Annotated in this window: 50 protein-coding genes and 1 pseudogene (2 of these 51 cut by a window edge); 11 read left to right on the top strand and 40 right to left on the bottom strand. The window is 34.1% G+C overall.

Annotated elements, in window-relative coordinates:
* The 3 genes in view from DN389_RS10995 to DN389_RS10985 are tightly spaced (at most 4 nt apart) and all read left to right on the top strand, a layout consistent with a single transcriptional unit that may run on beyond the window.
* Positions 1-278, top strand: partial view of a bifunctional transcriptional activator/DNA repair enzyme AdaA gene (locus DN389_RS10995; protein ID WP_098190043.1) — the 3' end only. Its footprint begins 295 nt before the window's first position; only the last 278 of its 573 coding nucleotides appear in the window; its start codon lies beyond the left edge, outside the window; the stop codon is at positions 276-278.
* A gap of 4 nt (positions 279-282) precedes the next feature.
* Positions 283-813 carry a methylated-DNA--[protein]-cysteine S-methyltransferase gene (locus tag DN389_RS10990; RefSeq protein WP_088064252.1) on the top strand — a complete coding sequence of 177 codons (531 nt, stop codon included), beginning with the start codon at positions 283-285 and terminating at the stop codon, positions 811-813.
* A complete protein-coding gene (locus DN389_RS10985; RefSeq protein WP_088122941.1) occupies positions 810-1,721 on the top strand; it encodes a DNA-3-methyladenine glycosylase family protein in 912 nt (303 codons plus the stop codon). Before DN389_RS10990 ends, DN389_RS10985 begins: the two co-directional genes overlap by 4 nt.
* A gap of 37 nt (positions 1,722-1,758) precedes the next feature.
* On the opposite strand, the gene pepT is transcribed toward DN389_RS10985, so the two are convergent.
* On the bottom strand, positions 1,759-2,991 hold the full coding sequence (gene pepT / locus DN389_RS10980) for a peptidase T (protein WP_088064254.1): 1,233 nt from the start codon (positions 2,989-2,991) through the stop codon (positions 1,759-1,761).
* Between the two features lie 193 nt (positions 2,992-3,184).
* Here pepT and DN389_RS10975 point away from each other — a divergent pair, with 193 nt between their 5' ends.
* The gene (locus DN389_RS10975) at positions 3,185-3,823 is read left to right on the top strand and encodes a YczE/YyaS/YitT family protein (RefSeq protein WP_088064255.1); all 639 of its coding nucleotides are present in this window, start codon (positions 3,185-3,187) and stop codon (positions 3,821-3,823) included.
* Between the two features lie 91 nt (positions 3,824-3,914).
* On the opposite strand, the gene DN389_RS10970 is transcribed toward DN389_RS10975, so the two are convergent.
* From DN389_RS10970 to DN389_RS10960, 3 genes are all read right to left on the bottom strand, one after another.
* Complete coding sequence (locus DN389_RS10970) at positions 3,915-4,232, bottom strand: hypothetical protein (RefSeq protein WP_060487508.1); 318 nt, start codon at positions 4,230-4,232, stop codon at positions 3,915-3,917.
* 317 nt (positions 4,233-4,549) lie between these two features.
* Positions 4,550-5,125: a histidine phosphatase family protein gene (locus DN389_RS10965; RefSeq protein ID WP_088064256.1), complete on the bottom strand. Its 576-nt coding sequence runs from the start codon at positions 5,123-5,125 to the stop codon at positions 4,550-4,552.
* Positions 5,126-5,155: 30 nt separating this feature from the next.
* Positions 5,156-5,971, bottom strand: a complete 816-nt coding sequence (locus DN389_RS10960) for an alpha/beta fold hydrolase (RefSeq protein ID WP_098190040.1) — start codon at positions 5,969-5,971, stop codon at positions 5,156-5,158.
* Between the two features lie 439 nt (positions 5,972-6,410).
* Here DN389_RS10960 and DN389_RS10955 point away from each other — a divergent pair, with 439 nt between their 5' ends.
* Entirely contained in the window at positions 6,411-9,131 is a 2,721-nt protein-coding gene (locus DN389_RS10955; protein ID WP_142354640.1) for a sensor domain-containing phosphodiesterase, read from the top strand.
* Positions 9,132-9,227: 96 nt separating this feature from the next.
* On the opposite strand, the gene DN389_RS10950 is transcribed toward DN389_RS10955, so the two are convergent.
* From DN389_RS10950 to DN389_RS10935, 4 genes are read right to left on the bottom strand one after another with little or no spacing between them, the layout of a single operon-like run.
* The gene (locus tag DN389_RS10950; protein WP_087985008.1) at positions 9,228-10,295 is read right to left on the bottom strand and encodes an undecaprenyldiphospho-muramoylpentapeptide beta-N-acetylglucosaminyltransferase; all 1,068 of its coding nucleotides are present in this window, start codon (positions 10,293-10,295) and stop codon (positions 9,228-9,230) included.
* Positions 10,296-10,343: 48 nt separating this feature from the next.
* A complete protein-coding gene (locus tag DN389_RS10945) occupies positions 10,344-10,664 on the bottom strand; it encodes a DUF6572 domain-containing protein (RefSeq protein WP_060487512.1) in 321 nt (106 codons plus the stop codon).
* Positions 10,665-10,689: 25 nt separating this feature from the next.
* Positions 10,690-11,601 (bottom strand): SDR family oxidoreductase, encoded by a 912-nt coding sequence (locus tag DN389_RS10940; RefSeq protein ID WP_149237110.1) that lies wholly within the window; start codon positions 11,599-11,601, stop codon positions 10,690-10,692.
* Complete coding sequence (locus DN389_RS10935; RefSeq protein WP_098190038.1) at positions 11,598-12,584, bottom strand: UDP-N-acetylglucosamine 4,6-dehydratase family protein; 987 nt, start codon at positions 12,582-12,584, stop codon at positions 11,598-11,600. Before DN389_RS10935 ends, DN389_RS10940 begins: the two co-directional genes overlap by 4 nt.
* A gap of 308 nt (positions 12,585-12,892) precedes the next feature.
* Between DN389_RS10935 and DN389_RS10930 the strand changes: the two genes are divergently transcribed.
* Entirely contained in the window at positions 12,893-14,071 is a 1,179-nt protein-coding gene (locus tag DN389_RS10930; RefSeq protein ID WP_149237109.1) for a DUF2515 domain-containing protein, read from the top strand.
* Positions 14,034-14,447: a CBO0543 family protein gene (locus DN389_RS10925; protein ID WP_137035405.1), complete on the top strand. Its 414-nt coding sequence runs from the start codon at positions 14,034-14,036 to the stop codon at positions 14,445-14,447. The genes DN389_RS10930 and DN389_RS10925 overlap by 38 nt, the downstream gene beginning before the upstream one ends.
* Positions 14,448-14,469: 22 nt before the next feature.
* On the opposite strand, the gene DN389_RS10920 is transcribed toward DN389_RS10925, so the two are convergent.
* The 12 genes and pseudogenes from DN389_RS10920 to DN389_RS10865 all read right to left on the bottom strand — a co-directional run bounded on the left by DN389_RS10920 (position 14,470) and on the right by DN389_RS10865 (position 26,758).
* Complete coding sequence (locus DN389_RS10920) at positions 14,470-14,895, bottom strand: YfmQ family protein (RefSeq protein WP_088064260.1); 426 nt, start codon at positions 14,893-14,895, stop codon at positions 14,470-14,472.
* Positions 14,896-14,915: 20 nt separating this feature from the next.
* A complete protein-coding gene (locus DN389_RS10915; protein ID WP_149237108.1) occupies positions 14,916-15,587 on the bottom strand; it encodes an LrgB family protein in 672 nt (223 codons plus the stop codon).
* 23 nt (positions 15,588-15,610) lie between these two features.
* Positions 15,611-15,967 (bottom strand): CidA/LrgA family holin-like protein, encoded by a 357-nt coding sequence (locus DN389_RS10910; protein ID WP_060487518.1) that lies wholly within the window; start codon positions 15,965-15,967, stop codon positions 15,611-15,613.
* 33 nt (positions 15,968-16,000) lie between these two features.
* Positions 16,001-17,434 (bottom strand): MocR-like pyridoxine biosynthesis transcription factor PdxR, encoded by a 1,434-nt coding sequence (pdxR, locus tag DN389_RS10905; protein ID WP_048545917.1) that lies wholly within the window; start codon positions 17,432-17,434, stop codon positions 16,001-16,003.
* 68 nt (positions 17,435-17,502) lie between these two features.
* The gene (locus DN389_RS10900; protein ID WP_088122944.1) at positions 17,503-18,276 is read right to left on the bottom strand and encodes an alpha/beta fold hydrolase; all 774 of its coding nucleotides are present in this window, start codon (positions 18,274-18,276) and stop codon (positions 17,503-17,505) included.
* 23 nt (positions 18,277-18,299) lie between these two features.
* Positions 18,300-18,980, bottom strand: a pseudogene (gene bshB2, locus DN389_RS10895) (bacillithiol biosynthesis deacetylase BshB2).
* Positions 18,981-19,033: 53 nt separating this feature from the next.
* The gene (locus DN389_RS10890) at positions 19,034-19,225 is read right to left on the bottom strand and encodes a hypothetical protein (protein ID WP_000575326.1); all 192 of its coding nucleotides are present in this window, start codon (positions 19,223-19,225) and stop codon (positions 19,034-19,036) included.
* A gap of 215 nt (positions 19,226-19,440) precedes the next feature.
* Positions 19,441-20,148, bottom strand: a complete 708-nt coding sequence (locus DN389_RS10885; RefSeq protein ID WP_088122945.1) for a GntR family transcriptional regulator — start codon at positions 20,146-20,148, stop codon at positions 19,441-19,443.
* 30 nt (positions 20,149-20,178) lie between these two features.
* Entirely contained in the window at positions 20,179-21,588 is a 1,410-nt protein-coding gene (locus DN389_RS10880; protein ID WP_088064263.1) for a GH1 family beta-glucosidase, read from the bottom strand.
* Between the two features lie 223 nt (positions 21,589-21,811).
* Positions 21,812-23,527, bottom strand: a complete 1,716-nt coding sequence (locus tag DN389_RS10875) for a methyl-accepting chemotaxis protein (RefSeq protein ID WP_149237107.1) — start codon at positions 23,525-23,527, stop codon at positions 21,812-21,814.
* Positions 23,528-23,758: 231 nt separating this feature from the next.
* Positions 23,759-24,739 carry a phosphatidylinositol-specific phospholipase C gene (locus DN389_RS10870; protein ID WP_088064265.1) on the bottom strand — a complete coding sequence of 327 codons (981 nt, stop codon included), beginning with the start codon at positions 24,737-24,739 and terminating at the stop codon, positions 23,759-23,761.
* Between the two features lie 177 nt (positions 24,740-24,916).
* Positions 24,917-26,758 (bottom strand): S8 family peptidase, encoded by a 1,842-nt coding sequence (locus DN389_RS10865; RefSeq protein WP_098190035.1) that lies wholly within the window; start codon positions 26,756-26,758, stop codon positions 24,917-24,919.
* A 290-nt stretch (positions 26,759-27,048) separates the two neighbouring features.
* Between DN389_RS10865 and DN389_RS10860 the strand changes: the two genes are divergently transcribed.
* The 3 genes from DN389_RS10860 to DN389_RS10845 all read left to right on the top strand — a co-directional run bounded on the left by DN389_RS10860 (position 27,049) and on the right by DN389_RS10845 (position 31,840).
* Entirely contained in the window at positions 27,049-27,852 is an 804-nt protein-coding gene (locus DN389_RS10860) for a cell wall hydrolase (protein WP_098802812.1), read from the top strand.
* Between the two features lie 265 nt (positions 27,853-28,117).
* Positions 28,118-29,455 (top strand): NAD(P)/FAD-dependent oxidoreductase, encoded by a 1,338-nt coding sequence (locus tag DN389_RS10855; RefSeq protein WP_088122948.1) that lies wholly within the window; start codon positions 28,118-28,120, stop codon positions 29,453-29,455.
* A gap of 465 nt (positions 29,456-29,920) precedes the next feature.
* Entirely contained in the window at positions 29,921-31,840 is a 1,920-nt protein-coding gene (locus tag DN389_RS10845) for an LTA synthase family protein (protein WP_097858922.1), read from the top strand.
* Between the two features lie 97 nt (positions 31,841-31,937).
* On the opposite strand, the gene DN389_RS10840 is transcribed toward DN389_RS10845, so the two are convergent.
* On the bottom strand, positions 31,938-34,721 hold the full coding sequence (locus DN389_RS10840) for a dynamin family protein (RefSeq protein WP_149237106.1): 2,784 nt from the start codon (positions 34,719-34,721) through the stop codon (positions 31,938-31,940).
* Between the two features lie 483 nt (positions 34,722-35,204).
* Here DN389_RS10840 and DN389_RS10835 point away from each other — a divergent pair, with 483 nt between their 5' ends.
* Entirely contained in the window at positions 35,205-35,390 is a 186-nt protein-coding gene (locus DN389_RS10835; protein WP_000461129.1) for a hypothetical protein, read from the top strand.
* A gap of 456 nt (positions 35,391-35,846) precedes the next feature.
* Here the strand turns inward: DN389_RS10835 and DN389_RS10830 are convergent, their stop codons facing one another.
* The 19 genes from DN389_RS10830 to ymfI form a co-directional block, all read right to left on the bottom strand.
* On the bottom strand, positions 35,847-36,833 hold the full coding sequence (locus DN389_RS10830) for a choloylglycine hydrolase family protein (RefSeq protein WP_149237105.1): 987 nt from the start codon (positions 36,831-36,833) through the stop codon (positions 35,847-35,849).
* Positions 36,834-37,103: 270 nt separating this feature from the next.
* Positions 37,104-39,047 carry a DNA mismatch repair endonuclease MutL gene (gene mutL, locus DN389_RS10825; protein ID WP_149237104.1) on the bottom strand — a complete coding sequence of 648 codons (1,944 nt, stop codon included), beginning with the start codon at positions 39,045-39,047 and terminating at the stop codon, positions 37,104-37,106.
* Between the two features lie 8 nt (positions 39,048-39,055).
* A complete protein-coding gene (gene mutS, locus DN389_RS10820; protein ID WP_149237103.1) occupies positions 39,056-41,728 on the bottom strand; it encodes a DNA mismatch repair protein MutS in 2,673 nt (890 codons plus the stop codon).
* A 181-nt stretch (positions 41,729-41,909) separates the two neighbouring features.
* On the bottom strand, positions 41,910-42,452 hold the full coding sequence (gene cotE / locus DN389_RS10815; RefSeq protein WP_001288802.1) for an outer spore coat protein CotE: 543 nt from the start codon (positions 42,450-42,452) through the stop codon (positions 41,910-41,912).
* A 125-nt stretch (positions 42,453-42,577) separates the two neighbouring features.
* On the bottom strand, positions 42,578-43,009 hold the full coding sequence (locus DN389_RS10810; protein WP_000649386.1) for a YlbF/YmcA family competence regulator: 432 nt from the start codon (positions 43,007-43,009) through the stop codon (positions 42,578-42,580).
* A gap of 3 nt (positions 43,010-43,012) precedes the next feature.
* The gene (gene miaB / locus DN389_RS10805) at positions 43,013-44,542 is read right to left on the bottom strand and encodes a tRNA (N6-isopentenyl adenosine(37)-C2)-methylthiotransferase MiaB (protein ID WP_001005406.1); all 1,530 of its coding nucleotides are present in this window, start codon (positions 44,540-44,542) and stop codon (positions 43,013-43,015) included.
* 429 nt (positions 44,543-44,971) lie between these two features.
* The gene (locus DN389_RS10800) at positions 44,972-45,838 is read right to left on the bottom strand and encodes a 2-oxoacid:ferredoxin oxidoreductase subunit beta (RefSeq protein ID WP_000190162.1); all 867 of its coding nucleotides are present in this window, start codon (positions 45,836-45,838) and stop codon (positions 44,972-44,974) included.
* Positions 45,825-47,582, bottom strand: coding sequence for a 2-oxoacid:acceptor oxidoreductase subunit alpha (locus tag DN389_RS10795; protein ID WP_149237102.1), 1,758 nt, complete (start codon positions 47,580-47,582; stop codon positions 45,825-45,827). The genes DN389_RS10800 and DN389_RS10795 overlap by 14 nt, the downstream gene beginning before the upstream one ends.
* A 227-nt stretch (positions 47,583-47,809) precedes the next feature.
* Positions 47,810-48,733 carry a dipeptidase gene (locus DN389_RS10790; RefSeq protein ID WP_098190029.1) on the bottom strand — a complete coding sequence of 308 codons (924 nt, stop codon included), beginning with the start codon at positions 48,731-48,733 and terminating at the stop codon, positions 47,810-47,812.
* Between the two features lie 58 nt (positions 48,734-48,791).
* Positions 48,792-49,052 (bottom strand): stage V sporulation protein SpoVS, encoded by a 261-nt coding sequence (gene spoVS / locus DN389_RS10785; protein WP_000404341.1) that lies wholly within the window; start codon positions 49,050-49,052, stop codon positions 48,792-48,794.
* A gap of 149 nt (positions 49,053-49,201) precedes the next feature.
* Complete coding sequence (locus DN389_RS10780) at positions 49,202-49,996, bottom strand: TIGR00282 family metallophosphoesterase (protein WP_001221093.1); 795 nt, start codon at positions 49,994-49,996, stop codon at positions 49,202-49,204.
* Between the two features lie 154 nt (positions 49,997-50,150).
* Complete coding sequence (gene rny / locus DN389_RS10775; RefSeq protein WP_000099775.1) at positions 50,151-51,713, bottom strand: ribonuclease Y; 1,563 nt, start codon at positions 51,711-51,713, stop codon at positions 50,151-50,153.
* A 481-nt stretch (positions 51,714-52,194) separates the two neighbouring features.
* On the bottom strand, positions 52,195-53,226 hold the full coding sequence (gene recA / locus DN389_RS10770; protein WP_048545964.1) for a recombinase RecA: 1,032 nt from the start codon (positions 53,224-53,226) through the stop codon (positions 52,195-52,197).
* 142 nt (positions 53,227-53,368) lie between these two features.
* Complete coding sequence (gene cinA / locus DN389_RS10765) at positions 53,369-54,607, bottom strand: competence/damage-inducible protein CinA (RefSeq protein ID WP_046956498.1); 1,239 nt, start codon at positions 54,605-54,607, stop codon at positions 53,369-53,371.
* A gap of 20 nt (positions 54,608-54,627) precedes the next feature.
* On the bottom strand, positions 54,628-55,206 hold the full coding sequence (pgsA, locus tag DN389_RS10760; RefSeq protein ID WP_001052976.1) for a CDP-diacylglycerol--glycerol-3-phosphate 3-phosphatidyltransferase: 579 nt from the start codon (positions 55,204-55,206) through the stop codon (positions 54,628-54,630).
* Between the two features lie 63 nt (positions 55,207-55,269).
* Positions 55,270-56,211: a helix-turn-helix domain-containing protein gene (locus DN389_RS10755; protein WP_149237101.1), complete on the bottom strand. Its 942-nt coding sequence runs from the start codon at positions 56,209-56,211 to the stop codon at positions 55,270-55,272.
* A 21-nt stretch (positions 56,212-56,232) separates the two neighbouring features.
* Entirely contained in the window at positions 56,233-57,018 is a 786-nt protein-coding gene (locus DN389_RS10750) for a DUF3388 domain-containing protein (RefSeq protein WP_000574107.1), read from the bottom strand.
* A 139-nt stretch (positions 57,019-57,157) separates the two neighbouring features.
* A complete protein-coding gene (locus tag DN389_RS10745; RefSeq protein WP_000114455.1) occupies positions 57,158-57,406 on the bottom strand; it encodes a DUF3243 domain-containing protein in 249 nt (82 codons plus the stop codon).
* A gap of 75 nt (positions 57,407-57,481) precedes the next feature.
* Positions 57,482-57,671: the end of an elongation factor P 5-aminopentanone reductase gene (gene ymfI, locus DN389_RS10740; RefSeq protein WP_000759593.1), read on the bottom strand. The gene runs 524 nt beyond the window's last position; the window shows 190 of its 714 coding nt (coding positions 525-714); the start codon falls outside the window, past its right edge; the stop codon is at positions 57,482-57,484.

Genomic DNA, 57,671 nt, shown 5'->3' with positions numbered 1-57,671 from the left:
TATTAACTCTCAACATACTTGCTGAAATATGTCATGGTAGCCCATTTCATTTGCAACGCACTTTCAAAAAAGTAACAGGAATAAGTCCAATAGAATATATACAGCAGTTTAGGATTGTTAAAGCGGCAGAACGCCTTTTACACACAAATCAATCCATTAAAGAAATTAGTACTGCTGTCGGGATAGAAAACCCAGAGTATTTCGCAACTTTATTTAAAAAGAAAACCGGATTCACTCCTACTGAATATCGAAAAAAGAACGAAATGAAAGAAGGATAAAATAATGAATTCCTCCAAAAATAAATTTATATATTGGACGCTACTTACACATGAAAATTGGCAGTTTCATATTGCTGCAACTGAAAATGGACTATGCTTCATTGGATCACAAGATGAAAAATTTGAAGAACTAAATATATGGGCTAGAAAGAAATTGCCACAACATATATTGGCATGTAATCCAGATTACCTACAATCATATACGAAAGAAGTTATCGAGTATTTAGAAAGTAAACGAGAAACTTTTACATTCCCTATCGATGCTTACGGAACTGATTTTCAATTATCTGTTTGGAATACGGTACGTGAAATTCCTTATGGGGAGACATATTCTTATTCAGAAATTGCCGAAAGAATGCAAAAACCTACTGCTGTGCGTGCCGTTGCTACTGCTATTGCTGCCAACCCTCTTCTCATTACAATTCCTTGCCATCGTGTTATTGGAAAGAATGGTAAACTAACCGGTTTTAGAGGTGGATTAGAAATGAAGAAAGTGTTGCTTACATTAGAAAAGTCTCCGGTAGAATGCATATGACAGCAAAATATACTAGCACATTAACTTTAGCAGTTCCAACAGAATTTAGTTTCCAAGAAAATTTACGCTATCTATCACGTTCTAACAATGAATGTATGTTCCACATTGAAGATAACAAAATTTATAAAGTTATCCCTGTTCAGGATGTACATCCTTTAGTTGAAATTAGTATGAACTCGGATGATAATATTCAAATACGTTTTTTAGAAGAATCATATACGTCTGAAGAATCGATATGCGAAGCTGTAGCTCACTATGTAAAAGAGTGGTTTGATTTAACTACTGATTTAGCTCCCTTTTATACATTAGCTAAACATGATGTACTCCTTCAAGGACCAATTGAACAATATTATGGGCTTCGTACTTTAGGTATTCCAGACTTATTTGAAGCACTTTCCTGGGGAATTATCGGTCAGCAAATTAATCTCACATATGCTTATACACTAAAAAGAAGATTAGTCGAACACTTTGGAAATTATGTAGAATGGAACGATAGAAAACATTGGATATTCCCTTCTCCTGAAACGATTGCCAATTTACATGTAGAGGATCTCAAAAACTTAAAAATGACGACTAGAAAATGCGAATATGTAATCGGTATCGCAAAGCTTATTACAGAAGGAAAATTATCAAAAGAATCTTTACTGCAAATACAAGATGTGCAACAAGCTGAAAAACAATTAACTGCTATACATGGAATAGGACCGTGGACTGCCAACTATATTTTAATGCGCTGTTTACGATTTCCTTCCGCTTTTCCCATTGACGATGTTGGCTTGCACAATGCAATTAAATATATAACAGGTTCTGAAAGTAAACCGACTAAACAGGAAATAAAAGATTTTGCGGCAAATTGGACCAACTGGGAGTCTTACGCAACTTTTTATTTGTGGCGAGTATTATACTAAAAAACCAAGTAGCGCATCCGCACTACTTGGTTCTTTTTTAAGCTTGTTCTTCGAATCGTCTTGCGATTTCCACAATAACTTGAACAGCTTTTTCCATCGTATCTACCGAAACATATTCAAATTTACCGTGATAGTTTTCACCACCTGTGAAAATATTCGGCGTTGGTAATCCCATATACGATAATTGTGACCCATCTGTTCCACCACGAATCGGATGAATGTTTGGTTCGATATTTAAGCTTTTCATCGCCTCATATGCAATATCAACAATTTCTCTCACTGGTTCAATTTTTTCAAGCATGTTATAGTATTGATCATTCATTTCTAAAACGACTGCATCTTGTCCATACTTCTCTTGCATTTGCTTCACAATATTTTCAACGTTATGTTTACGCGCCTCAAAATTTTCACGATCAAAATCTCGAATAATATAATACGCTTTACTTTGCTCAACATCACCATTTAATGAAAGTAAATGATAGAATCCTTCATAGCCTTCTGTATATTCTGGTGCCTCTTCTACCGGTAAATAGCTATTAAACTCCATAGCAAGTTTAGTTGCGTTACGCATTTTATTTTTCGCTGTTCCAGGATGTGTATTCGTTCCGTTAAACGTTAACTTAGCACCTGCAGCATTAAAGCTTTCATACTCTAAACCACCTAATGGACCTCCATCCATCGTATAAGCACATGATGCACCAAACGCTTCTACATCAAAATGCGCTGGCCCACGACCAATTTCTTCATCCGGCGTAAATGCTACTCTTATTTTCCCATGTTTAATTTGCGGATTATGTATTAAATAGTTCATTGCAACCATAATTTCAGTCAGGCCAGCTTTATCATCTGCTCCTAGAAGTGTCGTACCATCCGTTGTAATAATCGTATGTCCTTTATATGATGGTAATTCTGGAAACTGTTCTGGCGTTAACACAACATTTAGCTCTTCATTTAACGTAATTGCATTGCCATCAAAATTTTCATGAATTTGTGGTTTTACGTTTTTCCCTGTAAAGTCTGTTGCCGTATCTAAATGTGCTAAAAAGCCGATTACTGGAACATCCTTATCCGTATTAGCAGGAAGTGTTGCCATTACATACCCATTATCATCCATTGTTACTTCTGTTAAGCCAATCTCTTTTAACTCTTCCACTAATAACTTACCAAACTCAATTTGTCCAGATGTTGTTGGTACTGTATGACTTTCTTCATTCGATTGTGTATCAATCTTTACATATCTCGTAAATCTTTCAATAAGTTCTTGTTTCAAACTCATTCACTCCCTTTTATGTTTCTCTCTCTATTATAATCCTTAAAACGAAATATTTTAACTTTTTTGACTGCGAATATATATTTCATTTGTATTTTAGCAATTTTAAATAACAACTAAAAAGTCTTAATATTTGTACATTAAAAATCTTACATGTAATATACATAATTATAAAATATAGGAGGTATTAAAGATGAGGCTAACTCTCTTTCGCTATTTTCTTTTTTTCTTAGGGTTAATTTTTTTTGGCCTTGGAAATGCTCTTGCAGTCAAAGTGAAATTTCTCGGTTTACATCCTTGGGAAGTTTTAAATATGGCTCTCTACCAAAGATTTGGATGGACCATTGGTACGTGGAGTGTCATATGTGGATTATGTCTCGTTCTCATTTCTTTATTAGTAGATCGAAAATATATAAATGTGGGCACATTTTTAAATGCACTACTTATCGGTCCCATTATGGACTTTTTCTTACAATCAAATATTCTTCCAAACGCTAGTGATTTTTTATGGATAAACTTACTCATTTTATTTGCTGGGATTGCAATTACAGGTATTGGGGGAGGGATGTATGTTGCGGCTGGGATTGGTGCTGGCCCTCGAGATGGATTCATGCTTACTATTTCCGACAAAACAGGGCTATCTATTAGCCGTGCTAGAATCATAGTAGAATGTGTTGTACTAGTTATTGGATTTATGCTAGGAGGTCCTGTTTTCATCGTAACTTTTCTTTACACCTTTATTCAAAGTCCGATCTTTCAGCAATCATTTAAGATGTTTCAAACCCTCTTACATACTTTACATAACAAAGAGAAAGTTAATGAACATATTTAAACTACAACTTAATACAAAGTATTCACCCTATTTACGATTCTCACCGCAAATAGGGTGTTTCTTTTTTCATCTCACAATTTCAGAATATATACTACTCATTTACAATAAAAGTATATACATCGTCATAAATACAGCCATTTACTTTAATTACATACTTCCCTGGTTTACTAAAACGAATTGTGTAATTATTTAACTGAATTGCTTCTTTATCTCCAGAAAGAATATCAATACTTCTACCACTCAATACATAAAATTCACTTTGATTCATCGTTACATCAATCGCATTGAAATTTCCTTCTTTCACCTGCTTTGTTTCCGCAGCGCTTACACTTGGTTCTAAAAACAGTAGTCCACTTAATCCAACCGTACCTGCTAAAGCTACTCCCGCAAACTTTTTAATCTTTTTCATCACATTGTCCTCCTTATAAATTTTGTATAAAGGTGATTTTCCCCTTTACACCACAAAGCCTATATGTAATGAAATGAAAAGTAAACGGGGACCGTAAGACAAAATTCTACATCTTTTTTTCCAATTGAATAGAAATCCAACGTTTGGAGTTTTGTCACATTTTAAATTGTTTCCTTAACCCAACTTCCATTTATATTATTCAGAAATTGAATAATTACTTATTGATTTAAGATTCTAAAAATAGTTGATAAAAATGCTTTCTATAAAAAAAGTATATTTTATAAGTACGAATTAAAACACACTCCATATATTCAGTTTCATTCTCCTATCCATAATTTTTTTACATTCAATAATTGTTCATCATTAAATTCCAGCTTATATATGTCAGGCTTTGATGTATGTATTAGAAATTCAAACCCGTATTGCTTATCAAAATAATTCATCATGAGTGTCATTACAAGCCCATGTGTGCCAATTACAATTTTTTGTCCTTGAAAATCCATTAATATTTCCTTTAACACTTTCACTACCCGTCTCTGACAATCCTTATATGACTCTCCTTCTGTTAGTGCAAAATCCGGATCAGAGAACATCTTCTTTACAAGCGGATATACCTCTTTATCTGATATAACTTGATCCCCACTGGAAAACATACACTCTTTAAGGTTTTCATATATTAATATTTCTTTTTCATAGAAATTGGCTGTTTTTTCTATCGTTAACACAGCCCTCTTATATGGACTTGAAATGAAAGTATCGATTCCCTCTGTTTTTAATATGTCTGTTACTCTATGAGCGTCTAAACTTCCCTTTTCAGTTAAACCACGTGTTCTTTCACTCCCTTCTAATTTTGATGATTCACCGTGCCTAACCATATAAATATATGTATTCATACTTCCTCCTTGAAAATATTCATTCGTTTTTTATAAATTTTGTTGTTTTGTTCGTGTAATCCATTCTCCTACTAAACTCTCGAATAGTTCAGGCTGTTCAATTTGCAAATTATGTCCCGCCATATCAAGCACCGCTAATGTTGCTCTTGGATAATCTTCAATAATTTCTATAATATCTCGATAACCTACCGATATATCTTGTCTTCCTGCTAATAAAAGAACGGGTTTCTCATATTTCTTTCGGTGAAACTCCATAGTAAGAGAATAATTTTTTTGCAATCTTTCAATAAATTCATAATTAGCAACATCTAACCCCGGCTTAATTTCTTCTTTAAATCGCTTATATGTATATTCATTTGCTACCACTGCTAACTCGCTAAATTCTTTTCTTTCGGTAGAAGTTAACGTATTTAAAAACTCCTTATCTTGTACAATTATCTGTTTATCCGGTAAACGTCTTTCTTTTTGCAGTGCAACAACCACAGGACATATTAATAATAATCCATTGACTCTCTCAAACATTTTTGAAAGTATCCCTCTAGCTAAATATCCGCCGAAAGACTCTCCTACTAGTAAAAAATCTTTCTTTGGAATGATTTCTTCAATAAATATAGTTAACACTTCTAATATATGATCTGAACTATTTACCCAATCTGGAGCGTTCGACTTTCCCATTCCAGGTAAATCAATATATATTCGTTGATAACCTTCATATTTTTGAAATACTGATTCCATACATTTCATCATTAACCTATGATCCGGCGCACAGCCATGTATAATAATGACTGGCTTACCCTCTCCAACAATTTCATAGTATATTTCCGCATCTTTAATTCGCCATAACATAAAAAGTCCTCCCTATTTAGTGAAAATACTATCCACTCTGTAAGAATACACGTTCTTATTTTATATCCTTTCGTAACATTTTTACAAATGTTAATTTTCAGATTAAAAATGAAAATCTTACTTAAAATAGCCTATAACAATCAAAAGATCAGCTAGAAAGAGGATTCTCATCATTTTATATGCAATTTTGCATCTCCGCTTGCAAATCACTAAAAAACCTTTACAATTCAAAGGATGACTAAATATACAATTTCTATTTAAAATCTTGATGCAATACATACTATCAAACGCAATGTTTTTTTAATTTTAAGAAGTATTAAACTCTTCAATACTTTCCTTATAAACAAGATTTTTACAAGGAAATCTGATACAATTTTTAAGTAATATTATTATGTATAGATATTACGAATATAGTGCATAATTAAAGAAGGTGATTTTATTGAAATTAAATAAAAATTTACAACTATGTATATTAATCGGAACATTAATATGCTATTCAATCTATTTTATATTTTTTTATCTGTTCCCTACTCATTTTTCAAATTCGGATGTACGCTTCGCTTCACTTATTGTTGAAGCCATTACATTTGTATCACTAATTTATTCTATATATTCTAAAAAAGTCAGTTCAAATCCGTTTTGGATATGTATCACGATAGCAATTGGGAGTTTTTTATTAGGTAAAATAGTATATACATATCAAGATAGTTTCTTCGAAATTCCAATACATCGTTTTACTATTTCTGATGTATTTTACATGTTTTTTCTACTCTTTTGTCTTATCGCTTTCAGTTATAAAATTTTAAAAGAATGCGATAAATGGGAAAAAACGTTCTTTATTTGTGATATATGTATAGTACTTACTTCCATATTCACATTAGAGTGGTATTTATTTAATCAACCAAATTTAAATATATTCTCTCTTTCACTAGGCGATGTTTTCCTTTCATTTCTATATCCAATTGCAGATTTATTGTTTCTTCTACTAGGCGTTAGTCTCTTTTTCCGTCCGACAATTTTTAATTCTAAACGGAAGATTTATATCTTTATTTTTGTATTGATAAGTTCTGCAACTTTTAACTATATTTATTTTTACTTAAATAACCATTTAGCAACTGAAACGATAACATTATTACGTCTTTTATATAGAATACCTATATTATTTATTGCAATAGCTGGATCTATTTCAGCAGATCGTAATAGCCATAAAAATTATTTCATTGTTAACCCTATAATAGGAAAAAAGGCTTTAGTTGTATTTCCCTATCTTGCTGTTGCAATACTAATCGGGTTTACATTAAAAGAACAAACATCATCCTCAACTCTCATTACAGGAAATTGTATTACTTTTATTTTCGTACTCATTCGTCATTCTATTGTACGTATGCAAAACAATTCCCTAACAAAACGTTTACAGGCATTCAATGCACAACTAGAAGAAAAGGTGACTTTACGGACTTCTGATTTAGTTCATAAATCAGAGGCTCTATCTCAAAAACAACAAAAGTTTAAATCGTTATATGAATATCACCCTGATCCTATTTTTACAATTGATTTACATGGCGTATTCTTAAATGTAAATCAAGCCGGAAGTATACTACTTGGAGCACCAACAGATGAGTTACTCGGTGAAACTTGTTTTTCGATTATTTTAGATGAAGACAAACATAAACTAACATCTGCATTAGAAAAGGTGAAACAACAAGAATCGGCATACTTACAACTAAGTTCTAAATATAAAGATGGTTTTACTTATTTTTTATACGTTACCATCGTCCCTATTATAATAGACGGACAAATTTCAGGAAGTTATATTATGGTAAAAGATATTACCGCACTAAAAAAGCAACAAGAAGAAATAAAGTATTTAGCATTCCATGATACGGTAACGAAAATTGGGAACCGTGCCTTTTTCCATAAGAAATTAAAAAGAGTTATAAAAAATGCTAAAACAACAGACAGTGAGCTCGCATTATTATACTTAGATTTAGATCGCTTTAAAGCAATTAACGATACACTTGGACATTCGGCAGGAGATCACATATTAGAAGAAGTAGCGAAGCGATTCCAATCATGTCTTCCATCACATACTCATCTGTCAAGAATCGGTGGCGATGAATTTACAATCTTAATTGAAAACTATACTGACGAAGATTCCTTATTCGATTTATGCAACCAGTTATTTGAATGCATGGAAAAACCGTTTGTCATACATGAGCATACATTAACTTTATCACTTAGTATCGGCATCGCTATTTATCCACATTCCGGAATCGATACCGCTACACTTTTGAAAAACGCTAATGTTGCAATGTATGATGCAAAGGCAAAAGAGCTTAACTCTGTCTCTATTTATGACGATGTAATCGCTAAAAAAATTGAAAGACGATTACGATTAGAAAAAGATTTACCAAACGCAATACAAAATGAAGAATTGTTCCTTTTGTATCAACCTCAAGTTGATAGTGAATCTAATAAAATTATCGGTGCAGAAGCTCTAATCAGGTGGAATCATCCTGAATTAGGCGTTATTTCTCCATATGAATTTATTCCGATTGCTGAAGAAACACTACAAATTATTCCAATAGGAAAATGGACATTGCAGCAGGCTTGTGAGCAAATGAAACGTTGGCACACACTCGGATATTCTCATTTAAAAATTGGTGTAAACTTATCTGCTAAAGAATTTGAACAAGAAGATTTTGTAAAGTCTATTTCTTCTACATTAGCAACTACAGGCTTACCGGCAAGTTCTCTCGACCTTGAATTAACAGAGCGCATTGCAATGATGGATGAGCGAGAAACATTGATAAAGCTCCGCACACTAAAGGGTTTAGGAGTTCACATTTCAATCGACGACTTTGGTACAGGTTATTCTTCACTAGCGTATTTACCTTTATATCCAATAGATACGTTAAAAATCCCAAGAGAATTTATTACAATGTCTGAAACGTGTGAAGATGGAATGGAAATTATTAAAACGATTATCACATTAGCACATACATTAGAAATGTCTGTCATTGCAGAAGGTGTAGAAACGAAAGAACATGTGAATTTCCTTCAAAAAAATAAATGTCAGTTTATTCAAGGTTACTATTATAGTAAACCTATCCATACTCATGCATTTACTGAGCTATTAGAAATCGGTATTCACCTATAGTATATTGCTAATATGGATAAGTAATAATGAATTTGAACAACTATAGTAAAAAGGAAAGAAGATATCTTCTTTCCTTTTGTTTTTTTATTTAAATTTCTATTCCTTCACCACTTCATTTATTATATCTATTAATTGATGAATCCCCTCATCATTTGTTTTCTTATATCCATTCATGTTTTGAATATATCTCTCCTTATTTGTATACAACTTATTTACTGCATGTATGAATACATTCGTACTTATTCTGTCCTGGATTATAACTTCCGCATATCCTTGCCGAGAAAAATATTCAGCATTTAAAACTTGATCTCCCCTACTAGAACTGTTAGTTAACGGGATAAGCAACATCGGTTTCTTCAAAAATAGCAATTCAGAAATAGCAGTAGAACCTGCTCTAGAAACTACAACACTCGCCATATTTAGTATATGCGGCAACTCGTCCCCTATATACTCAAATTGCATATAACCTTCCATACCAATAGATGAATCCACCTTCCCTTTACCGCACATATGAACAATATTAAAATTTAATAGTAATTTTTCCAAACTTCCCCTTACCATATCATTTATCCATTGAGCACCTTGACTCCCACCCATAATTAACAATACTGGTTTATCTTGCTGAAATTTACAATAGCTTCTTCCCCGCAATACATTGCCCCTCTCAATTTCTTCCCTTACAATTGGTCCTACATAAACCTTCTTCTCATTACTTACATTTTCTCCTGTCTGAGGAAATGTTGTGCATAGTTTTGTAGTAAAAGGTAATGCTATTTTATTTGCTAATCCTAACGTACTATCTGGTTCACGTATTATTACAGGTACTTTATTCATCCACGCTCCTATTACTACAGGAACGGACACAAATCCTCCTGCCGAAAAAACAACATCTGGTTTTATTCGTTTCATCAATTTATAACTTTGTATGCAACCTTTTATTATTTTAAAAGGATCTTTAAAGTTCTCCCAATCCCAATATCTCCTAAGCTTCCCCGTTGAAATACTATTGTATTTCACATTTTGAACTAATAGTTTTTCAATTCCATTTTGAGATCCAATATACTCAATTCCCCATCCTTTTTCCATAAATTTAGGAATCAATACCATATTAATCATTACGTGTCCGGCTGTACCGCCCCCAGTAAAGAGAATCTTTTTATTCATAATTTATATCCACCTTTATCATTAAAAATCTTGTTTTATACTAATCTATTAAATGTAAGTAAACTTACTATTATTTATATAAACATTTAGCTCAAACCCTATATCTTGCAAAAAATCTTTAATAAGATCATAAAAATCATTTCCATACTCACTACATTCATACTGAGCAAAGACTTGAATTACAGGCCTAGTTCCTGTACCTATTACTGGATTTTTCCTATCACCCTTTTTACCTTCCACATAGGCTTGACATTTATTTATCGCCTCATAGATACACAAAACATGCTCTTCCTCATCTTTCCAGTCCAGCGTATCAACAATTAAAAGAAATAGCGTATTTTGATTATCCATTGTTTTATAGCCATTCATATATTTCTTACACCCTTTTCATTTTTCATTGAATGCAGATTTCACTACACTTCGCATACTCGAGTACATCTTTTAATGATTGATGGAATTGAATTTCTGGGACCCAACCTAACCTTTTTATATCCTCTATTACTAAACTCTCATTTGATTCGCTTCCACTATGCTCTGCTTCTTTTATGGAAAAACTCAGCTGTGTTAATTCTTTGTATTGTTCTATTACATCTAATAAAGACCGTTTTATCCCTGATCCAATATTATATTGTTTTCCATTTATTCCATCGCGCAATAACACATGATACGCTTTAACCGCATCACGTACATCTAGAAAATCCCTACTATCTTTCAAACTGTTTACTTCAATAATTGCTTCACTTTTATTCGACTCTATAGTTATCATTTTTTTTGCAAGAATAGAACAAATACCATTCGATACTCCTGGACCAATTAAATTCGAGGGCTTTGCAATGATAATATTTGAATTCATTAATTCACTCCACGCCTCTGCAATAATGACTTGCATCGTTTTACTTAAACTATATGGATTTGAAATTTTTATATTGCTCATATTATCTGCTTGCAAAGCAGATCCTATAACCAATGTTCTACAGTGAGGTACTTCTTGCTTAATTGCTTCTAATAAATATAACGTCCCTATTACATTAACCTCTACATATTCAAGAGCAGCTGTCCAAGACTCTATGACCGAATTCTTTCCTGCTAAATGCAATACATAATCTGGCTTTATTTGTTTCATTACCTTCATTACTTCGCTCTTATTAGTTAAATTACAAGTAATACCATTCCCAATTATTTCTCTATGTGCACGATTTTGAAACATAGGAATTACATGAAAGCCCTGCTCTAAAAAATATTGGCAAGCATGGCGTCCTGTGAAACCATTTGCACCAGTTATTAAAAGACTCGCATTTTTTTTCATCGTAAAAACCCTCCTTTTAATAACATTTGTTTCACCTCGTGTTTTGTAAGTAAGTCTTGTTGAGAACTAAAACTCTTCACATCCACAAGCGGATAGCTAGCATAATATTCTTGCAGTCCTTCTATAGGAATAGTCGGTAGTACCACAAAATAATTTTGATCAAAACTTATACTTGTTTTACTCTCTACCTCAGATAAAAGCATTTCACTTAATTTTTCACCCGGTCTTATCCCTACTTCTTTTACCTTCACGTTTTCCTTTTTCGAATCTTCAATTAACACTTCTGCTAAATCTGTTATTTTACATGCCGGCATTTTCATAACAAAGATTTCCCCACCTCTACCTTGATATACGGCTTTAAATAACAATCCAACAGCATCTTCAATCGTTAAGAAAAATCTAGTCATATTTGCATCGGTAATCCCTACTTGTAAAGATTTTTTAATTTGTTTTTTAAAGAGTGGTACCACACTTCCGCTCGTCCCCAAAACATTTCCACCACGAACACAAATGAATTTTGTTTTCTTCGTTTGCATATTCGCATGCACCATTAACTTCTCACCAATTGCTTTTGTCATCCCATACGTATTTGATGGATCGGATGCTTTATCCGTTGAAACATATATAACTTTCTCAACTTGCATCTGTATAGATGCTTCAATTACATTTTGTGTACCATGTATATTTGTTTTTATAGCTTCATAAGGATAATACTCACATACTGGAACATGTTTTAAAGCTGCAAGATGGAATACATAATGGACACCTTGGCATGCATAGACTAGTTGATCTTTATCACGAATATCTCCAATAATAAATTTTAATCTATCATCATTTATAAACTGTTGCTGCATTTCAAACTGAACCGTTTCATTTCTTGAAAAAACTCTAATTTCTTTCGGTGATTTTTCTAATAATTGTTTTATAAGTTCCTGTCCCCACGAACCTGTACCACCAGTAATTAAAATTATTTTATTTAGCATTTCTTTTCCTCCTACCACACATTTCAATTAAAATTGTATTTATAAAATTTATTGAATTATTTTCAATTGATTTAAATCATAATTGTCGTTTGTTACATTTAATTGACAAAATAAAAAAACAGAAACTATTAAAAATAGTTTCTGTTTTTTATTTCACCTCACAACAGTAAGATTTTTTATACTTTTTGCATGATAACTAAACCCTTATAAAAACACCGCTCATTTATTTCTTATACTCGTAATAAAATAAATAGAACGATTCATAGCCAATAATCATGTTTAAATTTATGAAAAATGGAGGTAACGGAATGTACCGAAGCAATTCAAATCATACATATAACGGACCTTCCAAAGCACTGCCTCTCTCCCTATTTGATGTAAAAAATGAATTAAAACAAAAAAGCAAACTCATACATTCTGGCTCGATGTATAAATTAACGAAAGAAGAGCAACTCATCATCAACAACATAAAAATACAAACTGAACAGCTAAATAAAAATAATGTGACAAGAACACGAGCATACTACCAATTTTACACTCAATATCCAGAAATACATTGGGCACTACTTGGGCATATGGTATCACGTAACGGCGGTTGGAATATGACTGATTTAAAGGGCGATTTATATACGAAAATTTTATCAGAGAAAGATCAAATCACATTTTTTTCTTTTTTAGAAAGAGGGAATTGGCTTATTTTCCAAGATGTATATCCTCAATTTCTGCTTTATGAACAAAGTGTGAAAAGAGCACAAAAGCTATTTCACCTTCTCCCTCACCTAAATGTTTCTACATTTATGGAAACGATGTGGAACGATTTTTGGAAAACAGGTAACAAAAAAACATTAGCCATTGCAACTATTATTAATGAGCAACACTACTTAGAAAAAAGAGTGATTCAAAATATACAATTTAAAAAGACTGTACTTAATAGTATTGGATTTAAACTCTTTGATTTCTTTCAATTTAATCATATTCTTTTCCCATTCTACGAAAATGATAAGAAACTCAAAGTATTACTATTTGGTGATACAATGAAACATTTCACTTCCTTACACGAACGAATCTTAATTGGAAAAAGGTTGTATTCATTATTATTTCGAGACACACATGTTTTATCTCAAATAATAAGCTGGGCCCAGCACCATCCGCATACAGGATCAAGGAAAGATTACTGGCCTCATTTATTTTCAAGTATCAATGAATCTTTTTCCCGTGAGTTTTATAAGCGTCGAATAAAGAAATGCCAGTTGCGTAGTGGCGCTTATCGTATATACAGTCCTGCACTCATCTATGCATGGCGAGATATGAAGCATGAAGAAGTTGACAATGAAGATTGGTTTACGGACTGGCAAGTTGTAAATTACTTAGTAGATAAGGAGGAAAATATAAATGGACAAATTACAGAAGACTACTGTAAAACACTCGAAACAATTGAGTTGGCAATTCTTGCAAAGAAAAACGTCCTCCTTCGAGAAGAAGAATGATTTTCTAGCATTAGCAGTTACAATCTTACTCTCTTCTATTATCGGAACTTGCTTAGATGCTTTCTTTGTTGCGAACCAAATCTATTCCTTTCCCGTTAGACCATTCTCATCCATATTTTCAGTTAACATTGGCTTTACTTTGTTTGTACTACCGATTTTAACAGCTGTTTTTATACAAATTTCCAAAACATTATCTACAATTTCTAGAATTCTACTTATTATTTCAATAGGTATTTTTGCCAGCATTTTTGAACAAGTTGCTGAAAGATTCGGTTTCTTTATTCATAGCTTGGATTGGAATCATACATATTCTTTATTTGGCTATATGATTTTCTTTTCTTTTATTTGGAAAGTATATCATTTCATACAAAAATGAAGAGACCATAATCGATCTCTTCTTAAGCATAATCTTCGGTTATTGCTAATGGTGCAAGAGTTTGAAGACTTTTTGAACGTAAACGATAAGCAACGATTTTCTTCTTATATTGCTTGATTACATCAACATGTTCCTCATGGCTATATAGAGAAAATCTAATCTCTTTATTCCCTTTCTTCGTATCAATAACAAGTGGTGTTCCTTCTCCATGTGGCGGGAAATAATGTTTATCTAAAAATAAAGCTTCATTAAATTCATGAATAACTTGTCGTTTCATTTCTCCCTCTATATTCTTTCCATCTATCGATATAGAGGTATTCTCTTCCTCAAGTTTTTGATGCAATTCAAATCTACTAATAATTGATTCTACAACAGAAGTTGGCATACTAGAAACTAGCACTTTAACAGCGCCAAAAATAAATAAAGTAACTATAAACCATGTTGTCATTTTCTCATCTCCATTACATTTTAAAATATAAATTTCGTTCCATACGGTATGAATATACTAATGAGTATTCCCGTTACAATCATCGTTACCGAACCGATTGTCGCTTCTTTTTCGCCTTCCTTCACGAGACGGCTCACACCGATAATATGTGATGCGCAGCCCATCCCCACTCCTTTTCCAATCGTACTTGTTATTCGGAAAAACTTAAGTACTGTTGGTCCGATAATAGCACCTGTTATCCCTGCAACAACTACAAAACTAGAAGTCATAGATGGAATACCGCCAATTTGATCCGCTAATGAAATAGCAATAGGCATCGTCGCTAATTGCGGCAGTGTTGTTAATATGAGTTCCTTATCTATATTTAACATCCCGCCAATCACTACATTCATACTCGTTAAAACCACTATACCTACCGCTACACCGATAAGTATCGACAAAAAGTTTTTCATAAGTATGTTTCGCTCTTTAAATAAAGGTATCGCTAACGCTACAATTGCAGGACTTAATAAGCCGGAAAGAATATCTCCCCCATGTTCCCTATATTCATGATGAGAAATATCAAAAATTAAAAATAAGCAAATCATACTCGCTGTAACTGTTAACACCGGTAACGTAAATGGAAACGGAATTTTTTTATATAACTTTGTCGCCAATACATACATTACTACAGTAATAATAATTAAGACCATTTGCATCGTGCACCTTGTCGATTTTATTTTTTTGATGTTACTAATAATTGACTTATATATCCTGAAACAATTAAAGTTACTACCGTACTTGCAACTACTAACAGGAATATAATACTCCCCTTACCGAAAAGAAAAGACCCGAATTCCATCAGCCCTGTTGTCGAAGGAATTAGAAATAACGGTAAAAATACGAGTAACTTTTCCGCACCTTCCTCAAACCACTTTAATGGTAAAATACGAGTAGAAAGGAGCAGAAACAGCATTAACATCCCAATTAAACTTCCTGGCATTGATAAATGGAATACTTCCTGAATCCACGTACCAACTAAGCTAAATACATATAGCACGCCTACTTGCAGTAAAAGCGCCACGTACTTCATTTCTTTCCCCCATTTCAATATTACGCATCACTATTATGAGATCTCATTTAACGTTTCCGCAAACCTCGTAATTCCCAGTTGAATTTGTTCGACATCTACTCTCCCAAAAGTAAAACGAATATATTCATTTTTAGTACCTAAAACACTTCCCGGGACAAACGCTACACCATTTCGTATAGATTCGCCTAATAAATGATATTCATCAAATGTTCCTTGCACTTTGCACCATAAATGTATTCCACCCTCTGGAACAAAAAATTCAACCTGGTCCCCTAATATTTCTTCAAGCTTTCTAATTAACACATCTCTTCTGTCTTTCAATTGCTCACGAAGCATTGTAATATGTGCATGAAAATCTTCTGATTCTAAAAATTGATTTGCCACCCACTGCGTAAATACACTATGGCCAAAATCAACTTGCTGTTTTGCATCCGCTAAACGTTCTATTACACGCGTAGGGCCAATTACCCAGCCAATACGTAATCCTGATGCAACAATTTTTGATAATGAACTTATATAAAGAACATTCCCGTTTTGATCCATTGACTTTAATGTAGGATTCACTTCTCCATTAAATGAAGTTAAACTATACGGATCATCTTCTACAATCGGTATACCAAATTCAGAAGACAGCTCTAAAACCTTTTTACGCCTTGCTAATGACAACACAGTTCCCGTTGGATTTTGATAATCTGGATTCAAAAATACCATGCGAATACGATGCTTTTTATGCAAATCAATTAAGTCATCTGGATTCATTCCATGCTGATCAACAGGTAGATGGAATATTTTTAAGCCAGCAGATTTAAACATCGGCAATGAAAAACAATACGACGGATCTTCAATTGCAATCGCGTCTCCTGGTTTTAATAAGCATTGCACGATAAGGTTAAGTGCCTGTTGTGCGCCAGATGTAATAAGGATAGAATTCGAATCTGCTTCAATTTGTTTATATTGCTGAACATGTGCTGCAATTGTTTTTCTCAACATTTCATTTCCAAGCGGATGGTCATAACCGAGGTTTTCCATAAATGTTTTCTCCGACAAAATCGTTCGGAATCTATCGCTCGGAATCAATTCTGGTGACAATTCACCACTCGCTAAATTAATTAAGTCGTCTTTTTGTGTTTCCGTTCTAATTTGTTGAACGAGTGGTACGTTAGGTAAGAACGATCCATCCTCCACGTACCTACCCCAGTTCGGTATTCGTTTATGTGAGACACCCCATATATCTGTATTGACCCTTGTTCCGCTTCCCTTTTGCCGTTCTACTACTCCAAGTGATTTTAATTCTTCATACGCAGCTACTATTGTACTCCGGTTCACCTGTAATTCTTTCGCTAACGTACGCTCAGAAGGTAACTTGCTGTCAGAAGGAAACTCACCTGAAGAAATACCCCTTTCCATATAATCCGCTATTTGTTTATATACAGGCGTCTTATCTGCACGATTTGGTTTCCATTCCACCTTGTTGCCCCCTCTCAAAACGAACTATCCTTGATTCCCTAATAACAGTATTAACTTTAATAATAGTATTAATTAATTACATGATTTAAAAATCTTTCTACCGTCATATTAAAGCTAGTCGGCTGTTCTAAATAAGGTAAGTGTCCACTATTTTTAAACTCAATAAAAGTTGTATTTTTCAAACGTCTTTCAAACTCTCTTACATATTTCTCGGGAACGAAATCATCATTTTCCCCTCTTATAATTAAAGTAGGACATGAAATATTTGAAAGAAACGGTCTTTGATCATAATCTACTAATTCAGCAAATAATCTTTGAATATGCACCGAATTAATAGACTGTAAAGATTGATAAAATCCCCTAACAATTACTTCATTATCTGCTACTCCCATCGCCTTCAATAATGTATCCGCCCATGTTTTTCCATTATCGTGTAAGCTAAGTAAATCATATACTTCAATTCGTTCTTTTCGATCTTCAGGCTCCAAATAGGGAAATGCATTTACAACAATTAAACTAGAAACAAAGCCTGGATATTGAATAGCAAAATCGATACCGACTCTAGCTCCTTTTGAAAGACCACACATAACTACTTTTTGTAGCTTTAAATAACTGCATAACTCATACAATACATTTGCATATTCTTTAAAAAGAATTTCCAGCCCTTCCGATTTCCCATGCCCCGGTAAATCAAGAGAAATCACAGTCCAATTCTCTTTGAAATATTGCCTTTGATATAGCCAATTGTTTGCGTTCCCACCAAGACCGTGTAATAACAATATAACAGGGCCCGATCCTTCTATATTGTAAGAAATTTTCCGATTCTTATATTCAAAATACATATTCATCACCTTCAGCTATAACGTCACTTACTCTTATCTTTGAATGAATATATCCAAAATGGTTCCTTTTCTAACCACTCTACTGTTTCCGGTACACCTTCTTCATACTCTCTTTTTAGTTCCGTTACTTTCGTCGCAAATTGTGATGCATGTGCTTGCAATGCCTCTAATTTTTTGGGAACATATTCTTTCACTTCGTTTTTAAAATGCGGAGGACCTATTTCCGCTTCATGATTCTTCGAAAAAGCTACCGCATAAAATGTTGGCCTTTTATATTCCGGAATATTAGCTAACGCCTCTGCTACCGCTTCTCCTGTTGCATCATGATCTGGATGAACCGCTTATCCCGGATAAAAAGAAATAACTAACGAAGGATTCACTTCTTCTACACATTTTTGTAATACACGTCTTAACTCTCCGGGAGTTTCAAATTCAAGAGTTTTATCACGATATCCCATCATACGTAAATCTTTAATCCCTAAAATATTTGTAGCCCTCTTTAGTTCCGTCTCTCTTATAACATTTAATGATTCACGTGTTGCAAAAGGAGGATTCCCCATCGTTCTCCCCATTTCACCTAACGTTAAGCAAACATAAGTAAGAGGAACATTTCGCTGCGCATAAGCTAAAATTGTACCTGCCACGCAATATGACTCATCATCTGGATGCGGAAAAACAATTAAAACGTGGCGTTCATTTTTTATCAAAATCATACTCCTCCATCATATACAATATTAACTTTTTTCTTTCAAAACTATTAAATCACTACCGCATACCACGTTACCCCAACAAGTAGTACGAAAAGAAGAAGAATATAAATAGTTGATAAGTTTTTCACATTTCTCTTTGTAGACTTGCCGTAATTCTCCTCCACATTTCGTGCAACTAACACGGTCCCAAACAGGGATCCAATTACAATAATAACCACTAGTGAAATTGCAAAAATCATTGTATTTTCACCTCTCTAAAGACAATCTATTTTAATAAAGAACTTCCTCTTTAAAACTTTAATAACATACTACCTTTCTTCTCTTATCATAATAGATGTTTACAAAAAACGGACCAACCACTTTTGTGTTTTTTTGCTCATCCACTTTAAAAAATAAAAAGCAACTGATCACTTTGGACTCAGTTGCTTTTCACACGATAAATTATTTTCTATTTTTATTTGAAATTAATTCGATTTAAAAGTTTAGTCTTTTCATAATGAAACATCGATTGAGATAACTCGAAAATTGTCCCGTTTACAAGACATACTGTATTTTCAATAAGAAGCGCCGGATCACCTTCATTTAATTCTAACAGCTGCGCGTTTTCTTTATTTACTTTTTCACAACTAATAAATTTATCGGCAAAGCCAATATTTAATCGTAAATCTTCAATGAAATAACTGTATACAGAGCTTAATGCTATTTCTTTATTCAAATATGGAATAATATCCTTTTTGAAATAACTTACTTCAATAGAGAATGGTTTACCATCTACAATTCTTAAACGCTTCAAAAAATATATCCTAGTTCCAGCTTCGCATTGCATCCGCTTTGCTATATCTTCGTCCGCATCTATTACTTCAAGCTCTAACACTTTCGTTTCAATATTTTGCGAAACGAGATTTTTCGTTAATCCACGTAAACTTCCTAAATTAATGTAATCTGTTACAGAAGTTTCACGTAAAAACATACCACTACCTTGCACTTGAAAAATATAACCTCTATTTACAAGCTGACTAATTACTTTACGTATCGTATTACGGCTTACTTCAAACCGATTCATCAAAGCTTCTTCTGTAGGTAGTTTTTTCGTTTCATTAAAAAGCCCATCTCTAATGTTTTGCTCTAACACATCTGCAATTTGTTTATACTTTGCACTCATACACTTTCTCCTAAAATACTCTTTTATCTGTTATAACTCTTCTCCTCTCGTTTCGATCACATGTTTATACCAATGAAACGAAAGTTTTTTCTTACGTTTTAAGTTATCATTATGATCGACAAAAATAAAGCCATATTGCTTTTTATACCCATTTAACCAACTTAATAAATCAATCACTGACCATGCATAATAACCTTTTAAATTGATTCCCTCTTCAATTGCACGCTTTATTACTTTTAAATGCTCTTCAATAAATTTAATTCTCGGAACATCTACAACTTCTCCTTCAATGATTGGATCTTCATCACCAAGTCCATTTTCCGTTACATACATCTTTATGTCACCGTAACGCTCTTTCAACATATGCAATCCATCTAAGAAACCTTCGGGAGATATTTCCCATCCCCATTTTGTATATGTTTTATCATCCATTTTTACTGTGCGATAAAAACCATCAAAAGAAGGATTACCTGGAGCAAGTGTTGAGTTTTCTCGAGAATGCTCATCGCTCTTTATATCCATATCGTATCTTTCTACTCGTATTGGTTGATAATAATTCAAGCCAATAAAATCATTCTTTTCGGCATTTTGTTTAATGATTTCTAATTCTTCAACCGTCCAATTAGGAGTCCACCCTTTTTCCTTTAATTGTTGAACAACATAAGGTGGATACTCACCTTTTAAAACTGGATCATAATACCAATACGTTTCATATTCATTCGCATGATTTGCTGCTAGTATATTTTCTTTTTCATCATCCACACTATAAGCAGGTAAGAAAACATGTGTAATCCCAATCTCCCCATATTGTTTCAGCTGCTTGTACACCGCAACTGTTTTCGCATGTGCATAAAATACATAATGAGTCGCTTGAAAATACTTTGGAACATCATTTTTTATCCCTGGTGGATGTGCACCTTTTAAATAGCCTAATCCACAAAACATTACTGTTTCATTAAAAGTAATCCAATGTTTCACTCTATCACCAAATGCTTTAAAGCAAATTTCGGCATACTTTACAAAAGCATCTGCTGTTCGTTTATTCGTCCACCCACCATCCTTTTCTAACGGTAATGGTAGATCCCAATGATATAAAGTGACAAACGGTACAATCCCGTACTTTAAACATTCATCAATTAAATTGTTATAAAATTTAATGCCTTTTTCATTTACCTCTCCATCTCCATTCGGCAATATTCTCGCCCAAGAAATCGAAAAACGATACGATTCCAATCCCATCTCAGCCATTAAACGAACATCTTCCTTATATCGATGATAATGATCAACCGCTACATCACCATTTGTTCCATTGTATGTTTTGCCAGGAATTTTTGAAAACTCATCCCAATTCGTAACACCTTTTCCATCCTCATTCCATGCACCTTCTACTTGATAAGAAGCTGAAGCAGCTCCGAATAAAAAATCATGTGGAAACTTCATAGTATATACCTCCATTTCATTAGAATAAATCAAATTCATTATTACATATAAAATTTATAGGTACAAATTTAAATGATTATTAAGTTTCTGTTTTTCACTATAATAGAACATAGCATTCACACCATTTACAAAAAAAGAACCTATAAAGGTCCTTTTTCAAATTGTGCAACGCAGACTATATTGAGTATCTTAAAGTTTATACTAATGATAAATGTTAACAAACTTATTCTTCAATAATGAATTGTGAAATTAGCATTTCTAAATTTTCGACTTTCTTTTTCATTTCATTAGATTTCGTCGTTATTTCTTGAATCAATGTGGCTTGTGCTTGAATTGATTGTACCGTTCGATTCGTTTCTTGTGCGACTTGTGTTGCAGTTTCAGAAACTATTGATAAAGAGGCATTCACTTCTTCTGTCCCAGCAGACATTTCTTCTGTGGCAGCAGACATTTCTTGAATTTGGGACGTTATTCTATTAATATCTTGCATAATAGATGAAAATGTGAGTTCTGCCTTATATGCTGCTTCTTTACCACCACTAACCTGTTGATGACCTTTTTTCATTACATGAACTGTATCCTGTGTATCTTGATGTATAAAACGTAATAAATTATTTATATCATTTACAGACGTTTTAGATTTCTCAGCCAGACCTCTTACTTCAGCTGCAACTACTGCAAATCCTTTTCCATTTTCTCCGGCGCGTGCTGCCTCAATTGCAGCATTTAAGGCCAGTAAATTCGTTTGTTCTGCAATATTAGTAATAATATCTAGCGCTTCTTCAATTTGTTGTGTACGTGTAACAAGTCTATCAATGACCTTAGCAGTTTCTTCGACAACTTCATTCACACTATTCATTTGACGAATAGATTGTTTTATAACTTCACTACCAGCATTTGCTTGGTCTATTGTTGCAACAGCAACTTCAGCAACCATCGCTGAAGATTCAGCTACTGTTTGAACTCCAGTTGCAATTTCTTCCATCGCAGTTGAACTTTCTTGAATACTAGTCACTTGTCCCTCTATTTCTTTATTTATTTCAGAAGTAGTTCGAACAACCTCGTTTGATATATGTGCTGCCGTTTTTGTCTCTTGTAACATATTTTCAGTTGAAATAATCACTTCTTTTGCTGTAACCTTCACCTGACCGACTAATTGTTGCAAGTTATCTAACATACTATTAAAGGATTGTACAATATGGCCTAATTCGTTCTCGGATTTATAAGAAGTTCGAATTGTTAAATCTCCAGCAGATACTCGTTCCATATCTTTTTGTAATAATACAATTGGTTTTTTTATAGTATTTTTTATTATAAAACCAATAAAAATAATTATTATGATTCCAACACATGAAATAATTACAAATGTTATTATTGTATTTTTCACACTATTGATATTCTCTTTTTGTAGTTGTTCAGCCGCGGTATTATTATATAAAATAAGTTCACGGATAGACTGAATTGTTTTTCCCATATTAGGCTCAATTTCTTTTAAATAATAGCTATAAGCTTCTTCATTATTAGTCAGTCCCAAATCCTGTGCTTTCTTCATTTGTATTCTTAAATCTTTGAATTGACTTTGAAATGCATTATACAAGCCCTTTTCTTTATGAGAACTAATTCTAGTTTCAAATTGTTTTAATAACTCATCATTTTCTTTCCTAGTCTTATCCATTTCTGTTATTAGTTCTTTCATTCTTTTTTCATCTTTCGATATCATAATCTCCATAAAATTCATATTAACATGGTAAAAATTTGATTCTACAGTTCCTATCCATTCAATTGGTAATAGCCTTTCGTCATACATACTAGAAGATGTATTTTCACCTTTTTGAAGCCCTAAAAACCCTAGAGAAGATAACATGATACAAGCCAAACTCGATATAATGACTAACACATTTAATTTCGTTCCAATTTTACTATTTTTAATAAAAGACAACAATTCCACCTCATCTGTATATTATACTTATATGTTTTATATTACAATAATATTCGACATTTATCGACATTTTTTTGTGTCGATTTTATAACTGCATTAAATTATTATATTAACTATATAAACCTATTCAAAGAACTTTGATTCTCATAATATCCAATACTAAAAAGTCTTATGGGAATTCCACAAGACTTTTAATAGCGTTACATTGTTTCTATGAAATTATGGTGAAAATTAAAGTGACTTATTAGTTCTTATAACTTCTTGATAGAGAATCGGTGACCACTTATCACTAACATAATCTTGGATCACCCAACCAACTCTTTTTGGATTCTCTTGTTTAATATATGCCGCAATTTCGGGATTTATATAAGAGGCATAATAATATGGGCTATTCCATGCTGTACCACCAGAAGACAAGCTTGTAAAATTAACATATAGATGATTTAAATCCTCACTATTGTTCATCGTTTCCTTGATCGTATCTTTAATAGATTTTACTTTCACATCATAACTCACTTTATATTTATCTTGTACTGTTACATTTACATTTTGATTTACAGTTGTCGTAAACGTCTCATTATCTGGCCAATAAAAATTATTATATCCTCCAGATTCATTACTACCACTATATCTTTTTAGTAGTACAATTTTCCCTCGAGCATCTCCAAGTTTTATATTTCCTTCTGTTTTTAAAAAGATAGGATCAACAAAATAATTTTTTTCAAACGTATTACTAAATGAACCTTCTGCCCCTTTCATATCCTCATACTCTTTTTTTAAAGACATAATAATTGTTTCACTTGGGTTATCTTTTAAAAATTGTTTCGCTTCGTTTATGAATTCATGCAGTGTTACATAAAGATATAATGGCCCATGATGAAGAACTATCGTATTATCATCTGTTAAACGGCCTCTTATATCAAAAATGCGAGCTCCATGATCCATTTGATAACGAAAATCATACTCTTGCGTCATTCCCCATACTTGCTTTATTGGATTTTGTAATTTAAACGTACCACTATCATGTGTTCCTGGAATTGAAATTCGTGCTAACGGGATGTTATCAGGTATAGGTTGCATCCATTTTGACCAATTTTCAAGTTCAATAACAGAGCTAGCTGCAACGACTTGCTTATCGTGTAAAGCAAATACAGATGTGATAAATATCATACTACATATGAATAATTTCAAAATAAACTTCTTATTGCTCATTATTATTCCTCCTTTTTCTGTTTTATATCAAACTTATTGAATATAATATAATCTGGTGAGTAAAAAATAAATAACATTTCATCAATATGAAATATTGCATAGAAGTAAAGTTAAAAAATCATTCACATATACTGAATTAGAAAAATTTAAAGGAACTTCATCTGAAGTTCCTTTCGTTTATTTTATATTCAATATATATGAACCATCTTTATTCTCATACTTATAAACATATAAATAATATTTACCTGGCTTTGCATTATAAGTTTCTTTAACTACATTCCCTTCATTTTCACCATATGCTACATAGTTGTTTAAATCTGATTCATGATGAAGTACCCATGTCATTCCAATGTTTTGTTCATTTAGTAGAGAAATATTAATATTTTCTGGTGAGTCAATTTGGAAAGTAAATACATCTACCTTATCACGATTATGTAGTGTTCCTTTCATTGGTGTATGAAAGTTAACTTTATTTGCCTGTCTAGGTTCATTATTTGGTTCATTTTCTGTTACTTGTAACTCATTCCCACCGTTCAGTTCTCTTTGTTCATACCCTAAGTTTACTAGTATAGACTTCAAATCTGGTAAAACACCAATTTTATCTGCATATGGATTTTTAGATTTCGTTCCAGTGTTATGGTTACTTAATATCGTTCTTAATTCACTTGGTCTATACGGTTGTCCTAAATTTTTTTTAGCAATGCTTTGTACTAAAGTCGCTGCCCCAGCAATAATTGGCGACGCACTAGATGTTCCACTAAAGCTTGTAGTATAAAGATTTACAGCACTTCTACTTTGCTCGGCTGTAGTTGTATCTACATTTTCTCCCCACCCGTACACATCAATCCGACTTCCATAATTTGAAAACCACATACGCTCATGAGGGAAAGATGAAGAGCCCGCTCCTACCATAATTGCACCTGAATCTTTAAATTCTTTACTATTACGATTTAAGACTTGTTTACCATTTCTATCTTTAAATTGATCTAAATCATTCCACCCATTTGCTCCAGCCTCTATAATTACAACACCTTTATCTGTACCAGCACGAATTGCATCAAAGATATCTGGTTGTACTTCAACAGGTAAATATTTATCACCATATCCATCAAAGGAAGCTTGTGCCTCTAATAATAAAACATCCCCAGCTTCTAAATGATTTACAGCACTTAATATCGCATCAGCTGTATTATATTGTCCGTTATCTCTTATTTGAGAAATCACTTTCGCTTTCGCTTTTGGCGCAATCCCAATATTCCCCACTTCATTATCTTCGGAGGATACAATTCCTAGTACAGAGGTCCCATGTCCAACATGCTGATCTATATTTCTTCCAGACATTAATTCAATATTTTGATGTACTAAATCCTCATGATTTAATAGCCATCCATATTCCATATCAACAAAAGTTATACCATTTCCATTACCGCCTTGAACTCCCCAGGCGAAAGGCGCATTAATACCGTATGGTGCTGCTTCAAGATAACCTTGTTGTTTAAATCTAGGATTGTTATTAGGACTAAGAGCTACACTTGATATTTGCACTTCCGGTGGCGTTATTTTTTCTTGCTTCTGCATATACACATCTTCTATTAAAGAAGATGTCTTTAACTTATCTACTAGTTCCTCTTTCTGCTCACCATTTTGAGTTTGAAGAATATAGTAGTTTAATAAACTTGTAGATACATTATTGGGTGCTTTCACTTCAAGGTCTTGTATTTCTTCTGGACTTACAGATGTGAATAAACGAGTGAATGTTACATCTGGATATTCTACCAAAAGATCTTCTAGTACTTTATCACTTGCTTGAGCTTGTATCTGTTTTTCAATACCATCTTCATATGGTAATTTCAAATCCGCATTGAATTTTACAATGATTTGCTTATCTGTTTCTTGTTCTATCCCTAATTTACTCTGCTGTTCTATAGAATCAGCCTTTACACTATTGACCGTGTCCCCTATTCCTAAAAATATTGAAATAATTACAGCTGAAACAGATATTCTTTTAAATATATTCATTACATCACTCCTCCTATTAATAATATGTAATCATTATATTAATCTATAATGATTTTATTTATATAACATATTCCCTTTCTACTAAATAGATTATAGTAATCAGCAATATGAACTTCAATGTATTTTCATATGCAATATTTCATATTCGGACTCTACACTACATAAATAAGAAACTTATAATGATTATTTATTTTATACGTGCTAATATACTTATATTAAAATATTATGTATAGACATTCTGAACTATATTACTTAACAATTTCACCTTATTTTTGCTAGGAGGATTTACAATGAAATTATTAAAAATAAAACATATAATCCCTATATCTGCAGCTGCAATTACATTCGTATGTCATCAAAGTACAGCTGAAGCATCTACCATTCATACAGTAAAAAAGAATGATACACTTTGGGGCATTAGTAAACAATACGGGTTTTCAATACAATCCATTAAACAGGCTAATAATAAAGGAAACGATCAAACCTTTATTGGTGAACAGTTAAATATTCCAGGGGCCACGAACTCAAATGAAATCACCGGTCGTCAAAATGCCAAACCCAAACCTGCGAACATTTCTAGACAAATTATTTATCAAGTACAACAGGGAGATTCATTAGAAACGATAGCAAAGCGTTACAATGTTACCGTTCAATCTATAAAACAAATTAACAATACAGCCGGAAACAAGCTTTATACAGGACAACATTTAAAAATTAACTCAAGCATTTCAGAAAAAGAAAAAGACTTAATGGCACGCTTAGTTACCGCTGAAGCAGGTGGCGAATCCTATAAAGGTAAAGTAGCTGTAGCAAAAGTTATACTAAATCGTGTAAACGCAAAAGGTTTTCCAAATACAATAACAGGCGTTATTTATGAACCTATTAAATACGGATATGCCTTTACTCCTGTTACAGATGGAAGAATTAATCAGCCTGCAAGCCCAGAAGCAAAAATGGCAGTAGAAGAAGCTATCTCCACAAATGGCATACATTCTGATTGGCTTTATTTCTATAATCCAAAAACATCAACAGACAAATGGATTACGACACGTCAAACAGTAGCAGTAATTGGTAACCATCTGTTTGCTAAATAACATTTGAAATCATTAACAGACCTCTTCACTTGAAAGGTCTGTTTCTTTATATGTTAGATTTTATTAATCATATGACATAGTGATTATTTAAAACTATTTCTTCTTTCAAATAAAAACATTTGTATTTATCCCACCACTCCGAGAAATTAAAAAAGCATCAAGTTCAAAAACTCCCTCTTTATTAATAAAAGCTATTTCTTAACTTCATAAAATTGTTATACACTAGAAAAATAAAAACAAACTATTCGTTAGCAGGTGGAAAAATATGTATGACGTTACAATTATCGGTGCTGGAGTAAGTAGCATTTTTATGGCTTATTCACTGGCTAAAAGTAACAAAAAGGTTTTAATTCTTGATAAAGGTAAAGCGCTAGAAGATCGCCATTGTCCTTTAGACGAAGGAAAAGTGTGTACTTGTACTACATGTGATAAATATTTTGGGTTTGGCGGTTTAGGAAAATCTGAAGGGAAATTTAATTATACAAACGGATTTGGCGGAGAACTTGAGCAAAAAGTCGGTAAAGAAAGCTTTATTCAACTCATGGCTGAAGTAGATGAAATTCTATGTCAGTTCGGAGGAAGTTCTGTTTCAAAATACTCTACAGAAAATCCAAATCTCAATAAGAGAGCAGAAACGTGTGGTTTACAAATGCTAACAACAGAAGTAAGACATCTTGGTACTACCCTTTCAAGTGACATTTTTCAGCAGCTCTATGAATTTTTACTTACGAAAATAAATATTCAATTTCATATAGATGTACAACATATTATGAAACAGAAAGATCATTTTACAATAGAGACAAATGAAGGAATAGTTCAATCTAAGCAACTAGTGTTTGCAACTGGGCGTTCCGGAGCGGATTGGTTAAAAGAAATGTGCACTTCTCTAAATATTTCTCAGGAACAAACTCGTGTAGATTTAGGTATTAGAGTAGAGATGAAAGAACACCAATTACGTTCTATATTAAAAGATACATTTGAGACAAAACTTTCTTATGAGCATGAACAATTCACAGCAACTACGTACTGTATGAATCCGAAAGGACGCATCATTAGAAAGTACGAAGAAGGTTTAGTTATGCCTGACGGTCAAAATTTTCGAGAGGAAGGAACTGGCACACCTAACTTAAATTTCACTTTATTTATCCCGCGCTATTTTTCAACTCTCAAAGAAGCAAATGTATACGCAAGTTCAATTATTAAAAGCATTAACCAAGGACAAGATCGAATTGTTATACAGCGCTTAGAGGACTTACTAAATAAACAACCTACAACAGAGAACGGCATGAAACATAACCGTATACAGCCTACATTACAAGGAGATTATGGAGATTTGAATACAGAAATTCCTCGATTATATATTGAAGGGCTTAAAGAATTTTTATTACGTTTAGAACAATTTATCCAGGAACCGATCGATAAAGATACTTTATTATATGGAATTGACGGAAAGTTCTATGCTCCTACGATAAAAACCAATAACCATTTTGAAACAAGTGTGCATGGACTATTTTTAGTTGGAGATTGTTCAGGCGTCACTCATTCATTATCTCAAGCTGCTGCAAGTGGGTTGTATGTTGGAAAATATTTATCTCATATTTAATTTCTTTCATTAAGATAGCAATCAAATATTTTAACTTCCATAACACTTTATTTATGTACCTTGTCCTTCCCCTGCTAATGATTATCCCGCCAAGAATCGGGATTTTACGAGATACATATTTAACATAACTATGTATGGTAAAACTATCGACATTCAATTCTAACAAATTGAATGTCGACAGTTTTAAAAGCCTCTATTCATTTCCACTTTCATTTGTTCGATATTTTGTAACATCATCATAGTGTTTAATATGTTAGGATGTCTATAAGTATTTTTTACTACAACTATGACTTTTTCTGTTCTGTTTCAAAAAATAGATTTGCGCTTTAAAATTCCCCATTGTACGTATATGAATACTTCATATTATTACCTTTAGAAACCATTAAATGGTTCATTACACTCTAATAGTTATGAAAATATAATATATAACACAAGTTAAATAAATTGTATAAAGAAGGTGTAAAAATGAAAAATAAAATCAATTTACAAATGCAAAATATAAGCTTTGTTTTAATAATTGCTTTAGCAGTATGGTTAAAAACATATCTTATTACAAGATTCAGTTTCGATTTAAAAATTGAGTCTTCTACACAAGAGCTTATTTTGTTTATTAGCCCTCTCGCTGCATCATTAGCTTTTGTCGGATTAGCATTATTTGCAACCGGTGAAAAGCGAAATTATATAGCGCTATGTATTAATCTCTTATTAACAATCGTACTTGTTGGGAATGTAATGTTCTATGATTTTTATAGTGATTTCGTTACGTTACCAGTACTTGGACAAACATCAAACTTTGGCCAATTAGGCGGCAGTATTATAGAAATATTGAACTATAAAATTATACTCGCTTTCGTAGACATTATTTTCTTCTTTATTTTGTTAAAGAAGAAGGCACTAGTCTTCCAAACAGGACGTGTAACTCATCCGGCACGCTTGTTATATTTTCTCTTAACGTTTGGTGTATTTTTTGCGAATCTACACCTTGCAGAAAAAGAACGACCTGAACTATTAACGAGATCATTCGACCGAGTCATGCTTGTTAAAAATTTGGGACTATACACTCATCAAGTATATGATTTAACACTACAAGTAAAAGCAGGATCACAAAAAGCACTTGCTGATAGTAGTAAATTACAAGAAACTGAAAACTACGTAAAGGCAAACCAAAGTGAGCCAAACCCTAACATGTTTGGTGCAGCAAAAGGAAAAAACGTAATTGTTGTCACTCTTGAATCCCTACAAACCTTTTTAATAGGCGCATCAGTTAACGGTCAAGAAGTTACACCATTCTTGAATGAATTCATAAATGAAAGCTATTACTTCGATAACTTTTTCCACCAAACTGGGCAAGGAAAAACATCCGATTCTGAATTTCTAATCGATACGTCGCTGTATCCATTAAATCGAGGAGCTGTATTTTTCACGCACGGTAACAATGATTATACTGCGACTCCAGAGATTTTACGTCAGCAAGGTTATTTCACTTCTGTATTCCATGCGAATAACGCAACATTTTGGAATCGTAACATTATGTACTCTGCTCTCGGTTATGATCGTTACTATAATGAACTTGATTACAAAATTACGCCCGAAACAAATTTAAATTGGGGATTAAAAGATATCGAATACTTTGATCAATCAGTAGATATATTAAAAACTGTTGACCAACCCTTTTATGCTCGTTTCCTTACTTTAACGAATCATTATCCATTTACGTATGATGAAGATACAAAATTCATTGAACCATACAACTCTGGTAATGGCGTATTTGATCGTTATATCGTAACAGCACGTTACTTAGACGAATCAATTAAAAAATTTATTGAGCGTTTAAAAGCCGAGGGAATGTATGATGATTCTATTATTGTGTTGTATGGTGATCATTATGGTATTTCTGAAAAACACAATCGTGCAATGGCACAGTTTTTAGAAAAAGATCAAATAACAGAATTTGATACTTTAAATTTACAACGCACACCTTTATATATTCATATGCCTGGCCAAACAGAAGGTCAAACGATTTCAAAACCTACGGGGCAAATCGATATAAAACCTACTATTCTAAATTTATTAGGGATTAATACTACGAACGATATCCGTTTTGGTCATGATATGTTTTCAGATGAATATACCGGTTTTGTTGTTTTACGTGATGGTAGCTTTATTACAGAGAAGTATGTATACACAAACAACACTTTCTATGACCGCATAACAGGTGAAATTGTAGATTTACCAAAAAAAGAAGCACAAGCACTCATTAACCGTGCACAAAATGAATTACGAATGTCTGACAAAATTATTGAAGGCGATTTATTACGTTTCTCAGAAAGTAATAAAATTAAAACTGGCGAAGTACAAACTAAAATTAAAGAGACTGAAAAATAATCTAAATATGAAAGGGAGCAACTGTAATAAGTTGCTCCCTTTTACTATCGTATAACATATGATGCAATGTCATATAAAAACCTCGTATATTTTACTTTTATTCTACGCTTGTTTCTAAAGTTACATCTGTATAGGTATGATCATCACCTATATTTAAAATTACTTCACATTGACGTAATCTCAATTCAAAGAGCATGATAGAATCATGATAAACTTCAGGTTGTGATTTCATCTTATGTAACATCTCTTGTTTTTCTTGTATTTCTAAATGAGTATTTTCTACAGCTTGTTTCAAGGAGTTAAATGGATTCCTAAAGAATATGTTAATATCCCGCTCTTGCGTGTTTTCAAATAGCTCAAATTGCAAGAAAAATTTCTTCATAATAGAAGCCGTTACCTCAGTATAATCTTCATTTTCTACATACTGTTTGTATTTGTTATATAGCATACCTTTGTTTTTAGGAAGAACTCCAAATAATTTACCGGCACTTTTCAGTAAAAATTGTGCTGGCGTAAAGCGACGTAAAATATTTACTTCATCCATTTGTATTCTAGTCGTCATTCTGTCAGTATCTCTGCGCCAGTCATCAAGCACTTTAAAATCACATTCTAACTGTATTCGATTTTCTCCAAATAAAGAATTAAGTCCTTCACTAAGTTCTTCTAAGTACGATTGACTTTGAAGGAGCTCATTATTAGAAATCGCAATCCAATTTTTCATAGAAAGAGCAAAATTAGGTAATACAGTTTGTTCTAAATATTTATGTACTCTTTCATTCATCGCTTTATTTAGTTCCGTATCAATGTGCCCGAAATCGCTTTCTTCACTAATTAAATCTGAACAACTCTGTAATATCTTCGGAATATTTTCAGTAAGTTCATTCGTAATTTCCGTTTTCATTGTACGATATGACTGTGTAATGAAATGAATTTTTTCCTTCTCAAAAGTAGTAAGATTATTACTGCTACCATTTAGTTTCACTAGCATATCTTCATTCCAATGAATAGAATCCACTAAATTGTTTTCTTTCTCAACGCGTTTATCCAATAGATATGTAATTGTTTTTCGAATGAAAAACAATAGCTTTTCCGTACGTTCTGCATCGACATTTTTATGATTAAAGTTAAAATGAATAAACTCAGTTAAATCATTTAATTGTTGACTACTTGTATATAACGAAGAGTAAGGGAAAATTCTCGCATGCGGGAAATATGTGTTTATTCTCGCTTGCGTATCATGTAATACTCTTTTCACTTCTGCATCACTGTAAATGTTATCGATTTTATTTAATAAGAAATGAATTTGTAAATTTGGTGTATGTTCTTGAATGCTTAATAGAATATCACGTTCTTTGTCAGTAAAAGGTGAATCCGCATTCAATACGAATAGTAATTCGTCTACAGAATTTAAATATTCGAATACCTCATCTCTAGTATCGTTATTCCTATTAAATCCAGGTGTAACTACAAATGTAAGTTTATTTTCACTTAAAAATCTGCATGGTAATTTAAATTCAACACATGCTCTATCTCTATATGTTTGATGGTGCTGAGACATTATATTATGGTAATCAGAGACATCTTCCGTTGTTGTAATTGCTGAGTCTGTTATGGCGTTAATTTCTGTATGCGCATCATTTTTTAAAACTACTACATTTGAAATTGATTTTTCTAATATATTTTCTCCTATTATAGAGTTAATAAATGTAGTTTTTCCGTTTCCTGAAGTTCCCGTTACTAAAATGCGATTTGTGCTTAAATCTGCGAGCTCGCCAACTAACCATCTAAATCGGTGACCCATTTCTATATTATGTTTTTGTGCCCACTCTGTAATAGATTCAAAAAGATGCAAACTATACTCTAAGCCATCCACATGATTAATAGAATATAACAACAGGTTTTCAGCATGTTTTATATTTGCTGAATCTATTTCGGAAGGGAAAATCTCATCCCATGCCAATACAGCTGCAGATGGAAATACAGCATAAGATGGATTGACAACCTTTAACCAATTTGTTAACAAGTTTGGAATGATATCGTGCAATTGTTTAAGCATATATTGACCTTGAATTAATTCAAAGTACGTTCCTTCGTAAAGAGAAGAAATTTTGTCCCATATATCGGACGAATGTATTTCAATATGTAAGAAAAATTCATTTATTGTGTTAAGCCATGATAAGTAATTTTGTTCGTTTTTATAACTATTCCAAAGTGATGAAACCATTTGCGTAAATTGTACTTGATCTACATTATTTAACGTAACTAATACTTCATAAAAATAATCTGGTGAAATATGTTTAGTAAATCTTTTATCGATATATCCTTTTAAAACCTCAAACCACGGATAAGATTCTGTTCGAATTAACTCATTCACAGCAAGCTCTACTGCACTATCAAAATCTTGCTGCTCCTCATAAAAAGAACGGGCAATTTTTGTGACATTTGGATAATCCGGATTTAAAGAAACTGCTTCTTTAATAACAGCGAAAGCAGAGTCAAAATTATTTTGCTCTATGTAAAGAGAAAGTAATTGTAATCTAATCTCCGTCATCAATATTATATTATCAGTAGTAATGGACGTATAAACATTTTCAGCAACTGGTAATTGATTAAGCTCGAAATAAGCATCGGCAATATTTTTTTGTGCCCATGGTGCTAATTCATTATTAACTTTTTCCCATTTAAAAATAGCTGCTTCAAAATCTTGATGGCGATAATAAAATTCACCTTGTGCAAAACGAATGTAAGATCCATCAGAAATCTCATTTCTTTCTTCGTTTACATAAGCTTCTCCAAGTACATCAATAGGTGGTTTTGTTTCATTCTCCATTAGGAATGTTTCATAATACATCTTTTTTATTAATTGTTTTTCTACTCTCATCTTTTCCCCCACTATATCTTGAAAATACATTTTTAAGATATGTCAATACTTTTTGTATGTATGCTTTTTATCTTAACAAAGAATATCTTTTGGAAAATTTCATTTTCCTTTCATTTTTCAAGTTAGATTGAATTTTTATGAGAAAAGTTTCAGTTTTTTTTCAATTTCCTTTCAGTTATGAAACAGCATTAAATGTTCCTAATAACCTAATAACACTATAATCTCCCGCATTATATTATCAGGAAAAGTCTATATAAACCCATATTATAAAAACAATTTATAACGAATATATATGCATTATTCCCTTCCCTAATAAATAAAAGAAGCATTATCATATATTTCTCACATTGTTTTCCTTTGAAATATTTCAGTAGTTACGTAATTTAATTCCATTAACCTCTATAAATAACTAGTCCAAAAAAAATCTATATGCATATCATGTTATAGTAAAGAATTCAGGAAATCCTAAAAGGAGGCATTTTCATGTTTGAAGATAAATCTAAAATAAACTACCCATATGAATTTACTGAAACTACAACAATCCCGCTAAAAAACCCCATCAATAAAACTTTCAAAAACGGCTCTGGTACACATACTTTCCCAATTAAAAAACACTATAAAGAACAGGTGTTATATACGGAAAAAATTAATAATAATAAAAACAAATAACCTTATAGGCCCTTATAACAATTAATCGAATAAGAATCTATATTAGACCTTGCATAGTTATAGGTAATAAATAAATTTTTCTTATACAACTCATGTACTTTTAAAAAGTGCTGATATACAGCGCTTTTTTATACATAGATAATAGAAGAACAAAAAAGGGTATGGATAGTTTCCATACCCTTTTTGTTCTTTACTATTTATAAATAAAGTACGCCCATATTTATTTTACCTAGTAGCACTTTAATGGCCCCTCTAGAAAAAATAAAAACTAGTTTAATTAAAAATAAATTTCTTAGCCAATGCTCCTACCAGCATAAATTTACTCGTTGGCGTAATTGAAGAAAGGAGTAAATTTATGATAAATCACAAAGTTAAAGAAACACCCAACAATTATATTGGCCATTATTGCTCTATTATATATATTTAAAAATTTACTAAAAGTTGTTTCAAAGCTACTTAGTTTTCATAAAATATTTTTTGTTTCCGTTGGAACGAATAAGCTTTAATCTCATCTGTATCTAAATTTTCATGAAATAAATGAATAGCTATAATTTGTCTACAATCGTAGGTATGATAATAATATGTTCCGGACTCCATACACATTACGCTTGTATAAATGGTATTATCTAATGCACCTTCTTCTGTTATTACTCCGCCTTTAGGAACCTCGCAATTTGATAAAATATGAAAAAGGGCCGATACTCCCTCTTCTTCACCATCTATACCTTGAATGTTTTGTTTGCCGTATGCTGCTCGCACAAACCTTGATGGCGGGGTGAAGTCCCCTGGAAGTCCCATTGAACCTGAGCCCTGACCAAAAGCATTTAATGGTACATTGCTCCACTCTGTTGGCGCGAATGGCTGCGATTTAAGGCCAATATATTGTCTTAAATTTTGTAAATGCCAATTAAACTCCGGACTATTCGTCATCACTCCTAGTGGGTTGTCATACATTTTTAATCCTTCATTTGTCGGCTCCAGTACAATGCAATCTCCCCATTTATCTGCTAAAATCCAATGTAGTGGTGGCGTAAGTCCTAAATCCGGTAATGGTATATCCAAAAAGGTAAGTCTATCTACAGATTTCTTTAACTCTTTGACAGAATTGAATTGTGTGAGACTCCAAGTCACAAAATCAAATGGAGCCAAATTCGTTTTGTTGTCATCTATGCTTTGACTATAAGTAGCGAATCCTGGAAAATAGAGTGTTGCACATGTCATACCTGCTTCATTTACTCCGTCCGCCATAATGATCCTTCCTTGATGATTAATTCCCATTCCGACCGTAGCATGTTTCGTATTAATGATTTCACCAGTTATATTATTCCACTGATAATGTCGAGGAATGACTATTACTTCTTGATTCAAATCTAATGTGAAGTCCATCGTTCTTGCAAAAAGATGCTGACCGTTTTTTGTCTGTAATGTCAAACTAGTACACATAAAGAACACCCCGTTTTATGGTTTTATCTACACTTTACTTAATTCTGATAAATCTGTAAATTAAAAACCTCTTTCCTTACAAAAAAATTGAGAAAGCCATATAAAGTACAAATAGGTTAAGGTTATCTCTAGTTTATAAATGATTTTTTAAAATATAGTTGCAAAAGAATTATATTAAAAAGGAGCGACTTGTTACTATCGCTCCTTTTTATTTCACTCTATATTTTATTAAAATAACAAGAAACCATTTTTTCTCTATGAACAGTATCCCTACATAACCCTCTTAAACATCTTCTCCAACTCATAAGTAGAATGATGCACAAGAATTGGTCTTCCGTGCGGACATGTGTATGGGTTTGTTGTTGTACGTAGTTCTTCCAGTAAAGCAAATATTTGATCGTTCGTTAAATATTGATTTGCTTTAATGGATGCTTTACAGCTCATCATGATGGCTGCTTCTTCACGTAGTTTTTTAATGTCAACTTTTTTTAGTTTGACGACTTGTTCCATCATTTCGTCGATAATTTCTGTTTCTTGTCCTTTCGGGAACCACGTTGGATGCGAGCGGACGATAAAGGATTGATGGCCGAATTGCTCCAAGAATAATCCAACTTTTTTCAGTTCTTCTAGTTGCTCTTCGACACGTAAAAATTCAGTAAGAGATAGGTCAATACGGTATGGTACAAGTAGTTCTTGTACTTCTTGCGCTACCCTTCCTACTTTATCCCGGAAGTATTCATAATTAATACGTTCCTGCGCGGCATGTTGGTCAATCATATATAAGCCTTTATCATTTTGAGCGAAAATATATGTTCCATGCATTTGTCCAATTGGATAAAGTGGCGGTAAGTCATTACCGTTCATTTCAATCTCTTCTATTTCCTGAACTTCTTCTTCCAATTCCTCTAATTCAAAGTCTTCATCGTTACTGTTCCACGATTTCTCTTTTTGAATTGGTTCTTCCATTATCGATTTAGTAGATGGTTGCCAACTTTGTTCTTCTCTTACGAGCGACTGTGGTGGTTGCCATTCTTGCTTTGGCGGTTGCCACAGTTGTGCTGGCTGTTTCACAGCCAGTGGTTCTTCTCGTTTTTCATCCATGCCAGTCGGTAAAACGATGTCCGGCATAGATGGTTCTTTCGGCTTCGCATGCTCAAACTGAAACTGTTCTTGCACACTTTCATCTTTTTCTTTTTTCTTCGTTGTTACACCTGCATCTGGAATGAGCTGTATTTTTTTGAATGCCGATTGCAATGTTTCTTCGATAAGCTTTAGTAATTCTTGTTCTTTACTAAAACGAACTTCTAATTTCGCTGGATGTACGTTAACGTCAACAAGCATTGGATCCATTTCAATCGATAAGAAGCCGATTGGATATCGTCCGACTGGCAGTAACGTATGGTATCCTTGCTGAATGGCTTTCATTAATACGAAATTTCGAACGTAACGGCCATTTACGATCGTTGACATATAATTTCGAGATGCTCTCGTTACTTCTGGTAATGTTACATAGCCTTTAATTGTAAAATCTAAAGATTCAGCTTCAATTGGAACAAGCTTCTTCGCAACTTGAATGCTATAAATCGATGCAAGTACTTGTCTTACATCACCATTTCCTGATGTATGAAGCAATTTCTTTTCATTATGAAACAGCTTTAATGATACTTCTGGATGTGACATTGCAATACGATACACAATATCTGTAATATTCCCAAGCTCTGTATGAATGGTTTTCATATATTTAAGACGCGCTGGTGTATTAAAGAATAAGTTTTGTACTGTAATATCTGTTCCTTTTCGGCTCGCTGTTTTCTCCTGCTTTATAATGTCTCCACCTTTAATCATAAGGTGTATACCAGGCGCATCACCTGTGCTAGTGATTAATTCTAATTCACTAACTGAGGCAATACTCGGCAATGCCTCACCGCGGAAACCGAGTGTTCTAATGCGAAACAGATCGTTTTCATCTTTAATTTTGCTCGTCGCATGTCGTTCAAAAGCGACGATACAATCTTCTTCTGCAATGCCATCCCCATTATCAATGATGCGAATTTTTGATAAACCAGCTTCTTCTAAGTGGATTTCAATAGATGTACTATTCGCATCGATAGAATTTTCCACAAGTTCTTTTACGACTGAGGCAGGGCGCTCTACTACTTCCCCTGCCGCAATTAAGTTAGAGAGTTGATCATCGAGTTTGCGAATTTTCCCCATCTACTTACTCATCCTTTCTTTAACTTTTTCTGCAAGCGATACAGTTCGTTCATCGCCTCTAAAGGTGTCATATCAAGTAAATCAATTTTTTTAATTTGCGTAAGTACTGCCGTTTCTTTTGCATCTAGAACTGACTTGTCTTGTTTTTTCGAAGATTGTTCTCCACCAAAGAATGATAATTGCGATTCTTCCTCAGTCTCTACTTTCGTCTCTTGTATTTCTGCTGGTTCTTCTTTTACAACAGCTGGTTCTGGAGCCACTTCTTGTACTTTCACTTCTGTACGCTTTGGAATAATAATTTCTTCTTGTCCTTCTAGTTGCGCTAACACTTCTTTCGCACGAGCGATTAAGCTATCTGGAAGCTCCGCAAGTTGCGCAACGTGAATTCCGTAACTTTTATCAGCTGCTCCATCTTGAATTTTATGAAGGAATACTACTTTTCCGTTCTCTTCAATAGCTGAAACGTGTACATTCTTCAATTGTCCTAAACTTTCTTCTAGCACCGTCAATTCATGATAATGCGTAGAGAATAACGTTTTCGCACCAATTTGGTCATGAATATGTTCAATGATTGCTTGTGCAAGTGCCATACCATCATACGTAGATGTACCGCGTCCAATTTCATCGAATAAAATTAAACTTCTTTCTGATGCATTTGCAATTGCATTTTTCGCTTCTAACATTTCGACCATAAATGTACTTTGACCCGAAATTAAATCATCCGCTGCACCAATTCTCGTAAAGATTTGATCGAATACAGGTAATACCGCTTCTGTTGCTGGTACGAAACAACCAATCTGTGACATAACAGTTACAAGTGCTAATTGTCTCATATACGTACTTTTACCAGACATGTTCGGTCCTGTAATTAAAAAGACATCCATCTTCTCCGGCATAATACAATCATTCGGTACATACAATTTCCCGTTCAATACTTTTTCAACGACAGGATGACGACCATCTTTAATAAAGATTTCGCGCTTAGTTGTTAAAACCGGTTTTACAAACTGTTCTTCTTCACTAACTGTCGCGAAACTTTGCAGTACGTCTAATTCACTAATTACTTTCGCTAAATGTTGTAATTTCGGAATAAATACTTTTACTTCTTCACGAAGCGCTGTAAATAAATCATATTCTAATTGTACAATTTTCTCTTCTGCTTCTAAGATTAATGTTTCTTTTTCTTTCAATTCATCTGTAATGAAACGTTCCGCATTAGCAAGCGTTTGTTTACGCTCATAGCGGCCTTCTGGAAGCGCTGCAAGATTCGCCTTCGTCACTTCAATGTAGTAGCCGAAAATACGGTTGTACCCGATTTTTAACGATTTAACTCCTGTAATATCACGCTCTCGTTTTTCAAGCTCAGCGATCCACGTTTTCCCGTTTTTACTAACGTAACGATATTGATCAAGCTTGTCATTATAACCGTCTTTAATAATATCTCCATCTTTAATAGAAAGCGGTGGGTTTTCTTGAATACTTCTTCCTAGTAATTCAGTTAAGCTCTCACATGGATCCGCACCTTGAATTAACCTTGCTGCATAAGCATTATCTAACAGACTAATCGCTTCTAAAATAGCCGGTACTTGAAGTAAAGATCGTCTTAACTGTAATAAGTCCCGTGCATTCACATTACCAAATGCAACTTTCCCTGCTAAACGTTCTAAATCATATACTTCTTTTAATTTTTCTTTTAAATCTTCACGTAAGAAGTAATCATTTACAAATGTTTCAACCATTTCTAAACGCTCTTCTACTTTTTCTTTTTGGATCAGCGGACGTTCCATCCACTGTTTTAACATACGACCACCCATAGCTGTTTTCGTTTTATCTAATAGCCATAATAATGATCCTGTTTTTTCTTTCGTTCGGAGTGTTTCTGTCAGCTCTAAATTTCGCTTTGAATGCACATCAATTTTCATAAATTGATTCGTATAATAAATTTCCACTGGTTGTAAATGGTCTAACGAACGTTTTTGCGTTCTTATTACATAGTTAAATAAGCGTCCAACTGCTTTAATTAACTTTGCTTGCGAAACGTTTTTCACAAGATGTTCTAACCCTTCCGGAATCGTTGTTGCATCTTCATACGAAATCGTCATTTTTAATGTTGCAGTTAATTTATTTAATTCATCTTTTGAAAATGTAGAATCTACAACAATTTCTTTTGAACCAGTTGCATACACTTCTAATAAAATATCTTCTACTGAACCTGTTAACAACGTTACTGTATTTTGTCCAGTCGTTAAATCATTACAAGCTAAAGCATACGATCCATCTTCAAAATATGTTAATGCTGCTAAGAAGTTATTTTCTTTCTCATCAATAGTACGCCCTTCCATCATCGTTCCTGGCGTAATTAGTTGTACGACTTCACGGCGTACTACACCTTTAGCTGTTTTTGGATCTTCCACTTGCTCACAAACAGCTACTTTATATCCTTTTTCAACAAGTTGTTCAATATAATTTTTAGCTGCATGATGTGGTACACCGCACATCGGTATACGATCACTACTACCACCATCTCGGCTCGTTAATGTAATTTCAAGTTCATGAGCTGCTTTAACCGCATCTTCAAAGAACATTTCATAAAAATCACCTAATCGGAAAAATAAAAAGGCATCTTGATAGTCTGCCTTAACCTTTAAATATTGCTGTATCATAGGGGTATATTGAGTCATACTTTTCCTCCATAATTCTTACATAGTAATCAATTTTCATATATGTCACACTTCACGGACATCCATATCTCCTATTTCAGGAGTCTTTCCTCATTATAGCACATTTCATAAGGAATCATGTTCATTCAAGCATCACTTATGTAAAGTAAAAAGCTAGGAAGAACTTCTCCCTAGCTTTCTATTACTCTTCTTCTGCATCGACGATAAAGTTCGGATCTAATTCTTCAAACTCATCATCATCGACTTGGAAATCCTCGTCTGATTCTACGCAACCTTCAGGATTTACACTTACACAAATTTTCGTTTCCCCAACTACTTCTGTTACAAATTCACGTTCTACAGTTACAACAATTTTATTACCATTTGGTGATACAAGAGCTTCTAAACAATTTGGTGGCTGAATGACACGAGCAATAATTTCTAAATCATCACCAGAAAAGTTTTTATCACGATACCCAATACTCACTTCATCAGTGTAGTTCACACGTTCTGTTACAACTTCTGTCTTTGTATTACCATCAAATGAATACCAAGTGTTCACATCATAGAAACCTTCAATTTCCACATGCTTTCCATTCTTTCTTGCTTCGTACGAGTGGTTAATTACCCAGCACCCTAAAATACTTGTTGGCTCATTATTCGATTCACATGTATGCGTTGACTTTGTATACTTACGTCCTTTTCCAACCACTGCTTTTGTAATAATCTCTCTAAATTCGGACATTCGTAACCCTCCTCAATCACTATTCACTTAATCATATGCGTGACAATAGCGGAATGTGTCATTCTTTTTTCGAGAAGAACTTACGTTTAACCCATTAAAAAAAGAGATGTCAATTCGACATCTCTTTAACAACCACAATTTCCTTTTTTACTTTCTACTGCTGCGCCCGTTTCACCCTTCAATACATCGCCATTAGTCGAAATTAATATTTCATCTGTTACGTTGTTAGAAATCGTACTTGCAACTAGCTGTAGTAAGTCATTTACATATGTTTGTGAAGATTTAAATTCTTGCACAACTGGGATACTATCCAACTTATCTTGCAATGCATCAATGTCAGCTTCTACTTTTTTCAAAGCTTCCCATTTCCCGTAATGCTGCAAGTTTACTGCTTGTTTTTGCAGTGCTTTAATTTCATCAATTGCGCGCTTTACATTTTCATTTTTATGAATTTGCGCCTCTGCTTTCTTAAAGAAATCAACTTCTTCTGTTTCAGAAATCATTTTTGCTAATTCTTTCGCTTGTTCAACAATTTCATCTTTCGAATATGCTTTCATCTATTATTCCACCTCAATCGGCTCTTCAACTAATTCCCCGTTAAGAGACCAAGTTTTTGCTTCCGTTACTTTTACTTTCACAAGCTGACCAATTAAAGATTTTGAAGCGACGAAGTTTACAAGTTTATTCGTACGAGTATAACCTGCGAGTACTTCTGGATTATTTTTACTTTCCCCATCAACTAACACTTCCACAATTTGACCTTTGTAACGATTATTCTTTTCAATTGCCAACGTATTGACTAGTGTATTTAAGCGTTGAAGACGTTCTTTTTTCACTTCCATCGGTACATTATCTTTCATTTTTGCAGCTGGTGTACCTTCGCGCGGAGAATAAATAAAGGTAAAGGCAGTATCAAATCCTACTTCACGATATAACGACATCGTTTCTTCAAATTGCTCATCTGTTTCATTCGGGAAACCAACGATAATATCAGTTGTGAATACTGCATTTGGAATTGCTTCTTTAATTTTTCTTACAAGTTCTAAATAATGCTCACGTGAATATTTGCGCGCCATAATTTTTAACATATCTGTGCTTCCAGATTGAACTGGTAAGTGAATATGTTCTACTAAGTTTCCACCTTTTCCAAGCACTTCAATTAAGTGATCATCGAAATCACGTGGATGGCTCGTTGTAAAACGAATACGGGCAATATCAACTTTACGGAGTTCGTCCATTAAATCGCCAAGACCGTATTCGAAATCTTCAAAGTCTTTACCATATGCATTTACGTTCTGGCCAAGTAATGTAATTTCTTTATAACCATTCGCAGCTAAATGACGAATTTCTTGGATAATGTCTTCTGGACGTCTGCTTCGTTCTTTCCCACGTGTATACGGCACGATACAATATGTACAGAACTTATCACAGCCATACATAATATTTACCCAAGCTTTAATATCACCACGGCGTACTTTCGGAAGGTTTTCAATTACATCCCCTTCTTTTGACCAAACTTCAACTACCGTCTCCTTCGAGAACATCGCATCTTTAAGAATATACGGCAATCTATGAATATTATGCGTTCCAAACACCATATCTACATGCTGATTTTTTTGCATAATTTTATTTACAACAGATTCTTCTTGAGACATACAACCACATACACCAATTAAAAGGTCCGGATTTCTTCTTTTTAATGACTTTAAATGACCTAGTTCACCGAAAACTTTATTTTCAGCATTTTCACGAATTGCACAAGTATTTAATAAAACTACATCTGCATCTTCAGTTGAAAAGGTTGGCTCATATCCAAGTGCGGTGAAAATACCTGCCATTACTTCCGTATCATGCTCATTCATTTGACAACCATATGTACGAATATAGAACTTTCTTCCTGTACCAAAATTGCGAAATTCTTCAGATAACCCAAAATCCCGTTCAATTTTAACTTCTTCTCTCCCTCGTTTTTTCGCATCTTTTAAGGAAGGTGGTTGGTATACACTTTCAAAGTATTTACTATAATCTTTCTCTTCTTTTTTCGTAGAGGAATTTGCTTGTCGACTTGCTAATCGTTGTTGCTCGTTCATCGGTAATCTCCTTTCACCCTTAACTATACACACTCTATAGTCCATTTTAATGCGCTTTGACTCACCTCAAAAATGGTTAGATAGCTTGAGAGATAACTTGTCCTTTGAAACTTGAGTAATCAATCTAATCATTCATAAGAATGAAGTCTTCCCCACACAAATAGACATTCCCTTTTCATACTTCTTTTTGTCCTATCCAAAAGCATATTGCTTTATCCCTATAAACATTACCATAGTATGAAGCGTTGCGCCAATTTTAACAAGAAAGAGGCTCTGTCTGATCTTACATTTCATCAGCAATGAACTCGCCATTTTCATACAACGATTTATATATTATTTTACCATTCTGAATTTTCTAAGTAAATAAGACTACCCTATATTTTTTACTCATAAAAAAAGGTTACCAAATGGCAACCTCCTCTTCTTACATTACATAAATTCAGCTACGAGTTCATCAAACATTTTCTGATCCATATTTAAATCAGCTTGCACTAAAGGCTTCTCACTATAGCCTTTTACAAGTTCTTGGTATGAAGGTTGCGCTGTATTTTGATATATTAAACCTGTTACTAATCCGTTATTTTCCATTAACGTTTGCATAGCCATCATGCGATTAGACGGATCATATCCCTCTACTGTACTTAGTTTTGTTAAATTCTCTTTAAACCAATCGTAAGTATTTACTTTATTGTAAGTAACACATGGGCTGTATACGTTAATTAATGAAAATCCTTTATGGTTAATACCAGCTTCAATAATTTGTGTTAATTCTTTTAAATCACTTGAAAAGCTTTGCGCCACAAATGTCGCACCAGCTGTTAAAGCCATTTCCATAACATTTAGTGACGGTTCAATTGAACCTTGTGGTGTGCTTTTCGTTTTAAATCCAGCTTCACTACGCGGTGAAGTTTGCCCTTTTGTTAATCCGTAAATTTGGTTATCCATTACGATGTACGTAATGTCGATGTTACGACGAATAGAATGGATTGTATGTCCCATACCAATCGCAAATCCATCACCGTCACCACCTGATGCGATAACTGTTAAATCACGATTTGCCATTTTCACACCTTGTGCAATTGGAAGGGCACGACCATGAATACTATGCACACCATATGAATTAATATAACCTGAAATACGACCTGAACAGCCGATACCGGAGACAACAGCAAGTTCATCTGGATTTAAACCAACGTTAGCTGCCGCACGTTGAATTGCAGCTTGCACCGAGAAGTCTCCGCAACCTGGGCACCAGTTTGGTTTTACGCTGTTACGAAAGTCCTTAAATGTTGCCATTTAATACAACCCCTTTTTTACATTCGTTGCAAATCTCTTTCGGCAAGAATGGGTTCCCATCATATTTTAAAAGACTAGAAATTTTCTCACCGTTACCAAGATTCATTTTCATAATGTTAGCAAGCTGACCTGTTGCGTTGTTTTCTACCACTACAACACGCTTCGCATTTTTCACAAGTGGATCGATTTCAGCTGTCGGGAACGGGTGAATTAAGCGTACATGAGCATGGTTTACTTTCATACCCTCTTGTTCTAAACGCTCCATTGCTTCTTCGATCGCACCACGAGTTGAGTTAAATCCAACAAGCAATACGTCCGCTTCTTCATGCTTAACATTTTTATAGACAGGGGTATTAAACTTCAAGTTCTCCATTTTACGGAAACGTTTGTCCATTTGATCTTTACGGTTTATTGCTGATTCAGATGGTTTACCAGTTTCATCATGTTCTACACCTGTAACATGGTGAACACCATTTTTCATACCAGGTAAAACACGTGGTGAAACGCCATCTTCGGTTACTTCATAGCGCTTGAAGTATGCTTTATTTTCACGTTCTGGTAATTCCGCTTCTAAATCAAGCTTACCACGACGAATTTCCACTTTATCTAACGTAAGCGGTTCTACAGTTTGTTTTCCTAAAGAAAGCTGTAAATCCGTTAAGAAAATAACAGGTACTTGATATTCTTCAGCTAGGTTAAATGCTTCTACAATATCATAGAAAGCTTCTTCAACTGTACTTGGCGCCATTACGATTTTTGGAATCTCACCGTGCGTACCGTAAATCATCGCCATTAAATCCGACTGCTCTTGTTTCGTTGGTAATCCTGTACTTGGACCACCACGTTGTGTATCAACAATTACTAATGGTGTTTCTGTAATACCCGCTAAACCAATCGCTTCCATCATTAAAGATAGACCCGGACCGGCAGATGCAGTTAATGTACGAACACCAGCATAGTTTGCACCGATTGCCATTGTACAAGCTGCGATTTCATCCTCAGTTTGGATTACTGTTCCACCAACTTTTGGCAATTTTTTAATTAAGTATTCCATAATTTCAGATGCAGGTGTAATTGGATATGCAGACATAAAGCGAGCACCACCAGCTACCGCACCAAATGCGATTGCATCGTTTCCAATCATAAACATGCGTTTCTTACCATCAGCTTTTTCAAGCTGCATCATGTTTACTTTCTCACCAAGCAATTCTTTCATATATTGAGAGCCGCGCTTAATTGCGTCCATATTCTTTTGAACGACTTGCTCTCCTTTACGACCAAAGATTTCTTCAACAACATTTAAATAAGCTGTTTCATCTAATCCTAATACCGCACTTGATGCCCCAACAGCAACCATGTTTTTCATTAATGATGTGCCTAATTCTGAAGCAATATCTGTAAACGGTATCACATATAGATTTACATCTGTATTATCAGGTATTGTTGGATTAAATTTCGCATCCGCAACTACAATTCCACCTGGACGTAGTTCGTGGAAGTTAAAATCAATTGTTTCTTGATCAAAAGCAATTAAAATATCTAAATCATCTGAGATCGCGCGTACTTCTGTTGTACTTACGCGAATTTTATTATTTGTATGGCCGCCTTTAATACGTGATGAGAAGTGGCGGTAACCGTATAGGTAATATCCTAATCGGTTTAATGCAATACAGAAGATTTCTCCTGTACTTTCAATTCCTTCACCTTGTTGGCCTCCAACTTTCCATGAAAGTTGACTAATCATCTCCTACACCCCTTTTGGCTGCATTCATTGTAGTGTATTTTTTTACAGTAATAGTTTAGCATTTTTTATACAAATAAACTACAACGGACGCAAATTATGCCTCTTCTGATTTCCCTGAATCTTTAGTATAAAGCTATTTTGTTTTTCATTCTAGTATTAGGTCTTAAAAAAAGCAATAATATCAAATGAATTAATTCTAATTTTTCTGGATTTTTAAAACAAAAATCTTAAAAGCTTATATGTTCAACAAAATTATCATATAAAAATCGCTCTACAGTAGATGCAGCATAGTGTTTACAAAGCTCATTCATTACATTTTCATAATCTCGATACGCTGATACATTTACAACTGTTTCTAATATCCCATCAAAATCCGAACCAAACCCTATATTCTTCTCTCCACCTAATGAACAAATATATTCGATATGTCTTACTATATCTGTTATATTCGCTTGTTTTTCATTTGTTAGAAACTGCGGTACGAAAGTGACACCTATCATGCCATTTCGCTTTATAAGAGCTTTAAGTTGTTCATCGTTTAAATTACGTGGATGCTGACAAAGTTTCATACAGTTTGAGTGGGAAGCAATAGGATTTTTTGCACTTTCTACAACATCCCAAAAACTTCTTTCATTCAGATGAGACACATCAGTCCATACATGTAACATATTAAGTTCTTGTACAACTTCTTTACCGAAAGTCGTTAAACCCGCCCCACGTGTCTCTAGCGCACCATCAGCTAATAGATTGGCATAATTCCATGTTAGTCCAAAAGAACGTACTCCTAGGCGATACAACAACCGTAATTTCATTGCATCTTTTCCAATTGCTTCGCATCCTTCTAGTGTTAATATCGCTCCAATCTCGTCCTGTTTTAACATGTTAATATCATCTTTTGTCTGAATAAACTTTACACCCGGTAATGATAAAATTTCATTATAAAAAATATCTACCATTTGTAATGCCGCTTCAAATCGTTTTTCATATAGCACTGTTTCTGGCACATATATAGCAAAACATTGTATACTTCCTTTTCTTCTCTTTAACTGTTCAAATGTAATATGTAATTGCGGATCATGTTTAAAATCCTTTTTCCCTTGTGCACTCCATAACTGAAGAAGCACATCACAATGAGCATCAAAAATTTTCATTTTCATTCCTCCATTATAAAAACAACCTGTTTGCATACTGCAAACAGGTTGTTTAAACTTAACGAGGTTCTACAATTAATTTTATTGCTGTACGTTCTTCCCCATCAATCATAATATCCGTAAACGCTGGGATACAAATCAGGTCCAAACCACTAGGCGCTACAAATCCTCTTGCAATTGCTACTGCCTTTACCGCTTGGTTCAATGCACCTGCACCAATGGCTTGAATTTCTGCTGTTCCGCGTTCGCGAATAACACCTGCAAGTGCACCAGCTACAGAATTAGGGACCGACGTTGCTTTAACTTTTAATATTTCCATTCCGCGTTTCCTCCTCGTTTCTATAAAAAGTATTAGCAATTATTTCACTTTAACTTATATTCACGAGGAATGACGCGTATTCCTGCTAAACTTCTGTAATTTTTCTAAAAAATTAAAAAATAATAACTTTTCTAAATCTTATCCAGAAATTACTCAAAAAATGGCTGATCATCATTAATTAAGATACGCTGGATTTTCTTAGCTTTTCCTGTATTAGGATCCACATCAACTAGCACTGCACTTAATTGCGTTCTACCACTTGTCACTTCAAATCGTACTGGTAAGTTTGTTAAAAACTTCTTCAATACCGCTTCTCGATCCATACCTAAAATCCCATCGTAAGGACCTGTCATACCAACATCTGTGATATATGCGGTTCCGCTTGGTAAAATACGATTATCTGCTGTAGGAACATGTGTATGTGTACCCACTACTGCTGTAGCACGACCATCTACATACCAACCTAACGCTTGTTTTTCACTTGTAGTTTCCGCATGAAAATCAATAAAGATAATATTGGTACGTTTTTTTGCAATGTTAATTAATTCATCCACTTTACGGAATGGACAATCAATTGGAGGAAGGAATGTACGTCCTTGTAAGTTAATAACTGCAACTTCTGTTCCATTGCAGTTCACAAAGATAAGTCCTTTTCCTGGAGTTCCTTCCGGGAAGTTAGCTGGTCTTGCAAGATATTTTGCGTCATCAATAAATTCAAATACTTCACGGTTATCCCAAGCGTGGTTTCCAAGTGTAACCGCTTGTGCCCCGCATTCTAAAAAGTTTCGATATATTTTTTCCGTAATTCCACGTCCACCTGCTGCATTTTCTCCATTAATAATGGTTACTGTAGGTGTATATTTCTTCTTTAATGCCGGCACGTATTGTTGAATCATACCTCTACCAGGAGATCCTACTACATCCCCAACAAATAATATTCTCATATGTCTTACCCTTCCTATGTACTACATTTTTTATTACTATAGCTTCAAGTGATTTCCTTACAATATATTTATTATAAGTTCGTTTCACTTGTATACTAATTCCCTTTATTTTAACCAATTCCAACACAAAAAAATAAAGTGGTGTTTCACCACTTTATTTTGCGTATTCCACTGCACGTGTTTCACGAATAACAGTTACTTTAATATGTCCTGGGTAATCCAGTTCATTCTCAATACGTTTTCGAATATCACGAGCTAAACGATGAGCTTCTAAATCATCAATTGTATCTGGTTTTACCAGAATACGAACTTCTCGTCCTGCTTGAATTGCGAAAGATTTTTCTACGCCTTCATAAGACTCTGAAATCTCTTCCAACTTTTCAAGACGACGAATATAGTTCTCAAGTGTTTCACTACGAGCTCCAGGTCTTGCAGCTGATAATGCATCTGCTGCTGCAACTAAAACTGCAATGATAGAAGTTGGTTCTGTGTCCCCATGGTGAGATGCAATACTGTTTATAACTACAGGATGCTCTTTATACTTCGTTGCGAGTTCGACACCAATTTCAACGTGGCTACCTTCTACTTCATGATCAATTGCTTTACCGATATCATGTAATAGACCAGCACGTCTTGCTAGTTTTTCATCCTCACCAAGCTCCGCTGCCATAAGTCCAGTTAAATATGCAACTTCCATAGAGTGTTTTAAGACGTTTTGTCCGTAACTTGTACGGTATTTTAAACGACCTAAAATCTTAATTAAATCTGGATGTAATCCGTGAACACCCACTTCAAACGTTGTTTGCTCTCCGACTTCGCGAATATACTCGTCCACTTCACGTCTTGATTTTTCGACCATCTCTTCAATACGCGCTGGGTGAATACGTCCGTCCTGTACTAGTTTATCAAGAGCGATACGAGCTGTTTCACGACGAATTGGATCGAATCCAGAAAGGATAACCGCTTCTGGTGTATCATCGATAATTAGGTCAATACCTGTTAACGTTTCTAACGTACGAATATTTCGACCTTCACGTCCGATAATACGTCCCTTCATTTCGTCATTTGGAAGATTTACAACCGAAACGGTTGTTTCAGCAACATGATCAGCTGCACATCTTTGCATTGCAAGAGATAAAATCTCTTTTGCTTTCTTATCCGCTTCTTCTTTCGCACGAACTTCACTTTCTTTTACCATTACGGCAATTTCATGAGAAACTTCACTTTCTACTTTACCAAGAATAATTGCTTTCGCTTGTTCGCGTGTCAGATTGGAAATGCGCTCTAATTCTGTTTGTTGCTTTTGAACTAACTCTCCCACTTTGCTTTCCAACTCTTCAATCTGTTGTTGTCTCGCTACAAGAGAATCCTCTTTCTTTTCTAACTGTCGCTCGCGTTTATCGAGCGTTTCGTCTTTACGATCAAGGTTCTCTTCTTTTTGCATTAAACGATTTTCTTGTTTTTGTAATTCGCTTCTACGGTCACGAATTTCTAATTCAGCTTCTGTACGAAGTGTATGAATTTCATCCTTTGCTTCTAAAAGCGCTTCTTTCTTAAGTGCTTCAGCCTCACGATTCGCTTCGTCTAGAATACGTTTCGCTTCGTTAGCTGCACCATTAATCTTCGCTTCAGCAATAGACTTTCGAACAAAAAAGCCAACAACTGCACCGACTGTTGCAAGCAAAATGGAGATGAGTATCCAAACTGTACTACTCATGATTTCACCTCCCCTTGCTATGAATGAAAAAAGACTGTCGGCATGTACATTGAATACCAACATACAGCAAAGACCGTCGTCCCGCTTTTTTAAGGGACTTTCTTCATTTCACAATTAAAATGTCATATTATTATTTCGGCAAGATTTAAGTCTTACTCCGAATATTACTTCTCTTCTTGAGAAGAGTGTTTCGTATATAAGAAAAAATATACATTCTCATTGTATCTATCGCAATTTTCATTGTCAAGCGTTGTCTACTTTTACTTTCTTTACCTTCAGCTCTAATTCATATATGAATTTAAAAAGAAGACAGCATATTATCCTGGAAAACCTTAGTGAATTCCAGTTTATGCATACAAAACATGCATATATCCCTCTTTATACATAGCCTTTTAGGCAGATTAAATATTTTATCTCCAACGATATACAACGCTTTCATAATAATTAAAAATAAAAGACACGGAACCGTGTCTTTTATTTTTTAATCTTGAAGATTTGAATCTTCCGTTTCTTCAGCACCAGAGTCTTCACCAATTCCGTGATGGTCACGAACAAAGAAGGCAATTTCCTCTCTTAAATCCGTATTCTCTTTTAAGAATTGCTTCGAATTTTCACGACCTTGCCCTAAACGCTCTTCATTATAAGAGTACCAAGCACCACTCTTTTGAACGATATCAAGTTCAGAAGCCATATCTAAGATTTCACCTTCTCTTGAAATACCTTCTCCGTACATAATATCAACTTCAGCAACACGGAATGGTGGTGCCACTTTATTTTTAACTACTTTTACTTTTGTTTTATTACCAACGATGTCGTTACCTTGCTTTAATTGCTCCGCACGACGCACTTCAAGACGAACTGTTGAATAGAATTTCAACGCACGACCACCTGGAGTTGTTTCTGGGTTCCCGAACATAACCCCAACTTTTTCACGAATTTGGTTAATAAAGATTGCGATTGTTTTTGATTTATTGATTGCACCTGACAGCTTACGAAGTGCTTGAGACATTAAACGAGCTTGTAGACCTACGTGTGAGTCACCCATGTCTCCTTCAATCTCAGCTTTCGGTACAAGAGCTGCTACAGAGTCAATTACGATAATATCAACCGCGCCACTTCGTACAAGTGCTTCTGCGATTTCTAGTCCTTGCTCCCCTGTATCAGGTTGTGATAATAGTAATTCATCTATGTTAACGCCTAATTTTTGTGCATATACAGGATCCATTGCATGCTCCGCATCAATAAACGCTGCTTGTCCACCTTGACGCTGTACTTCCGCGATTGCGTGTAATGAAACTGTTGTTTTACCTGAACTTTCTGGTCCATAAATTTCGATAATACGGCCACGTGGGTATCCGCCTACCCCTAATGCCACATCAAGTGCTAAAGAACCACTTGAAATTGTAGAAATTCTACGCTCTGCTTGTTCTCCTAATTTCATAATTGAACCTTTACCGAATTGCTTCTCTATTTGTTTTAACGCCATATCTAACGCCGCTTGACGATCACTCATTCAAAATTCCTCCTTAACTCAATTGCTAATCTTATTATACCTATTTTCAATTCAATTTGCCAACAAAATCGAACATTTATTCGATTTTTTTATTTTCCATTAAATAAAAATGAGTTTAACCATAAAAAAAGCTAGAAGAAACTTATATCTCTTCTAGCTTTTTATATAAATGATAAAATCCATATTTCACCGAACGTTCCCTAATTTGTTGACGACTTCCACTTAAAATAAGAGGAAAGACTACAGTTGGTTCATCCTTAATCGCCAATCCAACGAATACTGTTCCCGGCTCTTTATGTTCTGAAGCATCCGGTCCTGCTACCCCAGTGAAACTAATTCCGATATCCGCTTTTAATAAGCCCTTAACATTTTCAGCAAGATAACGAGCACATTCTTTACTAACTGCACCATCAGTAGACAACACTTCCGCAGGTACATGTAAAACATGTTGTTTCACATCATTATGATAACAAATGATACCGCCTTTAAATACTGAAGACACACCAGCACTTTCTGTTACTTGATTGCCAAAGAGACCACCGGTTAAACTTTCTGCACACGCTAAAGTTAATCCTTTTTTCTTCAATAACTCTATCGCCTTATCATGCAGAAACTCTTGATCATACCCGTAGAAAAATTTTCCTACTCTTTCTAAAATCAAATCTTCCATATGCTGAATGCGTTTCGCAGCTTCATCAGCATTTTGATGTTTGGCAGTTAAACGTAGTGTCACTTCTCCATCATTCGCAAGGGGGGCGATTGTCGGGTTCGTTTGTCCATCAATTAAATCTTGAACTTTCACTTCTAATTGAGATTCCCCAATCCCGAAAAAGCGAAGCACACGAGAATAAATGTTTTCTCCTGTTGTAAAGTTACGTAAAAAAGGCTCTACATAACTTATATACATCGGCTTCATCTCTTTCGGTGGTCCTGGTAATAAAATATAAACTTTCCTGTTCTTATTTAGCCCCATACCAGGTGCCATGCCGTGATCATTCGCAAATACAGTTGCTCCATTCAAAACGAGCGCTTGCTTTTTATTATTCTCTGTGAACTCGCGACCTGTACGCTTAAAGTACTCGCTTATCGATGCTAATGCCTTTTCATCATATACAAGCTCTTCACCCAACCTAGAAGATATCGTTTCTTTCGTCAAATCATCTTTTGTCGGGCCTAATCCACCTGTGAAAATAAGTATGTCAGCACGTTCTTCCGCAACTTCAATCGCCTGCTGTAATCGCTTGTTATTATCTCCAACTACAGTATGGTAGTACACATTAATTCCGATTGAAGCTAACTTTTCAGATAAAAACTGGGCATTTGTATTTGCAATTTGTCCAAGTAATAATTCAGTTCCAACCGCAATAATTTCAGCATTCATCCCAATTCCCCCATAAACTTCTATTTTGAGTTTACAAAAGCAGCTCTATTTTTCCAGAAATAATCCCACCCTGAAATAACAGTAAAGATTAATGCAATCCATATGAAAATATCAGCAACTGGGATATGGATTAAATTTAAAGGTACATCGTGTAATAAATACGCCGCAATTGCAATAATTTGTGTCCACGTCTTAATTTTTCCTAACTGATTTGCTGCCACTACTTCTCCTGTTCCAGCAAGTACAAGGCGTAAACCAGTTACTGCAAACTCACGGCTGATAATTACAATAACGATCCAAGCAGGTACGTATTGCATCTCAACTAATGTAATAAGCGCTGCTGAAACAAGTAATTTATCAGCTAACGGGTCAAGAAACTTCCCTAAATTCGTTACAAGATTATACTTTCTTGCGTAATGTCCATCAATCCAATCTGTAGCCGAAGCAATAATAAAGATAAGTGCCCCTACTAAATGTTGAATTGGTAAATCAACATCACCAATTGTGTATGAACCCCATTCAAAGGGCGCTAACATAATTACCATAAAAATTGGAATTAAAAAGATTCTAGATATTGTAATTTTATTTGGTAAATTCACAGCTATTCCTCCATCATATCAAAAACATTTGTTCATTGAAAAAAGTCATCGAGGCGATGACTATTATTGTGCTGGTTGCCCTATCCCTTGGTTTTTTATCACCAATCTTTGGTGAAGTTCTTTTTCTGGATCCAATGGATAAGCGACCACTTGGCCATTCAGTTTAACTTCAACATTCGTTGCATTCCCAATATTAAGTCGCACTTCTTTTAATGTTGATACATCACGTTTTTCTATTTGGCCCTCTTGTACTGTAGCGTTTAGAATCACATTCCCCGCATCATCTTTAACATCTACATAACTCGCACCTTTACCCGATATTTCCAGTTCTAATGTTTTATTGTTATGAATTTCCAAAGTAGATACTTTACCAGTTGTACCAACTACTTTTACTTCTTCTTGTCCCGTTGGTTGTGCTGGTTGTTCCTCTTTCTTTGGCTCTTCTTTCTTTGGTTCCTCTTTCTTTGGCTCTTCTTTCTTTGGTTCCTCTTTTTTCGGCTCTTCCGCTTTCACTTCATCTTTCTTCGTATCTAACGGAGAGTTTTCTGCTTTTTTAACTTCAATTTTCTCACTTTGAGCATTCGGAACTTTCTCATCACCTTTTCCAGTTAACGCTTGGAAAACAAACCAAATTACCACTCCAAATGCAATTACTAATAGCGCAACTAAAACTTTCGGCATATGATCTGCAATTGGCCATGATGAAGATTTTTGCATTGTTTCTTGTGTTTTCTGTCCTGTTGATACTTGTGGAACGTCGCGTTTTTCAGATTGTGGTATCGTACTCTGATACTCTACAAGCAGTTCCTCTCCATTTAACCCAACCGCATCTGCGTATTGTTTAATGAATGCACGCGCATAAAAAGCTCCTGGCAATACATCATAATTGCCTTCCTCAATCGCTACTAAATGGCGTTTTTGAATTTTTGTAATCTCATGCAGCTGATCCATAGACAAGCCCTTCGTTCCTCTTGCTTCTTTCAGCTTTTGTCCTAATTCTGTCACTACTAACACCTCAATATTTCTTTAAAAGTCAAACATAGAGAAATTATTTTGCGTACCTTGCTCAATTTCATCTACTAAATTATATTGAATTTCTTCATCATAATCGTTACGCAACTCGATAATATAATCAAAATCATCCAATGTGTATTCTGACTGACTCACAAATACGTCAGGATGTTCCACAACTTTCGTTGCAGGTAATCTCATAATTTCACGAACAAGCTGCCAATGCCTTTCGTTAGCACGCTTTGTTGACACGATTCCATCTAAGATAAAAATATTGTCGTCGCTATACTCATCTTCAATCAATTGACTACGAACAGTTTGCTTAATAAGAGTAGATGATACAAATAACCATCTTTTATTTGCACAAACACTTGCGGCAACAATGGATTCTGTTTTTCCGACACGAGGCATTCCTCGTATCCCGATTAGTTTATGACCTTCTTTTTTCATTATTTCAGCCATAAAGTCTACAAGTAACCCTAATTCATCACGTACAAATCGAAATGTCTTCTTATCATCTGCATCTCGTTGTATGTACCTACCATGTCTAACCGCTAGCTTATCTCTTAGCTTTGGCGGACGATATTTCGTTACCGTTATGTTATCCATCGTATTTAAAATTGATTCAAGTCTAGAGATTTGCTCTTGATTATCACACATAAGGAGTAATCCACGTCGTGCATTATCTACACCATTAATTGTGACAATATTAATGCCGAGCATACCGATTAACGAAGAAACGTCACCAAGCAAGCCAGGTCGGTTTTTATGTATTTCATATTCAAAATACCATTCAATCATCCAAGATCACTCCCCTTGCTTACTTTACACCTACGTACTATATTATATGATTTCACCTTAATAGGGAAGCTAAATGTATAATCTATCCCGTTCAATTATTATACAAAAAAAATAGAGAGGAGAATCTCCTCTCTATTTTTTACTTATGCTGTACAAACTTCACCATTAAGTTTGCGATTGTATGTTGCTCTTGTTCATCAGCAACTTTCCAAAGCTCAGACAATAATTTCTCTTGATCGTTGCGCGCTTCTACTTCATTTGCTAAATAATCTCCAACACGAAATGCCATATCTGATACAGCACCACCATCAAGACCTTTTCCTGATGCCTGTTCTAAACGTTCTCCTAAAAAGCTCTTCCATTGATCAAAATTATCTAAAACTGACATGTGTAAGCACCTCACTACTTAGTAATAGAATCATGCTTAATTTGTACAGTTTTTCATTTTTTATGTAAGAAATTTTTAGCAATGCCAACCACCATTTACTCCGATAATTTGTCCAGTTATGTAAGATGCTCCTGGTGATACGAGGAATGACACTGTTTTCGCTACCTCTTCTGGTAGTCCCAACCTGCCTAACGGGATCTCTTCAGCAATTTCATTCTTATCCTCTTCTGAAAATACTTGTAACATTTCCGTTTCAATTGCACCT

The organism is Bacillus sp. AY3-1, assembly GCF_008368785.1.
Classification (GTDB): Bacteria; Bacillota; Bacilli; order Bacillales; family Bacillaceae_G; genus Bacillus_A; species Bacillus_A wiedmannii.
The sequence above is the reverse complement of the archived record's forward strand: the minus strand, read 5'-3'. Positions and strand labels throughout refer to the sequence as shown.

Bases quoted from the DNA above. Each gene is read 5' to 3' on its own strand.
- DN389_RS10990 (WP_088064252.1), top strand. From the start codon at position 283: ATGAATTCCTCCAAAAATAAATTTATATATTGGACGCTACTTACACAT.
- DN389_RS10985 (WP_088122941.1), top strand. From the start codon at position 810: ATGACAGCAAAATATACTAGCACATTAACTTTAGCAGTTCCAACAGAA.
- DN389_RS10975 (WP_088064255.1), top strand. From the start codon at position 3,185: ATGAGGCTAACTCTCTTTCGCTATTTTCTTTTTTTCTTAGGGTTAATT.
- DN389_RS10970 (WP_060487508.1), bottom strand. From the start codon at position 4,232: ATGAAAAAGATTAAAAAGTTTGCGGGAGTAGCTTTAGCAGGTACGGTT.
- DN389_RS10965 (WP_088064256.1), bottom strand. From the start codon at position 5,125: ATGAATACATATATTTATATGGTTAGGCACGGTGAATCATCAAAATTA.
- DN389_RS10960 (WP_098190040.1), bottom strand. From the start codon at position 5,971: ATGTTATGGCGAATTAAAGATGCGGAAATATACTATGAAATTGTTGGA.
- DN389_RS10950 (WP_087985008.1), bottom strand. From the start codon at position 10,295: ATGAATAAAAAGATTCTCTTTACTGGGGGCGGTACAGCCGGACACGTA.
- DN389_RS10945 (WP_060487512.1), bottom strand. From the start codon at position 10,664: ATGAATGGCTATAAAACAATGGATAATCAAAATACGCTATTTCTTTTA.
- DN389_RS10940 (WP_149237110.1), bottom strand. From the start codon at position 11,601: ATGAAAAAAAATGCGAGTCTTTTAATAACTGGTGCAAATGGTTTCACA.
- DN389_RS10935 (WP_098190038.1), bottom strand. From the start codon at position 12,584: ATGCTAAATAAAATAATTTTAATTACTGGTGGTACAGGTTCGTGGGGA.
- DN389_RS10930 (WP_149237109.1), top strand. From the start codon at position 12,893: ATGTACCGAAGCAATTCAAATCATACATATAACGGACCTTCCAAAGCA.
- DN389_RS10920 (WP_088064260.1), bottom strand. From the start codon at position 14,895: ATGACAACATGGTTTATAGTTACTTTATTTATTTTTGGCGCTGTTAAA.
- DN389_RS10915 (WP_149237108.1), bottom strand. From the start codon at position 15,587: ATGGTCTTAATTATTATTACTGTAGTAATGTATGTATTGGCGACAAAG.
- DN389_RS10910 (WP_060487518.1), bottom strand. From the start codon at position 15,967: ATGAAGTACGTGGCGCTTTTACTGCAAGTAGGCGTGCTATATGTATTT.
- DN389_RS10900 (WP_088122944.1), bottom strand. From the start codon at position 18,276: ATGTATTTTGAATATAAGAATCGGAAAATTTCTTACAATATAGAAGGA.
- DN389_RS10890 (WP_000575326.1), bottom strand. From the start codon at position 19,225: ATGATTTTTGCAATTTCACTAGTGGTTATTATTGTAATTGGATCCCTG.
- DN389_RS10885 (WP_088122945.1), bottom strand. From the start codon at position 20,148: ATGAGTGCAAAGTATAAACAAATTGCAGATGTGTTAGAGCAAAACATT.
- DN389_RS10880 (WP_088064263.1), bottom strand. From the start codon at position 21,588: ATGAAGTTTCCACATGATTTTTTATTCGGAGCTGCTTCAGCTTCTTAT.
- DN389_RS10870 (WP_088064265.1), bottom strand. From the start codon at position 24,739: ATGAGCAATAAGAAGTTTATTTTGAAATTATTCATATGTAGTATGATA.
- DN389_RS10865 (WP_098190035.1), bottom strand. From the start codon at position 26,758: ATGAATATATTTAAAAGAATATCTGTTTCAGCTGTAATTATTTCAATA.
- DN389_RS10860 (WP_098802812.1), top strand. From the start codon at position 27,049: ATGAAATTATTAAAAATAAAACATATAATCCCTATATCTGCAGCTGCA.
- DN389_RS10855 (WP_088122948.1), top strand. From the start codon at position 28,118: ATGTATGACGTTACAATTATCGGTGCTGGAGTAAGTAGCATTTTTATG.
- DN389_RS10845 (WP_097858922.1), top strand. From the start codon at position 29,921: ATGAAAAATAAAATCAATTTACAAATGCAAAATATAAGCTTTGTTTTA.
- DN389_RS10840 (WP_149237106.1), bottom strand. From the start codon at position 34,721: ATGAGAGTAGAAAAACAATTAATAAAAAAGATGTATTATGAAACATTC.
- DN389_RS10835 (WP_000461129.1), top strand. From the start codon at position 35,205: ATGTTTGAAGATAAATCTAAAATAAACTACCCATATGAATTTACTGAA.
- DN389_RS10830 (WP_149237105.1), bottom strand. From the start codon at position 36,833: ATGTGTACTAGTTTGACATTACAGACAAAAAACGGTCAGCATCTTTTT.
- mutL (WP_149237104.1), bottom strand. From the start codon at position 39,047: ATGGGGAAAATTCGCAAACTCGATGATCAACTCTCTAACTTAATTGCG.
- mutS (WP_149237103.1), bottom strand. From the start codon at position 41,728: ATGACTCAATATACCCCTATGATACAGCAATATTTAAAGGTTAAGGCA.
- cotE (WP_001288802.1), bottom strand. From the start codon at position 42,452: ATGTCCGAATTTAGAGAGATTATTACAAAAGCAGTGGTTGGAAAAGGA.
- DN389_RS10810 (WP_000649386.1), bottom strand. From the start codon at position 43,009: ATGAAAGCATATTCGAAAGATGAAATTGTTGAACAAGCGAAAGAATTA.
- miaB (WP_001005406.1), bottom strand. From the start codon at position 44,542: ATGAACGAGCAACAACGATTAGCAAGTCGACAAGCAAATTCCTCTACG.
- DN389_RS10800 (WP_000190162.1), bottom strand. From the start codon at position 45,838: ATGGCAACATTTAAGGACTTTCGTAACAGCGTAAAACCAAACTGGTGC.
- DN389_RS10795 (WP_149237102.1), bottom strand. From the start codon at position 47,582: ATGATTAGTCAACTTTCATGGAAAGTTGGAGGCCAACAAGGTGAAGGA.
- DN389_RS10790 (WP_098190029.1), bottom strand. From the start codon at position 48,733: ATGAAAATTTTTGATGCTCATTGTGATGTGCTTCTTCAGTTATGGAGT.
- spoVS (WP_000404341.1), bottom strand. From the start codon at position 49,052: ATGGAAATATTAAAAGTTAAAGCAACGTCGGTCCCTAATTCTGTAGCT.
- DN389_RS10780 (WP_001221093.1), bottom strand. From the start codon at position 49,996: ATGAGAATATTATTTGTTGGGGATGTAGTAGGATCTCCTGGTAGAGGT.
- rny (WP_000099775.1), bottom strand. From the start codon at position 51,713: ATGAGTAGTACAGTTTGGATACTCATCTCCATTTTGCTTGCAACAGTC.
- recA (WP_048545964.1), bottom strand. From the start codon at position 53,226: ATGAGTGATCGTCAAGCGGCGTTAGATATGGCGTTAAAACAAATAGAG.
- cinA (WP_046956498.1), bottom strand. From the start codon at position 54,607: ATGAATGCTGAAATTATTGCGGTTGGAACTGAATTATTACTTGGACAA.
- DN389_RS10750 (WP_000574107.1), bottom strand. From the start codon at position 57,018: ATGATTGAATGGTATTTTGAATATGAAATACATAAAAACCGACCTGGC.
- DN389_RS10745 (WP_000114455.1), bottom strand. From the start codon at position 57,406: ATGTCAGTTTTAGATAATTTTGATCAATGGAAGAGCTTTTTAGGAGAA.